The following is a 56393-nucleotide window of genomic DNA, read 5'->3' as shown; positions in this document are numbered from 1 at the left end:
TCCCGAGATCGAGATCCCGGAACCCACCGCAGGCCGCCTGGTCCGGCTGCGGACCCGGCTCTCCCGCTCGCAGAACGCCCTCGGCAAGGGCCTGCTCACCCTGCTGTCGCGCGAGCACCTCGACGAGGACACCTGGGAGGAGATCGAGGACACGCTGCTCACTGCCGATGTCGGCGTGCAGCCCACCCAGGAACTGGTCGAGCGGCTGCGCGAGCGCGTGAAGGTGCTCGGCACCCGCACCCCCGAGGAACTGCGCACCCTGCTGCGCGAGGAACTGATCACGCTGGTCGGCCGCGACATGGACCGCGCGGTCAAGACCGAGCCGGAGGACCGCAAGCCGGGCATCGTGATGGTCGTCGGCGTCAACGGCACCGGCAAGACCACCACCACCGGCAAGCTCGCCCGCGTCCTGGTGGCCGACGGCCAGAGCGTCGTCCTCGGCGCCGCCGACACCTTCCGTGCCGCCGCCGCCGACCAGCTCCAGACCTGGGGCGAGCGCGTCGGCGCCCACACCGTGCGCGGGCCGGAGGCCGGCGACCCGGCGTCCGTCGCCTTCGACGCGGTCAAGGAGGGCAAGGAGATGGGCGCGAACGTCGTGCTCATCGACACCGCCGGCCGCCTGCACACCAAGACCGGCCTCATGGACGAGCTCGGCAAGGTCAAGCGGGTCGTGGAGAAGCACGCGCCCGTCGACGAGGTGCTGCTCGTCCTGGACGCCACCACCGGCCAGAACGGCCTGGTGCAGGCCCGGGTCTTCTCCGAGGTCGTCGACATCACCGGCATCGTGCTGACCAAGCTGGACGGCACGGCCAAGGGCGGCATCGTGGTCGCGGTCCAGCGCGAGCTGGGCGTCCCGGTCAAGCTCATCGGGCTCGGCGAGGGCGCGGACGACCTGGCGCCGTTCGAGCCGGAGGCGTTCGTTGACGCCCTTATCGGAGAGTGAGCTCGGCACTCACCGAGGAATCACCTTCGAAAGTCGTACGTGCGCGGCGAAGCGCCCGCCCCCGGGATTCGGTCGGGGCCGGGCGCTTCGCCGTGTGCGTCTGTGCCGTTCCTAGGCCCGCGACCGGTGGGCCACGTACGCGAGCGTGCCCAGCACCAGACGGGCCTCCGGCGGGCGGGACGCCGAGTCCAGGGCGGGGGAGCGGAGCCAGCGCACCGGGCCGAGGCCGCCGCGGTCGGAGGGCGGCGCCGTGATGTGTGCGCCCGGGCCGAGGCCGCGCAGGTCGAGGGAGTCCGGGTCGTCCCAGCCCATGCGGTACAGCAGGCCGGGCAGGTCGGCGGCGGCGCCGGGGGCGACGAAGAAGTGGGCGCGGCCGTCCGGAGTCGCCGCGACCGGGCCGACGGGCAGGCCCATGCGCTCCAGCCGGGCCAGCGCACGGCGGCCGGCGGGCTCGGCCACCTCGATGACGTCGAACGCCCGGCCGACCGGCAGCATCACCGAGGCGCCGGGGAACTCGCCCCACGCCCGCGTCACGTCGTCCAGCGTCGCCCCGGCCGCGAGCACGGGCGCGAAGTCCAGCGGGTGCGCACCCGGCGCCGGGCAGTCGTCATGGCCGCAGGAACAGGCGCCCGCCGAGGCCCGGGCGCCCGGCACCACGTCCCAGCCCCACAGTCCGGTGTACTCGGCCACCGCCGTGCCGTCCGACGCGCGGCTGCGGCGGCGTGATCCGGTCCGGATGTCGCGCATGCCCCGGCTGATGCCGATCGTGAAGCCCATGCCCCCTCCAACGGGTCCGACGCAGCGGTGGTTACGCTGCGGACGCGATGCGTGACTCTCCGTTTCCGCCTTCCCGGCGGTGCTCGGTTCATTCAGCGCCCGGATGTGCCCAGGGTGGCGTGCCCGACGACGCGCGCCCCCGAATGCATCGCTGCACCCGCTCCTGGTCGTGCTGTGTCAAGTGAATCGCGCGTAGGCGTACGTGAGTTCATTCGAAGGGGTGGCGAATGGTGGCGTTTCCGTGTGAGCCGTGGCTGGACGGGTGATCGTAGGATTACTTTGTGTGCACGAGTCCTGGGGGCACATGCGCTCGTGGGTATGCCGGAGGCAAGTCGTCATTCCGTTCGAAGGGTGACAAGGGCCGGACGGACGGCCGTATGAACCGGCATGCTGATAGGGCTTGGCGCACTCGGCGACAAGTGGTCTCAGGGATGGGGGCGTTCCAGTGAGCGGCAACGGCGGAAGCGGAACGAACGCTGCGGGCGCGACGCACGCTGACAAGCGCCCGAACGAGCTGCTCACCTCCTGGTTCGTGCGCAGCGGCTGGTCCAAGGGCGAGCTCGCCCGCCAGGTCAACCGCAGGGCACGCCAGTTGGGCGCCAACCACATCTCCACGGACACCTCGCGCGTGCGCCGCTGGCTCGACGGCGAGAACCCCCGCGAGCCGATCCCCAGGATCCTGTCCGAGCTGTTCTCGGAGCGCTTCGGCGTCGTCGTCTCCGTCGAGGACCTGGGGCTGCGCACGGCGCGCCAGTCACCCTCCGCGACCGGCGTCGACCTGCCCTGGACGGGCCCGCAGACGGTGGCCCTGCTCAGCGAGTTCTCGCGCAGCGACCTGATGCTGGCGCGGCGCGGCTTCCTCGGGAGCTCGCTGGCGCTGTCTGCGGGCCCGGCCCTCATCGAGCCCATGCAGCGCTGGCTCGTCCCCTCGCCCGCGGCCCCGAGGTCCGCGCCCGAGCCCGCGGGCGGCTCAGGGCGCGCCCGTGGCCGCCTCTCCAAGCCGGAGCTGGACCTCCTGGAGTCCACGACGGTGATGTTCCGGCAGTGGGACGCCCAGTGCGGCGGCGGCCTGCGCCGCAAGGCGGTCGTCGGGCAGCTGCACGAGGTGACCGACCTCCTCCAGGAGCCCCAGCCGGAGTCCACCACCCGCCGCCTATTCAAGGTCGCCGCCGAACTCGCCGAGCTGGCGGGCTGGATGTCCTACGACATCGGGCTCCAGCCGACCGCGCAGAAGTACTTCGTCCTCGCGCTGCACGCCGCCAAGGAGGCGGGCGACCGGCCCCTCGGCTCCTACGTGCTGTCCAGCATGAGCCGCCAGATGATCCACCTCGGCCGGCCCGACGACGCGCTGGAGCTGATCCACCTCGCACAGTACGGCAGCCGGGACTGCGCGAGCCCGCGCACCCAGTCGATGCTGTATGCGATGGAGGCCCGCGCCTACGCGAACATGGGGCAGCCCGGCAAGTGCAAGCGCGCGGTCCGGATGGCCGAGGACACCTTCTCCGAGGCCGACGAGTGGGACGAGCCGGACCCCGACTGGATCCGCTTCTTCTCCGAGGCCGAGCTGTACGGCGAGAACTCCCACTCCTACCGCGACCTGGCCTACGTCGCCGGGCGCAGCCCCACCTACGCCTCGCTGGCCGAGCCCCTGATGAACCGGGCGGTCGAGCTCTTCGCCGAGGACGACGAGCACCAGCGCTCGTACGCGCTGAACCTGATCGGCATGGCCACGGTCCACCTCCTCCAGCGCGAGCCCGAGCGGAGCACGGTCTTCGCCACCGAGGCCATGCAGGTCGCCAAGAAGGTCCGCTCCGAGCGGGTGAACACCCGCATCCGCAAGACGGTCGACACCGCTGCACGCGACTTCGGCGACCTGGGCGAGGTCGTCGATCTCACCGAGCGGCTCTCCGCCGAACTGCCCGAGACCGCCGAAGCGGTCTGACAAGCCGCACCACCCCAGAACCCCGGCCGCGGCCGGCCCTCCCGAACTGCCCGACTCGGCTCCCCCATGCCAGGTCATCGGAAGGCCGACCGCGGCCGGTCTGTGTTCCCCCGGCTGTCCGAAAGCCGAAGGTTGCGCCACGATAACGATCGGGTCGGCCGCAATCCGGCAGTTCATCGACGCGTAACACAGAAGGCGCCTTCGTCACGGTCGCGAAACAACGAGGGGCTTCGACCGAAACCGCGCTGCGCCAATCTCGTGGCGCATAACCGGCCCGCCCCTCAATCCGCTCGAGGCTTCGCCCGCACGGGGCCGTACACATGACGAGGAGACGCCGATGGCACCAGCCATCACCCTTGCCGCAGACAAGCTCTCTGCCGCGAACACAGGGTTCATGCTCATCTGTTCCGCCCTGGTGATGCTCATGACCCCGGGTCTGGCCTTCTTCTACGGAGGCATGGTCCGCGTCAAGAGCACCCTGAACATGCTGATGATGAGCTTCATCAGCCTCGGGATCGTCACCATCCTGTGGGTGCTGTACGGCTTCTCCATGGCGTTCGGCACCGACTCCGGCAGCCTCATCGGCTGGAACTCCGACTGGGTCGGCCTCGGCAACATCGGCCTGACGGAGCTGTGGCCCGGCTACACCATCCCGGTGTTCGTGTTCCTGGTCTTCCAGCTGATGTTCGCGATCATCACGCCCGCCCTGATCAGCGGCGCCCTCGCGGACCGCGTGAAGTTCAGCGCCTGGGCGCTGTTCATCGCCCTGTGGGCCACGGTCGTCTACTTCCCGGTCGCGCACTGGGTCTGGGGCGCCGGCGGCTGGGCCTTCGAGCTCGGCGTCATCGACTTCGCCGGCGGTACGGCGGTGCACATCAACGCGGGTGCCGCGGCGCTCGGCGTGATCCTCGTCATCGGCAAGCGCGTCGGCTTCAAGAAGGACCCGATGCGCCCGCACAGCCTGCCGCTGGTGATGCTCGGCGCCGGTCTGCTGTGGTTCGGCTGGTTCGGCTTCAACGCCGGCTCCTGGCTCGGCAACGACGACGGCGTCGGCGCGCTGATGTTCGTCAACACGCAGGTCGCCACCGCCGCCGCCATGCTGGCCTGGCTCATCTACGAGAAGATCCGCCACGGCGCGTTCACCACGCTCGGTGCCGCCTCCGGCGCCGTCGCGGGCCTGGTCGCCATCACCCCGGCCGGCGGTGCGGTCACCCCGCTCGGCGCGATCGCGGTCGGCGCCATCGCCGGTGTGCTGTGCGCCATGGCCGTCGGCCTGAAGTACAAGTTCGGCTACGACGACTCCCTCGACGTCGTCGGCGTCCACCTGGTCGGCGGTGTCGCCGGCTCCCTGCTGATCGGCCTCTTCGCCAGCGGCAAGGGCCAGTCCACCGTCGAGGGCCTCTTCTACGGCGGCGGCCTGACCCAGTTCTGGAAGCAGTGCGCCGGTGTCTTCGCGGTGCTGGCCTACTCCCTGATCGTCTCCGCGATCCTCGCCTTCATCCTCGACAAGACCATGGGCATGAGGGTCCCCGAGGACGACGAGATCGCCGGCATCGACCAGGCCGAGCACGCCGAGACCGCATACGACTTCAGCGGCGCCGGTGGCGGTGCCGCCAAGACCGCCGTCGCCGCCGCCGTGGCCCAGAGCAAGAAGGTGGACGCATGAAGCTCATCACCGCCGTCGTGAAGCCGCACCGGCTCGACGAGATCAAGGAGGCCCTGCAGGCCTTCGGAGTACACGGCCTGACGGTCACCGAGGCCAGCGGCTACGGTCGGCAGAGGGGCCACACCGAGGTCTACCGCGGTGCCGAGTACACCGTCGACCTGGTCCCCAAGATCCGCATCGAGGTCCTGGTCGAGGACGACGACGCCGAGCAGTTGATCGACGTGGTGGTCAAGGCGGCCCGCACCGGCAAGATCGGTGACGGCAAGGTCTGGTCGATCCCGGTCGAGACGGCCGTACGGGTCAGGACCGGCGAGCGCGGTCCCGACGCGCTCTGAAGGCCCGCTGAGCAGACGAACGGAACAGGAGCCACTGGGTGACGGGTACGGACGTGCAGAAGGAAGCAGAGGACTCGGGACCCAGCGGCTACGCGGCGGCCCGGCTGCGTCTCCTCACCGAGGAGACGCGGTCCGGGCCGCCGCGCCGTGCGGCCCTGGCCGAACTGACGGACGACTGGCTCACCGGCCTGTTCGCCGCGGGCGCCGAGGGGCTGCGCGGAGCCTCCCTCGTCGCCGTCGGCGGCTACGGGCGCGGTGAGCTGTCCCCGCGCAGCGACCTCGACCTGCTCCTGCTGCACGACGGTGGCGACACCAAGGCGGTCGCGGCCCTCGCCGACCGGCTCTGGTACCCCGTCTGGGACCTGGGTCTGGACCTCGACCACTCCGTCCGCACGCCCGCCGAGGCCCGCAAGACCGCCGGCGAGGACCTCAAGGTGCAGCTCGGCCTGCTGGACGCCCGGCACATCGCCGGAGACCTCGGCCTCACCGCGTCGCTGCGCACGGCCATCCTGGCCGACTGGCGCAACCAGGCGCCCAAGCGCCTCCCCGAACTCCAGGAACTGTGCGCCGAACGCGCCGAGCGCCAGGGCGAGTTGCAGTACCTGCTGGAACCCGACCTGAAGGAGGCCCGCGGCGGGCTGCGGGACGCCACCGCGCTGCGGGCCGTCGCCGCCTCCTGGCTCGCCGACGCCCCGCGCGAGGGCCTCGCCGACGCCCGGCGCCGGCTCCTCGACGTCCGGGACGCCCTGCACCTGACCACCGGGCGCGCCACCGACCGGCTCGCCCTCCAGGAGCAGGACCAGGTCGCCGCCGAGCTCGGCCTGCTCGACGCGGACACCCTGCTGCGGCAGGTCTACGAGGCCGCGCGGCTCGTCTCGTACGCCAGTGACGTCACCTGGCGCGAGGTGGGGCGCGTCCTGCGGTCACGCGCCGTGCGGCCCCGGCTGCGCGCCATGCTGGGCGGCGGGAAACCGGCCGGCGAGCGTTCCCCGCTGGCCGAGGGCGTGGTGGAGCAGGACGGCGAGGTGGTGCTCGCCCGTGCCGCGCGCCCCGAGCGCGACCCCGTGCTGCCGTTGCGCGCCGCGGCCGCCGCCGCGCAGGCCGGACTCCCGCTCTCCCTGCACGCCGTACGGCGCCTGGCGGCCACCGTGCGCCCGCTGCCCACGCCCTGGCCCGCCGAGGCACGCGAACAGCTCGTCACCCTGCTCGGCTCGGGACGCCCCACCATCGAGGTGTGGGAGGCGCTGGAGGCCGAGGGGCTGATCACCCGGCTGCTGCCCGACTGGGAGCGGGTCCGCTGCCGCCCGCAGCGCAACGCCGTGCACCTGTGGACCGTCGACCGGCACCTGATCGAGACCGCGGTGCGCGCCTCCGGGTTCACCCGCCGGGTCAGCCGCCCCGACCTGCTGCTGGTCGCCGCGCTGCTGCACGACATCGGCAAGGGCTGGCCCGGCGACCACTCCGTGGCCGGCGAGATCATCGCCAAGGACGTGGCCGCCCGGATCGGCTTCGACCGCCACGACGTGACCGTCGTCGCCACCCTCGTACGGCACCACCTGCTGCTCATCGACACCGCCACGCGGCGCGACCTGGAGGACCCGGCCACCGTGCGCTCCGTCGCCGAGGCCGTCGGCTCCCAGGGCACCCTGGAGCTGCTGCACGCGCTCACCGAGGCCGACGCGCTCGCCACCGGCCCGGCCGCCTGGTCGTCCTGGCGCGGCTCGCTCGTCGCCGACCTGGTCAAACGGGTCTCGGCGGTGCTCGCGGGCGACGCCCCGGACGAACCCGAGGAGGCCGCGCCGACCGCCGAGCAGGAGCGGCTCGCCCTGGAGGCGGCGGCGACGGGCAGCCCGGTGCTCTCGCTGCGGGCCCAGACCGAGCCGCCCGCCGGACAGGAGCCGTCCGGCGACCCCGAGCCGCTCGGTGTGGAGCTGCTCATCGCCGTACCCGACCAGCCCGGGGTGCTGCCCGCGGTGGCCGGTGTCCTCGCCATGCACCGGCTGACCGTCCGCACCGCCGAGCTGCGCTCCCTGTACCTCCCGGACGGCGTCGACGGCTCCGTCCTGCTGCTGGACTGGCGGGTCGCCGCCGAGTACGGCTCGCTGCCGCAGGCCGCCCGGCTGCGCTCGGACCTGGTCCGGGCCCTCGACGGCTCCCTGGACATCGCCGGCCGCCTCGCCGAACGGGACGCGGCCTATCCGCGCCGCCGGGGCGTGGTCGCCCCCGCGGCCCGGGTGTCCGTCCACCCGGCCGCCTCCCGGCTGGCCACGGTCATCGAGGTCCGCTCCCAGGACGCCCCCGGCCTGCTGTTCCGCATCGGGCAGGCCCTGGAGGACGCGAGTGTGCAGGTGCGCAGCGCGCATGTCTCGACACTCGGCGCCAACGCCGTCGACGCCTTCTACGTGACCGGCCCGGAGGGTGCGCCGCTGCCCGGGGACGAGGCGGCGTCGGTGGCGCGGAAGCTGGAGGAGACACTGCGTGGGTGAGGCCGACCCGGCGACTTGTCACGCCGGGATACCCTGGAGGGCGATTCCCTGTAGCCACCAACCCTGAGGACCGCGAGCGCCGTGTTCGATACTCTTTCCGATCGCCTCTCAGCGACCTTCAAGAACCTGCGCGGCAAGGGACGGCTCTCCGAGGCGGACATCGACGCCACGGCGCGCGAGATCCGGATCGCGCTCCTCGAGGCGGACGTGGCGCTTCCCGTCGTCCGGACGTTCATCAAGAACGTCAAGGAGCGCGCCCTCGGCGCCGAGGTCAGCAAGGCGCTGAACCCCGCCCAGCAGGTCCTCAAGATCGTCAACGACGAGCTCGTCACCATTCTCGGCGGCGAGACCAGGCGTCTGCGCTTCGCCAAGCAGCCGCCCACCGTGATCATGCTGGCAGGTCTGCAGGGTGCCGGTAAGACCACCCTCGCGGGCAAGCTCGGCCGCTGGCTGAAGGAGCAGGGCCACTCGCCGCTGCTGGTCGCCTGTGACCTCCAGCGCCCCAACGCCGTGAACCAGCTCAGCGTCGTCGCCGACCGCGCGGGCGTCAGCGTCTACGCCCCCGAGCCCGGCAACGGCGTCGGTGACCCGGTCAAGGTCGCCAAGGACTCCATCGAGCACGCCAAGTCCAAGGTCCACGACATCGTGATCGTGGACACCGCCGGCCGCCTCGGCATCGACCAGGAGATGATGCAGCAGGCCGCGGACATCCGCGACGCCGTCTCCCCGGACGAGATCCTGTTCGTCGTCGACGCGATGATCGGCCAGGACGCCGTCAACACGGCCGAGGCCTTCCGCGACGGCGTCGGCTTCGACGGCGTGGTGCTCTCCAAGCTCGACGGTGACGCCCGCGGTGGTGCCGCCCTGTCGATCCGGCAGATCACCGGCAAGCCGATCATGTTCGCGTCGAACGGCGAGAAGCTCGACGACTTCGACGCGTTCCACCCTGACCGGATGGCCTCCCGCATCCTCGACATGGGTGACCTCCTCACCCTGATCGAGCAGGCGGAGAAGACGTTCAGCCAGGAAGAGGCCGAGAAGATGGCCTCCAAGCTGGCGTCCAAGAAGGGCCAGGACTTCACCCTGGACGACTTCCTGGCCCAGATGGAGCAGGTCCGCAAGATGGGCTCCATCTCCAAGCTGCTCGGCATGCTCCCGGGCATGGGCCAGATGAAGGACCAGATCAACAACCTCGACGAGCGGGACGTCGACCGCACGGCCGCCATCATCAAGTCGATGACTCCGGCCGAGCGCCAGGAGCCGACGATCATCAACGGCTCGCGCCGCGCCCGTATCGCCCGGGGTTCCGGCGTCGAGGTCAGCGCGGTCAAGAACCTGGTCGAGCGGTTCTTCGAGGCCCGCAAGATGATGTCCCGCATGGCCCAGGGCGGCGGCATGCCGGGGATGCCGGGGATGCCGGGCATGGGCGGCGGCCCCGGCCGCACCAAGAAGCAGCCGAAGAAGGCCAAGGGCAAGCAGCGCTCCGGCAACCCGATGAAGCGCAAGCAGCAGGAGCAGGAGGAGGCCGCCCGCCGGGCCGCAGCGGCCGAGGGCGGCGGCGCCTTCGGACTGCCGCAGCAGGGCGGCAAGGACTTCGAACTCCCCGACGAGTTCAAGAAGTTCATGGGCTGACGCCCCGTCCGAACCGCACTGAGGGCGCCCCCTTGTGTCAGAGGGGGCGCCCTCAGTGGTGTGCCGGCGGCTCGTAGGTCAGCCGTTCGGGAACTTCCAGATGTACGGCTCGCCGTCCTCCTCGGCCCAGTGGACCTCGACGCTCTTGGCGTTCGCGGGGATCACGTACGTCTCGCAGAAGACATGGCTCTCGCCCTGCTTCCAGCTGTCGACGTCGTACGGATCCTCGCAGCCCGCCGCGTCCTCGGTGGCGCCGATGAGGACGGTGCCGCGCTGCCCGTCGGCGAAGACCGTGGTGCCGTCGTGCACATCGGAACCGTCGGTGAGGGCGGGCCCGCTCTTGTGCGTGTACTTCAGGTGCGCGACGGCCAGCACCTTGCCCTTGACCTTGTCGGGCTCCGAGACGACCTTCGCCGCCTCCGCCTCGGTGCCCACGTCGACCTTCTGTGCCAGGACCTCGTAGGTGACCTCGCCCGGGTCCTCCGCGACCTTGCCCGTCGCGCTCTCGCCGGCCCCCATCTCGCCGCCGGAGGTGGGCTCCGGCGACGGCGAGGCCTTGGCCTGGGCGCTGCCCGTGCTCTTCGCGTCGGCGGTGTCGTCGCCACCCCCGCAGGCGGTGAGCGTCAGAGCGAGGACGGCGACGGGCGCGACGAGGCGCAGCGCGGTCTGGTGGTGCGGCACAGCAGCTCCTGTATGCAGATGTGTAGGTTCCCCGAGCGGTGGATCACATTAGGCGTTCATGATCCACTTGGTGAAACCAAAAGCACCCCATGGTGCCTTCTTCACACTGTTCACACCTGCATCGAAAACGCGTTCGTCAGGGTGTCCGGGCGATCAGGTACCGGAACACGTTCGGCATCCACACCGTCCCGTCCTGCCGCTGGTGCGGATGCAGGGCCTCGGTCAGCTCCTTGTCCACCTGCACCTGGTCCGTCGCCGTCATCGCCGCGTCGAACAGTCCCGTCGATTTCAGGCCGCGTACCGCGCTGTCCACGTCGGCGTATCCGAAGGGGCACGCCACCCGCCCCGACCCGTCCGGCTTGAGACCGGCCCGCTGGGCGACGTCCTCCAGGTCGTCGCGGCAGGCCGGACGCCAGCTGCCCGAATGGCGCAGTGGCTCCGCCAGTTTCGTGGCCACCCGCATCACGGACGCCGTGGCACACCGCTCCGGCGGACCCCAGCCGGCCAGCACCACGGCCGCACCGCGCTGGGCGAGCGGTGCCGCCTCCGCGAGCAGCCCGCCCAGCCCCTCCGAGTCGCCCGCGAGGCACCCGATCGGTTCGAAGGCGGTCACCAGGGTGTACCCCGAAGCGCCCGGCACCGCTGTGTCCCGGGGAGAGCCGTCGACCAGCCGGATGTCCGGCCGCGCACGCGTGCCCGGCGTCTCGGGCAGCAGCCGCTCCCGTGCCAGGGTCATTCTTTCGGGGGAGACGTCGACACCGGTGACCGACGCTCCCCGGGCGGCGGCCATCAGCAGGGAGAGCCCGGAACCGCAGCCGAGGCCGAGCAGCCGCGTGGCGGGACCCACTTCCAGTCGCTCGTAGACGGCCTCGTAGAGCGGTACGAGCATCCGCTCCTGGATCTCGGACCAGTCACGCGCGCGTGCACGCAGGTCCACGCGGGGTTTGGCCCCCGCGTGAGGCAGGTGCTGCCGCACGAGCGTAGGTGTCATAAGTAAGCGCCCCAATCCGCCGAGAGTTGCCTCTTGCCCGATTCCATGGCCCCCGTGACAGTGCGCTCGCACTACCCCCGTATGCCAGGAAACTCCCCCCTCGACCTGTCGTCCAGTGGAATGCGGCAGGGCTTGTGAGTTGTCATGTGCCTATGGCGAGATTTCACATTCCGGCAACGTGGGCCCGTACCATCCCGTCATGACCAAGGCACCCGTTCTCACCCCCCGGGCGGACGATTTCCCGCGCTGGTACCAGGACTTGATCACCAAGGCGGAGCTCGCCGACAACGGTCCGGTGCGCGGCACCATGGTCATCCGACCGTACGGATACGGGCTGTGGGAGCGGATGCAGGCGGAGATGGACGCCCGCATCAAGGAGACGGGCACCCAGAACGCGTACTTCCCGCTGCTGATCCCCGAGTCGTACCTCGCGAGGGAGGCCGACCACGTCGAGGGGTTCGCGCCCGAGCTGGCCGTGGTCACCCACGGCGGCGGCAAGGAGCTCGAAGAGCCGGCCGTGGTCCGTCCCACCTCCGAGATGATCGTCAACGAGTACTTCTCGAAGTGGGTCCAGAGCCACCGTGACCTGCCGTTGCTCATCAACCAGTGGGCGAACGTGGTGCGCTGGGAACTGCGTCCCCGTCTGTTCCTGCGGACGTCCGAGTTCCTCTGGCAGGAGGGCCACACCGCGCACGCCACGTACGAGGAGGCGCGCGCGTTCGCCGCGCGCATTCACCGGCGGGTCTACGAGGACTTCATGCTGAACGTCCTCGCGATGGACGTCGTCCCCGGCCGCAAGACCGTCCGGGAGCGGTTCGCGGGCGCCGTCAACACGCTCACACTCGAAGGCATGATGGGCGACGGCAAGGCCCTGCAGATGGCCACGAGCCACGAACTGGGCCAGAACTTCGCGAAGGCCTTCAACACCCGGTACCTGTCCAAGGAGGGCCGGCAGGAGCTGGTCTGGCAGACCTCCTGGGGCTCCACCACCCGCATGATCGGCGCCCTGGTGATGATGCACGGCGACGACGACGGCCTGCGCGTCCCGCCCCGGCTGGCACAGATCCAGGCCGTCGTGCTCGCGATCAAGGGCGAGGAAGCGGTTCTGGCCACGGTCCGCGAGCTCGGCGACCGGCTGAAGGCGGCCGGTGTCCGTGTCCACGTCGACGACCGCACCGACACCCCGTTCGGCCGCCGCGCGGTCGACTGGGAGCTCAAGGGCGTGCCCGTCCGCATCGAGATCGGCCCGCGGGACCTGGAGAACGGCACCGCGATGCTGGCCCGCCGCATCCCCGGCGGCAAGGAGCCGGTGGCACTGGACGCTCTGGCCGGGCTGCTCCCCGGGATCCTCGAGGAGGACCAGGCGACGCTGCTCCGGCAGTCCCGCGAGCGCCGCGAGTCCCGTACGACGGAGGTCTCCACCTTCGAGGAGGCCGTCGAGGCGGCCACCGCCGGCGGCTGGGCGCGCATCCCCTGGGCCGCGCTCGGCGAGGAGGGCGAGTCCAAGCTCGCCGATCACGCGGTGACCGTACGGTGTCTGGTCGCCGAGGACGGGTCGGTGCCGGACGCCGACGACGCGCCCGGTAACGTCGCGGTCGTCGCACGCGCTTACTGAGGTGGGGCACGCGCTTACCGGGGTGGGGCAGGCGCTTGCCCTGTGGGACAGGCGCTTGCCGTGTGAGGCGCGAGGCGACCGAAACACCTCTTGCGCATCAGCGGACCCCTGCCCACCCGGCGCGCGGACAGGGTCTACGCGCCGACCGAGAGGGTGGCCCGAAGGGCCTCGGTTGAGGGTGGTGGCGGGAGACGGGCGGGCGTACGCGGGACTACGCACCACCTTGTGGTGAGCTGTGAGGCTTATCCACAGATCTGCGCACCCGCCCTCGTCGGGACGCATGAGAGGCAACTGACGGGTACGTGCAAATTATTTGGGATGGCCCGGAATCGGAACACTGGGGCACCCCGGCTCGTTGTCATTACGTGAGCACGACACAGACACCACCTGTACTCGCCGCAGAGCTGGCACAGGCGTGGGCCGATATTCAGCGGTACCACCCCGAGCTGCCCGACCTTGCCGCGCCAGAGTCCCTGATCGGGGAGTCGTCGTCCGCGTGCGGTCACGAGCTCTCCTTCGAGCGACTGCTCCATGAGGCAGTCCATGGCATCGCCGCCTCGCGCGGCGTCCGCGACACCTCCCGTGCCGGCCGCTACCACAACCGCAGATTCCTCGCGATCGCCGAGGAGCTGGGCCTGGACCACCCCGAGGAACCGCATCCCAGCAGCGGCTTCTCCCTGGTCACGCTCACCCCCGAGGCGAAGCGGCGTTACCGCCCGACGATGGAGCGTCTCCAGCGCGCCCTGAAGGCACACACCGCCGCGACCTCGTCCGACACCTCCCGCACCTTCCGGGGGCCGGCCGCCCGGCACGGCTCCTCCGGTGGCGGCGTACGCGTCAAGGCCGTCTGCGACTGCGGACGCAACGTCCGCGTCGTCCCGTCGGTCCTCGCCCAGGCCCCCATCGTCTGCGGCGGCTGCGGCAAGCCGTTCCGGATCCCGGACGTCGTGGGAGCGGTAGCGAGCTGACGCCCCGCGCACCGGCAACTCGTGGCTGCCGGTCCGTGGCGCAGGGCTCGGGCCGTGACGCGCACCCGACGTGCCCCACCCACGCCGGGTGCGCTCTCGGCATGCCCGCAGGGCGCTCCGGGCCCGGGCCCGGAGCGCCCTGCGGGGTGTGGCACAATGGCTAGCTGTACTCGACAGCCGCACAGGAACCCTCTCGCCTCCGGCTGACGCGTCCATCGGGCACTCGGGTACCGCAAATCCCCACGCGGCATTTCCGCCGTGCCCAACCACGTCAAAACCAGGAGAACCCACTCCCGTGGCAGTCAAGATCAAGCTGAAGCGTCTGGGCAAGATCCGTTCGCCTCACTACCGCATCGTCGTCGCCGACTCCCGTACCCGCCGTGACGGCCGGGCCATCGAGGAGATCGGCAAGTACCACCCGACGTACAACCCGTCGGTGATCGAGGTCGACGCCGAGCGTGTGGCGTACTGGCTCGGTGTCGGCGCCCAGCCGACCGAGCCCGTGATGGCCATCCTCAAGAAGACCGGCGACTGGCAGAAGTTCAAGGGCGAGCCCGCCCCGGCTCCGCTGCTGACGCAGCCCGAGAAGGCCGCGCGCCCGTCGTTCGAGGCCATCGGCGGCGACGACGAGGGCAAGGGTGAGGCGATCACCCAGAAGAAGAAGGCTGAGAAGAAGGACGAGGCGGCCGCCGAGTCCGCTTCGACCGAGGCCTGAGCATGCTCGAGGAGGCTCTCGAGCACCTCGTGAAGGGCATCGTCGACAACCCTGACGATGTGCAGGTCGCCTCGCGCAACCTGCGCCGCGGGCAAGTGCTCGAGGTCCGGGTCCACCCGGACGACCTCGGCAAGGTGATCGGCCGCAACGGCCGCACCGCACGCGCCCTGCGCACCGTCGTGGGCGCCATCGGCGGTCGCGGCATCCGCGTCGACCTCGTCGACGTGGACCACGTCCGCTGACGCTTATCGCGCAACCGGCTCGGGCCGGGGAAGGCCTGAGGGCCGTCCCCGGCCCGCAGTCGTATGACAGGAGATTGCACACGTGCAGCTGGTAGTCGCACGGATCGGCCGTGCCCATGGCATCAAGGGTGAGGTCACCGTCGAGGTACGGACCGACGAGCCGGAGCTGAGGCTCGGCCCCGGTGCCGTACTCACCACCGATCCCGCCACCGTGGGACCGCTCACCATCGAGACCGGCCGCGTCCACAGCGGCCGCCTCCTGCTGCGCTTCGAGGGCGTCAGCGACCGCAGCGGCGCCGAAGCCCTGCGCAACACCCTCCTGATCGCCGAGATCGACCCGGAGGAACTGCCCGAGGGCGAGGACGAGTACTACGACCACCAGCTCATGGACCTCGACGTGGTCACCGCGGACGGCACCGAGGTCGGCCGGATCACGGAGATCTCCCACCTGCCCTCGCAGGACCTGTTCATCGTCGAGCGCCCCGACGGCAGCGAGGTGATGATCCCCTTCGTCGAGGAGATCGTCACCGAGATCGACCTCGAGGAGCAGAAGGCCGTCATCAACCCGCCGCCGGGCCTGATCGACGACCGCGCCGAGATCGCCTCCAGCCGGGACGACTCCTCCGGTCAGGAAGAGTCGTAATGCGCCTCGACGTCGTCACGATCTTCCCCGAGTACCTGGAACCGCTGAACGTCTCCCTCGTCGGCAAGGCACGCGCGCGTGGACAGCTGAACGTGCACGTCCACGACTTGCGTTCCTGGACCTACGACCGGCACAACACCGTCGACGACACCCCGTACGGCGGCGGCCCCGGCATGGTCATGAAGACCGACCCGTGGGGTGACGCACTGGACTCCGTCCTGGCCGACGGCTACGAGACGGGCTCCCGGGCGCCCGCCCTCATCGTCCCCACCCCCAGCGGCCGTCCCTTCACCCAGGAACTCGCCGTCCAGCTCTCCGAGCGTCCCTGGCTGATCTTCACCCCGGCCCGCTACGAGGGCATCGACCGCCGCGTCGTCGACGAGTACGCGACCCGGATGCCGGTCTACGAGGTGTCCATCGGCGACTACGTCCTGGCCGGCGGCGAGGCGGCCGTCCTCGTCGTCACGGAGGCCGTGGCGCGGCTGCTGCCCGGGGTCCTGGGCAACGCCGAGTCCCACCGCGACGACTCCTTCGCGCCCGGCGCCATGGCGAGCCTGCTGGAGGGGCCCGTCTACACCAAGCCGCCCGAGTGGCGCGGCCGGGACATCCCCGAGGTGCTCCTCAGCGGCCACCACGGCAAGATCGCCCGCTGGCGCCGCGACGAGGCCCTGAAGCGCACGACCGCCCACCGGCCCGACCTCATCGAGCGGTGCGACCCCAAGGCCTTCGACAAGAAGGACCGCGAGATGCTCTCCATCCTGGGCTGGGCACCCGACCCGGCGGGGGAGCCGTACGGCCGATTTTGGCGCAGGACCGACGGCGTGGAAGAATAGCGAGCTGTTGTGCGTCCGTCCGGCGTGCGCCCCTGCCACAGGGGGAGACGACGTCCGTCCCGACCCGCACACACCTGATCCCGAAACACCTAGTTTCCGTTGATGACCTGTGGCATCAGCGAGGAAAGCAGACGAAATGTCTCACCTGCTCGACACCGTCGACTCCGCGTCGCTGCGCAGCGACGTCCCCGCCTTCCGTCCGGGCGACACCGTCAACGTCCACGTCCGCGTCATCGAGGGCAACCGCTCCCGTGTGCAGCAGTTCAAGGGCGTTGTGATCCGTCGCCAGGGCTCCGGCGTGCGCGAGACCTTCACGGTCCGCAAGGTCTCCTTCTCCGTCGGCGTCGAGCGCACCTTCCCGGTGCACACCCCGATCGTGGAGAAGATCGAGCTCGTCACCAAGGGTGACGTCCGCCGCGCCAAGCTGTACTACCTGCGCGAGCTGCGCGGCAAGGCCGCGAAGATCAAGGAGAAGCGCGAGAACTGAGCGCTCTCCGGGGTTCACGTCGGGGCCGGATAGCATCTGGCTCCGATGGACACCGAAGCACAGCCGACGGAGCGCGACCGCTCCTCCCGCCCTTCCGGTTCCGAGGGAACGACCTCGGAACCCGCAGGGCCGGAGGACCGGTCGCGTTTCGCGTTGGTCTCGCGCCTCAGCGCCCACGTCCCGGGCGGCCGGATCACTCTCACCCTGCTGGTCTGCCTGTTGTTCCTGCTGTCGCTCAGCACGTTCGTGGTGCGCCCGTTCCAGATCCCCAGCGGATCCATGGAGCAGGCATTGAGGATCGGGGACCGGGTTCTCGTAAATAAGTTGGCGTACCGTTTCGGTGCCGCGCCGCAGCGGGGAGACATCGTCGTGTTCGACGGGACCGGGTACTTCGGGCACGCGGACTACATCAAACGCGTTGTCGGCGTGGGGGGAGACCACGTGGTCTGCTGCGACAGGGAGGGGAGAATCCAGGTGAACGGCCGGCCGGTCGACGAGTCGGGCTTCCTGTATCCCGGCGACAGCCCGTCCGCTGTGCCCTTCGACGTCGTCGTGCCCCGCGGCGCCCTCTTCGTCCTCGGCGACCACCGCGGCGACTCCAGCGACTCCCGCGACCACCTCGGCTCGCCGGGCGGCGGCATGATCCCCGTCGACGACGTGATCGGCCGCGCCGACTGGATCATCTGGCCCTTCGGCCACGCCACCGGACTGCACCGCCCCGACGCCTACGCGCGCGTGCCCGCCGCCGGAAAGGCGGGCGCCCATGGGTAACCGCGGCAAACCGCGCGGCGTCCCTGCGGGCCCCGCGGAGAACCTGCTGCCCACCGGCGTCCGGCGCGCCGCCGGCCCCTCGGGAAGCGGCCGTACGCGTGCCGAGCGCCGCAAGCTTCAGCGCAAGGTCAAGCGGCGCCGCAGGCGCGGCGCCGTCAAGGAGATACCCCTCCTCGTGGGCGTCGCCGTCCTGATAGCGCTCGTGCTGAAGACGTTCCTCGTCCAGGCCTTCGTCATCCCGTCCGGCTCCATGGAGCAGACGATCCAGATCGGCGACCGCGTCCTGGTCGACAAGCTCACCCCGTGGTTCGGCTCGAAGCCGCAGCGCGGGGACGTCGTCGTGTTCAAGGACCCCGGCGGCTGGCTGCAGGACGAGCAGCCCACCACGCAGAAGTCGGACCCCGTCGTCATCAAGCAGGTCAAGGAAGGGCTCACCTTCATCGGCCTGTTGCCGTCCGAGAACGAGAAGGACCTCATCAAGCGCGTCGTCGGCGTCGGCGGCGACCGCGTCAAGTGCTGTGACACGCAGGGGCGCGTGACCGTCAACGGCGTCCCGCTCGTCGAGGACTACCTGTATCCCGGCGCCGCCCCGTCCGACACGCCGTTCGACATCACGGTCCCCCAGGGGCGGTTGTGGGTGATGGGCGACCACCGGAACAACTCCGCCGACTCCCGCGCCCACCAGGACACCGACTACGGGGGCACGGTCTCCGAGAGCGAGGTGGTGGGCCGCGCCATGGTCATCGCCTGGCCCTTCGGACACTGGAACATGCTGGAGGAACCGAATACCTACGCTTCCGTGTCCGACTCGGCCCCCGGGTCGACCGCAGCTCCCGAACTGTCGCATAGGGTTGCCTCCTACGGTTCGAACGAGACGATCCAGCTCCCGACCCCTGCGGAACTCCCGCTCGTTATGGGAGTGGTGGGCCTGCGCCGTGTATGGGGCAGGCGGCGGCACAGAGTGAGGAGTTGGCGTGGGGGATGTGGCGGTTGGCGCACGGTCCGGACACGACGGCGAGGAGCATCGCGGACGCCCCGCGGAATCCGCCGTCCCGGCCGCGGACAGCGCCGTGACCTCCGGGAATGACTCCGGGGCAGCCGAGGACGACAGGGTGACGGGCGAGCACACGACAGCCGAGGACCAGGGACCGGGCGGCACGACGCGGACACCGAAGAAGCCGCGCTCCTTCTGGAAGGAGCTGCCGATCCTGATCGGTATCGCGCTGGTGCTGGCGCTGCTGATCAAGACCTTCCTGGTGCAGGCGTTCTCCATCCCCTCCGACTCGATGCAGAACACCCTCCAGCAGGGTGACCGTGTCCTGGTCGACAAGCTCACCCCCTGGTTCGGCTCCGAGCCCGAGCGCGGCGAGGTCGTCGTCTTCCACGACCCCGGCAACTGGCTCAGGGGCGAGCCGACGCCCGACCCCAACGCGCTGCAGACGTTCCTCAGCTGGATCGGCCTGATGCCGTCGGTGGAGGAGAAGGACCTGATCAAGCGGGTGATCGGGGTCGGCGGAGACACGGTCGAGTGCAAGGGGACCGGTCCGCTGAAGGTCAACGGCAAGGCACTGAACGAGCCGTACGTCTTCCCCGGCAACACGCCCTGCTCGAACGACGACCAGGGCGGCCAGTTCAAGGTCAAGGTGCCGCAGGGTTACATCTGGGTCATGGGCGACCACCGGCAGAACTCGCGTGACTCCCGCTACAACCAGGGCGAGAAGTACCACGGCATGGTCCCGGTCAAGGAGGTCGTCGGACGCGCCATCGTGAAGGCCTGGCCGATCGACCGCTGGGGCACGCTGCCCGTGCCCGACACCTTCGACCAGAACGGGCTGAACCCCTGAGTTCTCCGCCTGGATGACCAGGACGGGCTGGACCCCTGAGGTCTGTGCCTGGATGACCAGGGCGTGACAGATCGTCCCCTTCGAAAAGGTGCCTCCGGCACTACGTGTGCCCGACCGTGAACGCGGTGGCCCCCTGGGATCTTCGGACCCGGGGGGCCACCGCGTTTTCCTCGTGGCGCGATCGTGCTTCCTGCGCGGGCTGCCCTTCCCCGGTACCGACGGGTAGGGTGCGGCTCCATGGGTGGTGAGAGCGCGATGCGCACGACCCCGCGCAGCAGCGGGAGCACAGGAGCGGCCCCGGTCGGGAGCCGACTCGGGCAGCGACTGTCGGGACTGATGGTGGGGCTGGGCCTCGTGCTCTTCCTGGGCGGATTCGCCTGGGGAGCGGTGGTCTACCGGCCGTACACCGTGCCCACCAGCTCGATGACCCCGACGATCGACGCGGGCGACCGGATCCTGGCGCAGCGCGTCGACGGCGGCGAGGTGCGCCGCGGTGACGTCGTCGTCTTCAAGGACGCGACGTGGGCCAACGCGCCGATGGTCAAGCGCGTGGTCGCCATCGGCGGCGACACGGTCTCCTGCTGCCAGGAGGGCAAGCTGAAGGTCAACGGCAAGGAGATCGACGAAACGTACCTGCCCCAGGGCACGCCGGCCGAGATGAGCAACTTCCCGACCGTGACCGTCCCCAAGGGCCGGCTGTTCCTGCTCGGTGACGAGCGCGGCAACTCCGTGGACTCCACCGCCCACCTGACCGACGCCGCCAGCGGCACGGTGGCGCGCTCGGCCGTGGACGCCCGTGTCGACTCCGTCGTGTGGCCGATGAAGGGCATGCTGGAGCGCCCCACCGGCTTCGAGCCGCTCGGCGCCCTCTCCTCGCCCGGTCCGCTGCGGACGATCACCCTCCTCGTGATCGCCGGCGCGGTGCTCGTCCTGGGCGGAGGCGCCTACGGGCCCATCGCCAAGCGCACCGGTGCCGCCCGGGCCCGACGGGAGAGCGCGGAGCCCGCAGGTGTCCGCTGAGGCCGTGGGAGCGGGCCAGGACACCTACGAGGGCGGGTTGCGCAAGGTTGCCCGGGTCGTCCTGCTCGACCCGCAGGACCGCATCCTGCTGCTGCACGGGCACGAACCGGACGATCCGGCCGACGACTGGTGGTTCACCCCAGGCGGCGGCGTGGAGGGCGACGAGACCCGTGAACAGGCCGCTCGGCGGGAACTCGCCGAGGAGACGGGCATCACCGGGGTCGAGCTCGGCCCGGTGCTGTGGCGGCGGAGGTGCTCCTTCCCGTTCGCCGGCCGCCGCTGGGACCAGGACGAGTGGTACTACCTGGCCCGTACGGACCGCACGGCGGTGGCCGCCACCGGCCTGACCGAGCTGGAACGGCGCAGTGTCGCCGGAGCGCGCTGGTGGACGTGTCCGGAACTGAGCCGGGCACATGAGACGGTGTATCCGACCAGACTCGCCGGGCTGCTGCGCACGCTGCTCGACGAAGGTCCCCCGGCCAGGCCAGTGATCCTTGACCCGGAAATCGTCTAGGGGCTCACGGGACTGGCGCACAATGGGGGGATCGCACGGCTGAAGGGGAACATGCCATGAGCGCCGAGGACCTCGAGAAGTACGAGACCGAGATGGAGCTGAAGCTCTACCGGGAGTACCGCGATGTCGTCGGTCTGTTCAAATACGTGATCGAGACCGAGCGGCGCTTCTACCTGACCAATGACTACGAGATGCAGGTGCACTCGGTCCAGGGTGAGGTCTTCTTCGAGGTGTCCATGGCGGACGCCTGGGTGTGGGACATGTACCGGCCGGCGCGGTTCGTGAAGCAGGTCCGGGTGCTCACGTTCAAGGACGTGAACATCGAGGAGCTGAACAAGAGCGATTTGGAGCTGCCGAGCGGCTGAGGTTCCTCATGTGGGTGACGGAGTTGTCCACAATCGTTGAGTCACCCACCAAGATCCACTTCTCGGGGAAGGGTGCGTGATCGTTGGCGCCGGAGGTGGTGCCGACATGACCGCACAGCTGGCACGCAGTGCCGTGGGGAAATACGGGGAGAGCCTGGCCGCACGGCGGCTGGCCGAGGCCGGTCTGACGGTCCTGGAGCGCAACTGGCGCTCCGGCCGGACCGGCGAGATCGACATCGTGGCCAGGGACGGGGACGTCCTGGTCGTCTGCGAGGTGAAGACCCGCAGGGAGGGCCCCTTTCAGCATCCGATGGCGGCCGTGACCCCGCAGAAGGCGGAGCGGCTGCGGGACCTGGCCGAGCGGTGGATCCAGGCACATGGGGGCGCGCCGCCCGGCGGGGTCCGCATCGACGTGGTCGGGGTACTGCTGCCGACCCGCGGCGCCGCCGTGGTCGAGCATGTGCGGGGGGTGGCCTGAATGGCGTTCGCCCGTACGTGCTCGGTGGCGCTGGTCGGCGTCGAGGGCGTGGTCGTCGAGGTCCAGGCCGACCTCGAACCCGGCGTCGCGGCCTTCACGCTGGTGGGACTGCCCGACAAGAGCCTCACGGAGAGCAAGGACCGGGTGCGTGCCGCGGTCGTCAACTCGGGCGCGGCCTGGCCCCAGAAGAAGCTCACGGTCGGCCTGAGCCCCGCCTCGGTGCCGAAGTCGGGCAGCGGCTTCGACCTCGCCGTCGCGGCGGCGGTCCTCGGCGCGGCGGAGCGCGTCGACCCGCGGGTCCTCGCCGACATCGTGATGATCGGCGAACTGGGGCTGGACGGGCGGGTGCGGCCGGTGCGGGGGGTGCTGCCGGCGGTGCTGGCGGCGGCCGACGCGGGATATGAGCAGGTGGTGGTGCCCGAGTGCGCCGCCGCCGAGGCGTCCCTCGTGCCCGGTGTGTCGGTGCTGGGCGTCCGCAGCCTGCGGCAGCTGATCGCCGTCCTGGCGGACGAGCCCGTGCCGGACGAGGAACAGGACGAGCAGGGTCGCCCGGACCCGCTCCTCGCCGGACTGCGCGTGCCGGGCACGGGCGCGGCCACGGGGATGCACAGCATCGGCGCCGCCCAGCACGACCACGGTCACGACCTGGCGGACGTCGTCGGGCAGACCTCGGCGCGCACGGCGGTGGAGGTCGCCGCGGCGGGAGGGCACCACCTCTTCCTCGAAGGGCCGCCCGGCGCCGGCAAGACCATGCTCGCCGAGCGGCTGCCGGCCATCCTGCCCCGGCTCGGCCGGCAGGAGTCGCTGGAGGTCACCGCGGTCCACTCGGTGGCGGGGCTGCTGCCGCCGGGCAAGCCGCTGATCGATGTCGCGCCCTACTGCGCCCCGCACCACTCGGCCACGATGCAGGCCCTCGTCGGTGGCGGCCAGGGCATCGCGCGGCCCGGGGCGGTGTCGCTGTCCCATCGCGGGGTGCTGTTCCTCGACGAAACGCCGGAATTCAGCAGCCAGGCCCTGGACGCCCTGCGCCAGCCGCTGGAGGCGGGGCACGTCGTGATCGCCCGCAGCGCGGGAGTCGTGCGCTTCCCGGCGAAGTTCCTCATGGTCCTCGCGGCCAACCCCTGCCCGTGCGGGCGCTTCTCGCAGCGGGACGACCTGTGCGAGTGCCCGCCCTCGGCGATCCGCCGCTATCAGGCCAGGCTCTCCGGCCCGCTGCTGGACCGGGTCGACCTGCGCGTCGAGGTGGACCGCATCACCCGCCTCGAGCTGACCGCCGTGGGGGCCAGGGGCGAGTCGACCGCGACGGTCGCCGAACGGGTGCGGGCGGCCCGGGAGCGGGCCGTGGAGCGCCTCGCGGGCACCCCCTGGTGCACGAACAGCGAGGTGCCCGGACGTGAGCTGCGCAGCCGCTGGCACGCCGTGCCCGGCGCGATGGACGAGGCCGAGCGGAACCTGGAGCGGGGGGTCCTGACCGCCCGCGGCCTCGACCGTGTCCTGCGCGTGGCCTGGACCGTCGCCGACCTCGTCGGTCACGACCGGCCCGACGCCACGGACGTCGCCCTCGCGCTCCAGCTGCGCACCGGTGTGCCGCGCGGCGTCCCCATGGCCATCGGGGCGCTGACATGAGCGGCGGCGGCGAACCGGACGACGAACTGCTCGGCAGGGTGCTTCTGACCCGGGTCCTCGAGCCCGGTGACGAGGTCGGCGGGCGGTGGGTGCGGGAGCTCGGGGCCGGGGGTGTGGTGCGGCGGTTACGGGAGGGCGGGCCCGCCCTCCCAGGGGCGAGCGCGAAGCGGTGGGCCGGGCTCCTGGCCAGGGCGGATGCCGCCCGGCCGGGCCGCGATCTGGAGGCCGCCCGGGACGCCGGGGTGCGGTTCGTCCCTCCCGGGGACGCGGAGTGGCCCGGACAGCTCGACGATCTCGGGGACGCCCGGCCCCTCGGACTGTGGGTGCGCGGCCGGCCCAGTCTGCGGATGTGGGCGCTGAAGTCCGTCGCCGTGGTCGGCGCCCGGGCCTGCACCGAGTACGGGGCCCACATGGCCGCGACCCTCGCCGCCGGCCTCGCCGAGCACGGCTGGGTCGTGGTGTCCGGCGGCGCCTACGGAGTCGACGGCGCCGCCCACCGCGGAGTGCTCGGAGCCGGCGGCGCCACCGTCGCCGTCCTCGCCTGCGGCGTCGACCGGCCCTACCCCCGCGGCCACACCCAGCTGATCGGCAGGATCGCCGAACAGGGCCTGGTGATCGGCGAGTTGCCACCCGGCGACCATCCGACGCCGAGCCGGTTCATCCTGCGGAACAGAGTGATCGCAGCCCTCACCCGCGGCACGGTGGTCGTCGAGGCCGCCCACCGCAGCGGCTCCCTGGTCACCGCGCGGGCCGCGCAGCGTCTCGGCCGGCACACGATGGGCGTGCCGGGCCCGGTCACCAGCGGGCTCTCCGCCGGAGTGCACGATCTGCTGCGCGGGGAGGCCGCCCTGGTCACCGACGTCGCGGACGTCGTCGAACTGGTCGGTGACATCGGGGAGCTGGCCCCCGACCGGCGCGGCCCCGTCCTGCCCCGGGACCTGCTGGAACCGGCCTCCCGGCAGGTGCTCGCCGCACTGCCGGGACGCGGGGTGGCCTGGCCCGACGAGATCGCGCGCTCCGCACAGACCGCGCCGGACGACGCGATCGCGAGACTGTACGAACTCCGAGCACTCGGTTACGTCGAACGACACGGCGACGGCTGGAAGTTGACACGCCAGGCGGTGATGTCGGTCCGCGACGGTCGCGGGCCGGGTTGACCGTGTGTGTTCGGCCGTCCGGGGGAACCCCGACAACCCTTGGAAATGCGCCCAGTTGGGGCCATCCGGTGATCACACCGGGCGACCGCCACGCCCCGCCGGAACGCCCTCAGGAACGTATCTGCGCCCTCCTTGGCCTCCGCTCTTCGCACACCGCGACACCGCAGTCACGCTACGCTCACGAGGGTTCCGACACGGACAGGCAACTCGACATCAGACAGACAGCCCACCCCAGCAGCACCACTCCGCAGCAGAACGGCACAAGGCGACGAATGCCCCAGCACACCTCCGGGTCCGACCGGGCGGCGATCCCCCCAGCCGCCCGTGACGGTGGCAGCGTGCGGCCGCCCGCTCCCTCGACGCTCGACGAGCTGTGGCGGTCGTACAAGGCGACGGGGGACGAGCGGCTGCGGGAGCAGCTGATCCTGCACTACTCGCCGCTCGTGAAGTACGTCGCGGGACGGGTCAGCGTGGGCCTGCCGTCCAACGTCGAGCAGGCGGACTTCGTCTCCTCCGGGGTGTTCGGGCTGATCGACGCGATCGAGAAGTTCGACATCGACCGGGAGATCAAGTTCGAGACGTACGCGATCACCCGGATCCGCGGCGCGATGATCGACGAACTGCGGGCGCTGGACTGGATCCCCCGCTCGGTACGGCAGAAGGCACGCAACGTGGAGCGGGCCTACGCCACGCTGGAGGCCCGGCTGCGGCGGACTCCGAGCGAGGGCGAGGTGGCCTCCGAGATGGGCATCGCCGTCGAGGAACTGCACGCCGTGTTCAGCCAGTTGTCGCTGGCCAACGTGGTGGCCCTGGAGGAACTGCTGCACGGGGGCGGTGAGGGCGGCGACGGGCTCAGCGTCATGGACACGCTGGAGGACACCGCCGCCGACAACCCCGTCGAGGTCGCCGAGGACCGGGAGCTGCGCAGGTTCCTGGCCCGGGCGATCAACACGCTGCCGGAGCGGGAGAAGACCGTGGTCACGCTGTACTACTACGAGGGCCTCACCCTGGCCGAGATCGGGAACGTGCTGGGCGTGACCGAGAGCCGGGTCAGCCAGATCCACACCAAGTCGGTGCTGCAGCTGAGAGCGAAACTGGCGAGCTTCGGCCGCTGACCTGCCCGGATGCCGTCGGGCCGGCGACAACCACTCCCGCCCGGGGGGACGCGTCCGTAGAGTGTTGACGTGCCAAGGATTCGAGCGGCCTCCGTGGCCGAGCACCGGTCGATGCAGCGAGCCGCCCTGCTGGACGCGGCTCGTTCCTTGTTGTCCGAGGGCGGTACGGAGGCGCTGACCTTCCCGGCCCTCGCCGAGCGGACGGGCCTCGCGCGATCGTCCGTATACGAGTACTTCCGGTCGCGGGCGGCCGTGGTCGAGGAACTGTGCGAGGTCGACTTCCCGGTCTGGGCGGCGGACGTGTCGGCGGCGATGGAGCGGGCCGGGACCGCCGAGGCCAAGGTCGAGGCGTATGTGCGGCAGCAGCTGGAACTGGTCGGCGACCGGCGGCACCGGGCCGTGGTCGCGATCTCCGCGAGTGAACTCGACGCGGGGGCCCGGGAGAAGATCCGGGCGGCGCACGGCGGGCTGGTCGCGATGATCGTCGAGGCGCTGGGCGAGCTCGGCCACGAGCAGCCCCGGCTGGCGGCGATGTTGGTCCAGGGCGTGGTGGACGCGGCCGTGCGCAGGATCGAGCTCGGGGCCGCGGAGGAGCCCGGGGCGATCACGGACGCGGCCGTGTCGATGGCGCTGCGGGGTGTGCGGGGCTGACGGCCTCGGGCCGAGCCGTGGCCGTGGCCTTGCGCTGCGAGGTGTGCGGCGTGACGGCCTCGAGGTCGAGGCTGTGGCGTTTCAGGGCCCGGCGGAGCGGGGTCCCGCGGCCCGAGCGGCACGCACACCTGCGGCTACGCCAGCGGCACGCCACATCCGCCGTTACGACGCACATCCGCTGCTACGCCAGTGGCAGGCACACCCGCGGCTACGCCAGCGGCACGCCACATCCGCCGTTACGCCAGTGGCACGCACATCGGCTGCTACGCCAGTGGCACGCACACCCGCCGTTACGCCAGCGGCACGCCACACCCGCGGCTACGCCAGCGGCACGCACACCCGCGGCTACGCCAGCGGCAGCAGCCTCGACGGGCCCCGGTGCAGGAGCCACGGCGGCAGGAGCGACAGCGGGTTCGCGTAGCCCTCGCCGCGGCGCAGGCCCCAGTGGACGCACGTGGCCGTGCAGTGCGAGCCGCTCGCGTCCACCGTGCCGATCACCTCGCCCGGTTCCACCTCGTCCCCCTCCTCGACCGCGGCCGTCACCGGCTCGTACGTCGTGCGCAGGGGCGGATCGCCCGTACCCGTGAGGTCCACCGATACGACCCCCCTGCCGGCCACCCGGCCCGCGAAGGCGACCCGGCTCCGGGCCACCGCTCGAACGGGTGTGCCCGCCGGTGCCGCAAGGTCCACGCCCCGGTGGCCCGGGCCGTAGACCGTCGCCGGGGGCTCCCAGCCCCGCAGGACACGGGGACGTGAGCCGACGGGCCAGGCGCGGCCGATGGCCGGCACGGTGGCCGGCGGGTCGTCGGCCCGGGGCGCACCCGCCGCGAACAGCGGTGGCGGCGGGGCCAGCAGGGCCGTCGCCGTGACGATCACCAGCAGGATCAGGCGTGCACAGACACGCACGCATCGGTTCGCTCGCATGCGGAGAGCGTTCCGGAGCGCCGGTGTCGCCGCTCGCGGCTGTGGGCGGGCGCCCGCTTGTGGACATCGGCGTCACCCGGCACCCCACGGGTCCCGTACACTTCTGGTGGCGACCCGAGTCATCGGGTCGACTTCGCACGCCCCGATACGAACCCCGGCAACGGGCCCGTATCAGCGCCCCTCGGTCCCTCGTGGAACGGCGCGCAGTGGGCGTCAGGCGCGGAAGCCGTCCGGCATCCGCGGCACAACCGAGAAATTCAAGGAGATACGGCCATGGCCGTCGTCACGATGCGGGAGCTGCTGGAGAGCGGCGTCCACTTCGGTCACCAGACCCGTCGTTGGAACCCGAAGATGAAGCGCTTCATCTTCACGGAGCGCAACGGCATCTACATCATCGACCTGCTCCAGTCGCTGTCGTACATCGACCGCGCCTTCGAGTTCGTCAAGGAGACCGTCGCCCACGGCGGCACGGTCATGTTCGTCGGCACGAAGAAGCAGGCGCAGGAGGCCATCGCCGAGCAGGCCACCCGCGTCGGCATGCCCTACGTCAACCAGCGCTGGCTGGGCGGCATGCTCACCAACTTCTCGACCGTCTACAAGCGTCTGCAGCGCCTCAAGGAGCTCGAGCAGATCGACTTCGAGGACGTCGCCGCGTCCGGTCTGACCAAGAAGGAGCTTCTCGTGCTCTCGCGCGAGAAGGCCAAGCTGGAGAAGACCCTCGGCGGTATCCGCGAGATGCAGAAGGTGCCCAGCGCCGTCTGGATCGTGGACACCAAGAAGGAGCACATCGCGGTTGGTGAGGCCCGGAAGCTGAACATCCCGGTCGTCGCGATCCTCGACACCAACTGCGACCCCGACGAGGTCGACTACAAGATCCCGGGCAACGACGACGCGATCCGCTCCGTCACCCTGCTCACCCGTGTGATCGCGGACGCGGTCGCCGAGGGCCTCATCGCCCGCTCCGGTGTCGCCACCGAGGGCAAGGGCGACAAGGCCGCGGGCGAGCCGCTGGCCGCGTGGGAGCGCGACCTGCTCGAGGGCGAGAAGAAGGCCGACGAGGCCGCCCCCGCCGCTGAGGCCGCTCCGGCTGCCGAGGCCGCTCCGGCCGCTGAGGCCGCTCCGGCCGCGGACGCTGCTCCGGCCGCCGAGGCTGCTCCGGCCGCCGAGGCCGAGAAGCCGGCCGAGGGCGAGAAGCCGGCCGAGGCCGAGCAGGCCTGACCCGTCAGTCCGAGTTGACGGCGGGAGCGGCCGCACCCACCAGCGCCTTCGGCGCGGTGAAGTCCGCTCCCGCCGTTGACCCGTAGGTCAGCGGAAGGACAGCGCCTTCCGGCTCCATGGGCGCATCCGCAGATCTTCGATCTTCCAGACTTCGAGAGAGATTCACAGACTCATGGCGAACTACACCGCCGCCGACGTCAAGAAGCTCCGTGAGCTCACGGGCGCCGGCATGATGGACTGCAAGAAGGCGCTGGACGAGGCCGAGGGCAACGTCGAGAAGGCCGTCGAGGCGCTCCGCATCAAGGGCCAGAAGGGCGTCGCCAAGCGCGAGGGCCGGTCCGCCGAGAACGGTGCCGTCGTCTCGATCATCGCCGACGACAACTCCGCCGGCGTCATCGTCGAGCTGAAGTGCGAGACGGACTTCGTCGCCAAGGGTGACAAGTTCCAGGCCGTGGCCAAGACCATCGCCGAGCACGTCACCAAGACCTCCCCGGCCGACATCGAGGCCCTGCTCGCCTCCGAGATCGAGCCCGGCAAGACCGTCCAGGCGTTCGTCGACGAGGCCAACGCCAACCTCGGCGAGAAGATCGTCCTGGACCGCTTCGCGCAGTTCGCCGACGGTTACGTGACGGCGTACATGCACCGCACGATGCCCGACCTGCCCCCGCAGATCGGTGTCCTCGTCGAGCTGGACAAGCCGAACGCCGAGATCGCCAAGGGCGTCGCCCAGCACATCGCCGCCTTCGCGCCGAAGTACCTCTCCAAGGAGGACGTGCCGGCCGAGGTCGTCGAGTCCGAGCGCCGCGTCGCCGAGGAGACCACCCGCGCCGAGGGTAAGCCCGAGGCCGCCCTGCCGAAGATCGTCGAGGGTCGCCTCAACGGCTTCTTCAAGGACGCCACGCTGCTCGGCCAGCCGTACGCGCTCGACAACAAGAAGTCGGTCCAGAAGGTTCTGGACGAGGCCGGTGTCACCCTGAAGCGCTTCACGCGCATCAAGGTCGGCATCTGAGTCCGTACCGCGATCGACGCCCGACCCCTATAGGGTCGACAGCAGTCGTCCGCGTACGCCGTCACATGAGTGGCGGACGACAGCAGATCTGACGAGGAGGCCATTGCCGTATGGGATGCGAAACACGCCCCACCGGCAATGGCCTTCTTGGTATGCGCAACACGTGAAAGAGGCGGGATCCCCCATGACGACCAAGGCTCAGAAGAGCGACGACGGCAAAGTGCGCGGCCGGTTTCTGCTGAAGCTGTCCGGAGAGGCCTTCTCCGGTGGCGGCGGCCTTGGCGTCGACCCCGACGTGGTGCACAAGATCGCCCGCGAGATCGCGGCCGTCGTACGCGACGGCGCGGAGATCGCGATCGTCATCGGCGGTGGCAACTTCTTCCGCGGCGCCGAACTCCAGCAGCGCGGCATGGACCGGGCCCGCTCCGACTACATGGGCATGCTCGGCACGGTCATGAACTGCCTCGCCCTCCAGGACTTCCTGGAGAAGGTGGGCGTGGACTGCCGGGTGCAGACCGCCATCACCATGGGCCAGGTCGCCGAGCCGTACATCCCGCTGCGTGCCGTGCGGCACCTGGAGAAGGGCCGCGTGGTCATCTTCGGCGCGGGCATGGGCATGCCCTACTTCTCCACCGACACCACCGCCGCCCAGCGCGCCCTGGAGATCGACGCCGAGGCGCTGCTGATGGGCAAGAACGGCGTGGACGGGGTCTACGACTCCGACCCCAAGACCAACCCGGACGCGGTGAAGTTCGATCACCTCGGCTACGGCGAGGTCATCACGCGCGATCTGAAGGTCGCCGATGCCACGGCCGTGACGCTGTGCCGCGACAACAAGCTCCCGATCGTGGTCTTCGAGCTGCTGGCCGAGGGCAACATCGGACGCGCCGTCAAGGGTGAGAAGATCGGCACGCTGGTGGGGGACCCCGGCAGCCGGGACTGACACCCCGGGAACAACCCCGTCCGGGGGACGGACGGGACGGAGCCGGGCCGGGGGATGGACAATGTCCTGCCGGTCGGGAACCGTGCAGGAAGAAGACGCGACGCAGCCGGCCGCCGCCCCACATGGAACCGCAGCCGGGCCTACTCAAGACACGCAGGAGCAAGTGGTGATCGAAGAGACCCTCCTCGAGGCCGAGGAGAAGATGGAGAAGGCCGTCGTGGTCGCCAAGGAGGACTTCGCCGCGATCCGCACCGGCCGTGCGCACCCGGCGATGTTCAACAAGATCGTGGCCGACTACTACGGCGCGCCGACGCCGATCAACCAGCTGGCCTCGTTCTCCGTGCCCGAGCCGCGTATGGCCGTGGTGACCCCCTTCGACAAGAGCGCGCTGCGCAACATCGAGCAGGCGATCCGCGACTCCGACCTGGGCGTCAACCCGAGCAACGACGGCAACATCATCCGGGTGGTGTTCCCCGAGCTCACCGAGGAGCGCCGCCGGGAGTACATCAAGGTCGCCAAGGGCAAGGGCGAGGACGCGAAGATCTCGATCCGCTCCGTGCGCCGCAAGGCCAAGGAAGCCATCGACAAGCTGATCAAGGACGGCGAGGTCGGCGAGGACGAGGGCCGCCGCGCGGAGAAGGAGCTCGACGACACCACCGCGAAGTACGTCGCGCAGGTGGACGAGCTCCTGAAGCACAAGGAAGCGGAGCTGCTCGAGGTCTGATGAACGACTCTTCCTGGGGGGCGCCGCCACAGGCCGGGTACTGGGAGCCCACCGACCAAGGGCATGGTCACGGGCACGTCCAGGGTCCGGGCCACGGGCACGTCCAAGGGGCCGCTCCGGCGGGTCCCGCATACGATGCGTATGAAGCGCCTCAGACTCGCCCCATGCCCATCGTGCCCGACGTGACCGAATTCGGCGGAAACCAGGATGACGACCGGGGGGCTGCTCGGCTGAGCGGCGCCCCGGTCCGAAACGACACGAATCCGGAGCCCATGCCCGACGCCTCGCAGCCGGCGCCCAAGCCGCCGAAGAAGAGCGCGGGTCGCGACCTGAGCGCCGCGATAGGGGTCGGTGTCGGGCTCGGTGCGGTGATCGTCGCGTCGCTGTTCGTCGTCAAGGCCGTGTTCGTGGGTGTCGTGGCCGTGGCCGTGGTGGTGGGCCTGTGGGAGCTGACCAAGCGGCTGGAGGAACGCAAGGGCATCCGGGCGCCCCTCGTGCCGCTCGCGCTCGGCGGTGCCGCCATGGTCGTCGCCGGGTACGTCCGGGGCGCCGAGGGCGCGTGGGTGGCGATGGCACTCACGGCGCTGGCCGTCCTGGTCTGGCGCATGACCGAACCGCCCGAGGGCTACCTGAGGGACGTCACCGCGGGCGTCTTCGCGGCGTTCTACGTGCCGTTCCTGGCGACCTTCGTCGCGATGATGCTGACCGCGGACGACGGGCCGCAGCGGGTCCTCACCTTCCTGCTGCTCACGGTCGTCAGCGACACCGGGGCCTACGCCGTCGGCTGGCGGTTCGGCCGGCACAAGCTCGCCCCGCGCATCAGCCCCGGCAAGACCCGCGAGGGCCTGCTCGGCGCGGTCTCCTTCGCCATGGTCGCGGGGGCGCTGTGCATGCAGTTCCTCATCGACGACGGGGCCTGGTGGCAGGGCCTGGTGCTGGGCCTCGCGGTCGCGGTCACCGCCACGCTCGGCGACCTCGGCGAGTCCATGATCAAGCGGGACCTCGGCATCAAGGACATGGGCACGCTGCTGCCCGGCCACGGCGGCATCATGGACCGGCTCGACTCGCTGCTGCCCACGGCTCCGGTGGTGTGGCTGCTGCTCGTGCTGTTCGTGGGATCCGGCTGATCCGACCGGCCTTGCCGGAGAGCCCCCGCCCGATCGGGCGGGGGCTCTCCGACGTCTGGGGGAGACCCCGAGGGGCCGAAGTGGGACGATTCAGGTGTACCTCCCAAAGGAGGCCATCATGGCCATCATCCGAGAGAGCATCGACGTCGACCGCCGTCCCGAGGAGGTCTACCAGTACGTCATGGACGCCGGCCACATGCCGGAGTGGCAGCTGAGCGCGGTGTCAGCGGAGCGTCTCGACGAGGGGCCCGTAGGCATCGGCTCGAAGGTCAGGGTGACCCGGCACGTCGGCCGCCGCGTCATGCCGATGACCATGGAGGTCACCGAGTACGACCCGCCGCACAGCTGGGGCATGCGCGGCGTCGACGGCCCCGTGCGAGCCCAGGTGCACGGCGAGGTCGAGCCCTATGACGAGGGCCGCCGCTCCCATGTCACGATCGACATCGACTTCGAGGGCCACGGCATGGGCAAGGTCCTGGTCCCGCTCGTCGTGCGCCCCCAGGTCCGCAAGGAACTCCCGCGCAACGAGCAGCTCCTCAAGGACCGGCTGGAGCACACGGGCGAGTAGGACGTCACGCTCCCCCGACGGCGCAGGCCGCTTCCCTCACCGCCGCCGGGGGAACTTCCAGCCGTTCTGCCGCAGCTTGAACAGCACGAACACCCCGCAGAGCGCCCATACGCCCAGGAAGGCCCACTTGAACCACGGGGGGCCTTCCCACTTCTCTGCGAGCTGCACCGGTGCCGCGTAGAGAGAGGTCATCCCTCGCGCGTGCCCGGCGCTACGGCGGGAACACCCGGTTCCGCCGACTGGGGCGCGGCCGTCGAACAGGTCATGTCAGTCGGTTCCCCCGGACGACGAGTCGTCCCCGCCGTTCTGCGAGCGGGAGTTCCGGTTCGAGCTGCGGGCCAGCTCGCTCCCGAGCAGCGTCGCCTTGGCCACACCCCGTGCCCAGCGCGGGGCGTCGCCCCGCGCTGCCCAGAACACGCAGACACAGCCGCCGATGACGAGCAGGACGACGACCGACAGCATGAGCACGAGCATGCTCACCCCTCATTTCGTGTGATGGTCGCGTCATCCTTGCAGGCGGGCGCGTCATCACCCGTCCCGGCAGTCGTCGCGAGCGGCCGCCCCGAGTCACCCGATTGGATCTGCGACACTGGTACGGCCATGCCTAAGCCCGGAGAACTCACTTTCGTAGCCCCCCGCGGAGCCAAGAAGCCGCCGCGGCATCTTGCCGATCTCACTCCTGCCGAGCGCAAGGAGGCCGTAGCCGCTGTCGGGGAGAAGCCGTTTCGTGCCAAGCAGCTCTCGCAGCACTACTTCGCGCGGTATGCGCATGATCCGGAGCAGTGGACGGACATTCCGGCCGGTGCCCGGGGGAAGCTGCGGGAGGCGTTGCTGCCCGAGCTGATGACCGTCGTGCGGCATCTGTCGACCGACCAGGGCACCACGCGCAAGACGCTGTGGCGGCTGTTCGACGGGACGCTCGTCGAGTCCGTGCTGATGCGCTACCCGGACCGGGTGACCATGTGCATCAGCTCGCAGGCGGGATGCGGCATGAACTGCCCGTTCTGTGCGACCGGGCAGGCCGGTCTCGACCGGAATCTGTCCACCGCGGAGATCGTGCACCAGATCGTGGACGGCATGCGGGCGTTGCGGGATGGGGAAGTGCCCGGAGGCCCGGCGCGGCTCAGCAACATCGTCTTCATGGGGATGGGCGAGCCGCTCGCCAACTACAACCGGGTCGCCGGTGCCATCCGGCGGCTCACCGACCCCGAGCCCGACGGGGTGGGCCTTTCGCAGCGCGGCATCACCGTCTCGACGGTCGGGCTCGTCCCGGCCATCCACCGGTTCTCCGACGAGGGCTTCAAGTGCCGCCTCGCGATCTCGCTGCACGCGCCCGACGACGAGCTGCGCGACACCCTCGTGCCGGTGAACACGCGCTGGAAGGTCCGCGAGGTGCTGGACGCCGGCTTCGAGTACAGCGCGAAGTCCGGGCGGCGGCTGTCCATCGAGTACGCGCTGATCCGGGACATCAACGACCAGGCCTGGCGTGGTGACCGGCTCGGCCGGATGCTCAAGGGCAGGCCCGTGCACGTCAACCTCATCCCGCTGAACCCGACGCCCGGGTCGAAGTGGACCGCCTCCCGGCCCGAGGACGAGAAGGCGTTCGTGGAGGCCATCGCCGCCCATGGTGTGCCGGTGACGATCCGGGACACCCGTGGTCAGGAGATCGACGGGGCGTGCGGTCAGCTCGCGGCCACCGAACGGTAGTCTGACTGTCGTAAGCACATCTGCATATGCGACACCTGCACCATCCACACCTGCATATTCCGACAGGGGAGCGCCACAGCGCTGAGAGTGCGGCACACGGCCGCAGACCCTCCGAACCTGGCCCAGGTCATTCTGGGTAGGGAGATCGGTCACCACTCGAGCTGTTGCGCCCTGCCCGGGACCACGGAAGTCCCGGGCAGGGCCGCGTCTTCTCCTGGTCACTCCAGGAGGAATCCAGTGAGCATCAACGTAAAGCGGCTGACGGCTGTCGTCGTCGGGCTCGGCATGGTCGGCACGCTCGCCGCGTGCGGATCGTCCGACGGTGGTCAGGGGTCCGGCGACTCCAAGACCGTGACGCTCGTCAGCCACGACTCGTGGGCCGTGTCCAAGGACGTCCTCGCGGCCTTCGAGAAGCAGTCGGGCTACAAGGTCGACGTCCTGAAGGACGGCGACGCCGGGCAGGCCGTGAACAAGGCCATCCTGACCAAGGACAACCCGCAGGGCGACGTCTTCTTCGGCGTCGACAACACGCTGCTCTCGCGGGCGCTCGACAATGGACTGTTCCAGTCGTACGAGCCGAAGGGCTCCGGCACGATCAAGGCCGAGTACCGCGTCGACCAGGACAAGCACCGGGTCACGCCCATCGACACCGGCGACATCTGCGTCAACTACGACAGGAAGTACTTCGCCGACCACGAGCTGGAGCCGCCGAAGGGCTTCGACGACCTGGTCGAGCCCCAGTACAAGAACCTGCTGGTGACCGAGAACGCCTCCGCCTCCTCACCCGGCCTCGGCTTCCTGCTCGGCACCGCCGCCCAGTACGGCGACACCGGCTGGGAGGGCTACTGGAAGAAGCTCAAGGCCAACGGCGTGAAGGTCGTCGACGGCTGGGAGCAGGCCTACAACGAGGAGTTCTCCGGCTCGGCCGGCGGCAAGAAGGCCAAGGGCGACCGGCCGCTCGTCGTGTCGTACGCCTCCTCGCCGCCCGCCGAGGTCGTCTTCGCCGACCCGAAGCCGAGCACGGCACCGACCGGCGTCGCCGAGGGCACCTGCTTCCGGCAGGTCGAGTACGCGGGGCTGCTCGGCAACGCCAAGAACACCAAGGGCGGCAAGGCCCTCCTCGACTTCCTCATCAGCAAGAGGTTCCAGGAGGACATGCCGCTCAACATGTTCGTGTACCCGGTGACCGAGGGCGCCCAGGTGCCGCCGGAGTTCGTGAAGTACGGGCCGCAGGCGAAGGACCCGGAGACCATGGACCCGGCGAAGATCGCCGACCACCGTGACCAGTGGGTCAAGTCGTGGACCTCACTCGTACTGAAGTAGCCGCCCGGCGGCGGGGCGCGGCGGCGCGGTTCGGCCTGCTGGCCGCGCCCGTCGCGTTCTTCGCGGTCTTCTTCGCCTACCCCGTCGCCGCGATCGTCGCGCGCGGCCTGAAGACCGACGGGACCTGGCACCTCGCGCGGATCGGGGAGGTGCTCGCCCAGTCCGACGTCCGGCACGTCCTGTGGTTCACCACCTGGCAGGCGCTGGTCTCCACCGCGCTCACGCTGCTCGTCGCGCTCCCCGGCGCGTACGTCTTCGCGCGCTTCGACTTCCCGGGCAAGCAGGTCCTGCGGGCGGTCGTCACCGTCCCGTTCGTGCTGCCGACGGTCGTCGTCGGTACGGCGTTCCTCGCGCTGGTCGGCCGGGGCGGGCTGCTCGACGAGCTGTGGGGCGTACGCCTGGACACCACGGTGTGGGCGATCCTGCTCGCGCACGTCTTCTTCAACTACGCGGTCGTCGTCCGGACCGTCGGCGGGCTCTGGGCGCAGCTCGACCCGCGGCAGGAGGAGGCCGCGCGAATGCTCGGGGCGTCCCAGCTGAAGGCCTGGCGGCAGGTCACCCTGCCCGCCCTCGCCCCGGCCGTGGCCGCCGCCGCGCTGATGGTCTTCCTGTTCACCTTCACCAGCTTCGGTGTCGTGCAGATCCTCGGCGGGCCCACCTTCTCCACCCTGGAGGTGGAGATCTACCGGCAGACCTCGGAGATCTTCGACCTGTCGACCGCGGCCGTGCTGACGCTGATCCAGTTCGCCGCGGTGGGCGCGATCCTCGCCGTGCACGCCTGGACGGTGCGGCGGCGGGAGACCGCGCTGCGGCTGGTGGACGCGTCCGTGACCGCGCGCCGGCCGCGCGGAGCGGGGCAGTGGGCGCTGCTGGGCGGGGTGCTCGTCACCGTCGCCGTGCTGCTGGTGCTGCCGCTGGCCGTGTTGGTGCAGCGGTCCCTGGACGCGCCGGGCTTCGGCTACTACCGGGCGCTGACCAGTGAGGACGGGGGAGTGTTCCTGGTCCCGCCGATCGAGGCGATCGGCAACTCCCTGTCGTACGCCGTCGCCGCCACGCTCATCGCCGTGCTGATCGGCGGGCTCGCCGCCATCGCGCTCACGCGCCGGGACGCCGGGCGGTTCGTGCGCGGCTTCGACGCGCTGCTGATGCTGCCGCTCGGGGTGTCCGCGGTGACCGTCGGCTTCGGGTTCCTGATCTCCCTCGACGAGCCGCCGCTGGATCTGCGGTCCTCGTGGATTCTCGTGCCGCTCGCGCAGGCGCTGGTGGGTGTGCCGTTCGTCGTACGGACCATGCTGCCCGTGCTGCGGGCGGTGGACGTGCGGCTGCGGGAGGCGGCCTCGGTGCTCGGGGCCTCACCCTGGCGGGTGTGGCGGGAGGTGGATCTGCCGCTGGTGCGGCGGGCGCTGCTGATCGCCGCCGGGTTCGCCTTCGCCGTGTCGCTCGGGGAGTTCGGGGCGACGGTGTTCATCGCACGGCCCGACCGACCGACGCTGCCGGTGGCCGTGGCCCGGCTGCTCGGGCGGCCCGGGGACTTCAACTACGGCCAGGCGATGGCCCTTTCGACGATTCTGATGGTGGTGTGCGCCGTGGCCCTGCTGGTGCTGGAGAGGCTCCGCACGGACCGGACGGGGGAGTTCTGATGCTGCTGGCCCTGCGGGAGGCGACGGTCCGTTTCGGCGGCCGGGCCGTGCTGGACGCCGTCGATCTGGAGGTCGCCCAGCACGAGATCGTGTGCGTGCTGGGACCCAGCGGCAGCGGCAAGTCGACCCTGCTGCGGGCGGTGGCCGGGCTGCAACCCCTGGACTCCGGGCGGGTGATGCTCGACGGGCACGACCAGGCCGGTCTGCCGGCGCACCGGCGCGGAGTCGGGCTGATGTTCCAGGACCACCAGCTGTTCCCACAGCGGGACGTGGGCGGCAACGTGGCCTTCGGGTTGCGGATGCACGGCGAACCGAAGCGGCGACAGGCCGAGCGAGTGCAGGAGTTGCTCGACCTCGTGGGGCTCCCGGGCGCGCGCCGCCGGGCCGTCGCCGCGCTGTCGGGCGGGGAGCAGCAGCGGGTGGCGCTGGCCCGGGCCCTCGCGCCGAGCCCCCGGCTGCTGATGCTGGACGAACCGCTCGGGCAGCTCGACCGGTCGCTGCGGGAGCGGCTGGTCGTCGAACTGAAGGAACTGTTCGGCCGGTTGGGCACGACCGTGCTCGCCGTGACACACGACCAGGGGGAGGCCTTCGCGCTGGCCGACCGGGTCGTGGTGATGCGGGACGGGCGGATCGCCCAGTCCGGTACGCCCCTCGAGGTGTGGCAGCGGCCCGCCGACGCGTTCGTCGCCCGCTTCCTCGGCTTCGAGAACGTGGTCGAGGCGACGGTGGGGACCGAGGCCGCGGACACGCCGTGGGGCAAGGTGCCGGTGCCGGAGGACGCCCCGCAGGGCACCCGGACCCTGCTGGTGCGGCCCGCCGGGGTGCGCCTGGTGCCCGCCGACGTGGGCCTGCGCTGCACCGTGGCCGCGCGCACCTTCCGGGGCACCCATGTCACCGTGCACCTCCAGCCCCCGGACGCCCCGCGCCTGGAGGCGGCGTGCGCGCTGCGGGACGCGCCGGAGACCGGGGACGAGGTCGGCGTGGAGTTCGACGCGGCCGAAATCGTGGTGCTCGCCTGATCGTCCGCCGCCTAGGGTGCGGGGCATGACGCCGTTACTCGCACACGACCGCTACTGCGACGAAATCGCCCACCAGGTCGGCCTGTTGAGGTCCGTGGTGACCTCCGGGGCCGACCTGTCCGGCACCGTGCCGACCTGCCCGGAGTGGTCGCTGGAGGACCTCGTACGGCACATGGGCGGTGCCCTGCGCTGGGTGGAGTTCATCGTGCGGACCCGGGCCGGCGAGGAGGTGTCCGAGGAGCGGGTGCCGGGGCTCGCCGGGCCCGAGGAGCGGGGGGACGCCGCCGTCCTGGACGCCTGGCTGGCGGAGAGCGGCGAGCAGGTCGTCACCGCCCTGCGGGAGGCCGGGCCGGACACGAAGGTGTGGGGCTGGGCGGGGGTGCTCGACACCGGGTTCTGGGCCCGCCGGGTGACACACGAGATCACCGTGCACCGCGCGGACGCCACGCTCGCGGCCGGGCTGCCCTACGAGGTCGCGCCCGAGGTGGCCGCCGACGCGGTCGACGAGTGGCTGCAGATCGTGGAGTACGTGCAGCGGACGGTGCCGCACGACCCGGCGAGGGAACTGCGTGGTCCCGGCCGCAGCATCCATCTCCACGCCACCGACACCGGGCCGGAGGTGAACGCCGAGTGGCTCGTCGAACTCACCGAGGACGGGGTCGCCTGGCGCCGGGGCCATCGGAAGGCGACCGTGGCCCTGCGCGGGCCGCTCACCTCCGTGCTGCTGGCGTTCTACCGCCGACTGCCGCTGGACGCGCCGGAGCTGGAGGTGCTGGGCGAGCGGGAGCTGCTGGAGTTCTGGCTGGAGCGGGCGACGTTCGGGTGAGACGGGACGTGGCCCGCCCCCTGGTGGGGGACGGGCCACGGCACGGTGTGCGCGGGTGTCAGCTGTCGCTGTTGGCGCCGCGACGGCGCATGCCGAAGAACACCGCGCCGCCACCGACGACGACCAGGGCCGCCGCGATGCCGGCGATCAGGCCGGTGTTGGAGTTGGCACCGGTCTCGGCGAGGTTGGAGTCACCGGCCGGGGCGGGCACGTTGCCCGCCGGCGAGGTGCTCTGGCTCTCCGACGGCTCCGGAGCGGGGGTCCCGGTCTCCTCCGCCGGCTTGGAGGGGGATGCCGACGGGGTCGGCGTCGCCGGGGGAGTCGAAGCCGGGGGCTCCTCCTCCTTCTTGCAGGCCGTGGCCGGGGTGACGAGGTTCGGCTTGATGTCCTCGTCGACGTACGAAGCGGCCTTGACGTGGATGCGGTACTCGGCGTTCGCCTTCCAGTCGTCGGCGAAGGTGATGGTGGTGCCTTCACGCGAGCCCTTGACGACCTGCTCGCCGACCTTCTTCGCGTCGGCGCCGTTGTTCTGCAGGTACACGGTGACCGTGGCCGGGATGCCGGCGGGGTCGACGTCGGTGACGGTGATGACGCCCTTGTCGCCATCGCACTTCGCCTCGGCGGAGAACTCGCTGATGTTGCAGGCGAGCGCGTTGCCCGCGGTACCGAGCGCGAGCGCGGCCGAGGCGGAGACGACGGCGAGGACGCGCACGGCACGTGCGCGGCGGGATACGGACAGAACTGCCACGTTTGTCCTTTACAGGATTGCTAAAGCGGGGGGCTGAGGCGGTGTTGACTGAACATCAGCACTACCGGGAGACTCACAGGTCTATAAGCGCCGCATAAGTAGTGTCAACGCATATGCAGGTTGCAAGCACTTGCTTTGCCTTCTTATTAACCGCCGAGACGTTTCAAGGCCTCCGGCGCCTCCTCGATCCGGTCCACCAACGCGATCCGGGCCTCCATCGAGCGCCCCGCGGACAGTGACCTAAGCAGCGGCCACGCGGGCAGCTTCTCCGTCCAGTGCACGCGGTTCACCAGCACCATCGGCGTCGGCTCGCCGCGCGACTCGTAGTAGTTGGGCGTCGCGTTGTCGAAGATCTCCTGCAGCGTCCCCGCGGCGCCCGGCAGGAACACCACACCCGCGTTGGACCGGGCCAGCAGGCCGTCCTCGCGGGTGGCGTTGGCGAAGTACTTGGCGATGTGGGAGGCGAAGGCGTTCGGCGGCTCGTGACCGTAGAACCAGGTCGGGATGCCCACTGAGCGGCCGCCCTGGGGCCAGCGGGCGCGTATCTCGAAGGCGGCCGAGGCCCACTGGGTGATCGACGGGGTGAAGTGCGGTGCCTTGTTGAGGAGTTCGAGCGACTCGGTGAGCATCTCGTCGTCGAAGGGGGCGGCGTACGCGCCGAGGTTGGCCGCCTCCATGGCGCCCGGGCCGCCACCGGTGGCGATCGTGAAGCCGGCGCGGGCCAGCTCCCGGCCGAGCCGGGCGGCGCCGGCGTACTCCTCGGTGCCACGGGCCATCGCGTGGCCGCCCATGACCCCCACGACCCGGGCGCCGGACAGGAGTTCGTCGAGCGCGTCAGAGACGGAGTCGTCGTGGACCGAGCGCAGCATGGACGCGTAGATGTCGCGGTCGGCCTTGGTGCGCTGGAACCAGGCGTAGGCGAGGGCGTCGGGCGTGGCCTCGTAGCCCTCGGCCAGCGACGCGAACAGTTCGTCCGGGGAGTAGACCAGGCCGCGGTAGGGGTCGAACGGCAGGCCCGGAACCGGCGGGAAGACCAGGGCGCCGTCGGCCCGGACCTTCGCGTCCGCGTCCTCGCGCATCGCGCAGCCGAGGAAGACGGCGCCCTCGGTGTCCGTGCTGAGGAGCTCGCGCGTACGGTCCGTCAGGTCGACGGCCTGGACGCGGTGTCCGGCGAGGGTGCCGCGCGCCGAGACGGTCGCGTCGAACTCCTCGAGGGTCTCTATCTCACGGTCGTCATGGTGGGCCGCATGGGCGGGCATCGTCTGCACCCGCCCATGCTAGGCCGCACGCCGTCAGCCCTGGACGGCCGCGGGGTCCATCCACACGACCTCGAAGGTGTGGCCGTCCACGTCGTCGAAGGCGCGGCCGTACATGAAGCCGTGGTCCTGGGTCTCGCCCGAGACGGAACCGCCCGCCGCGACCGCCTTCTCGACCAGTTCGTCGACCTTCTCGCGGCTCTCGGAGCTCAGCGCGATCAGCACCTCGCTGGTCTTCGTCGAGTCCGCGACCTCCTTCTTGGTGAACTGGAGGTACTTCTCCTTGGTGTGCACCATGACCACGATGGTCTCGCTGATCACCACCGAGGCGGTCGTGTCGTCGCTGAACTGCTCGTTGATCGTGAAGCCCAGCTCGGTGAAGAACTTCTTCGATGCGCCGAGGTCGCCGGTGCACAGGTTCACGAAGATCATCTGCTGGTACATGTGAGGTCGCTCCCATCAAGTCCGTGTCGTTACGCGGGGATAGACCGGGGGCCGGTCCGGAACTCATCGCCGTACGGAGATTTTTCTCGTCCCGGTTTTCCAGCGGGGCCGCGGGGCTCAGCGCGCCAGGGGCAGCGCCGCCAGTTCCGCGACCGTCAGGGTGAGCGGACCGAACAGGGCGAGCAGCGCGACGGCGCGCAGAGCGGCGGCGCTGCGCAGCATCGTGGCGGGGGCGCCGAGGCGCAGCAGGGCGGCGGTGGTGCCGGCGCGGGCCTGCCGGGCCTCGACGGCGGCCGTGAGGAGCGTCGCCGTCGTGCAGCCGGTCACGAGGAGCACGCCGAGGGTGGTGAGCGGGCCGAGCGAGAGCCCGTCCGGGGCGTGCAGCAGCGCCATGGCCCACGCGGCGGACAGGACCGCGCAGACGACGCCCAGGGGACGTCCGATGCGGACGGACTCCGCCATGAGGATGCGGCCGGCCAGCAGCCGCCGAGCACCGGGGCGGGCCGCCTGCAGCAGCCGTCCGCACAGGTGGGTCAAGCCGGGACCGGCCAGGGCCAGGCCGACGGCGGCGAGCGCCCAGCCCGCCATCACGCCCGGGGAGGCACCGGAGAAGGAGAGGTCGGGCGGCGTGGGGGAGGTACGGCTCGTGTAGCTCTCCACGGCGAGGCCCGCGGCCAGCACGGTGATCCCCCAGGGGAGACCGGTGGGGGCGGCGATGGTGTCCGGCAGGGCCGCGTCGGGGGTCGCGGCGTCGTCGGGGGCGTCGGACTCCGCATCGTCCGGGCGCGGGTGCCCGGCCAGGGAACCGGCGGGGCTGATGGCGCCGGGCGCGTCCGGCGCCGCCGCGCGCGGGCTGGGCCACTGACCGGGATCGCCGGGGCCCGGGCCGTGCGCGCCCGCCGCTGCCGGCGAGGCCGGGTGAGGGGCTGAGGGGAGCCCGGTCGGGTCCCCGGCGCCCGTCTCCGGGGCGCCCGGCTGAGCCGGGCCGTCGAGCATGGGGCCGGGCGGCTGAACCGGCGGGTCCGCGACCGCGCTCACGGCACCACCGGGCCCCGTGACCGCCGCCGGTGCGGATCCGCCGGCCCGGGCCGCGGGTGGGCCGCTCTTGGCGGCGGGCTCGGCACCACTCGTCGCGGCGGGCTCGGCGCCGCGGCCGTTCGCGGGCCGGATGATCTGCCGCCCGAAGCGGCCGTACGCCCCGAAGGTCTCGCGGGTGCTGGTGCGCCGGTACGCGCCGAAGCGGCCGTACAAGCGGGCCGACCGGGGCCCGGCGGCCCTCGCCTCGCGCGGACGCAGGGCCAGTGCCACCGCCACTGACGCGAGGACCGGCACGAGCGCCAGCAGGGTCAGGGCGCCCGGCAGCGGCAGGGGGCGGTCCGCGGCGAGGGACTCGGCGGCCACGCCGTCGAAGGGCATGCCCGTCAGGTCGCCCCGCAGGTGCAGGAAGACGAGCAGGGCCAGCATCGCGCCCAGCGTGCAGGACAGGGCCGTCGTCGTCGCCGAGACGGCCATCATGCGCACCGGGCCGAGACCGATCGCCGAGAGGCCCGCGCGGGGCTTGGTGCCGGGGTCGGTACGGGCCACGGCGACCGCGAAGTACACCGTGGCGGCCAGCGGGGCCGCACACCAGGCCAGCCGCAGCAGGGCGGTGCCGGGGGAGCCGGGGTGGCCCAGCGCGTAGCCCAGGGCGCAGAGCAGCAGGAAGGCCGTGCCCGCCGAGGCCGCCGCGACCGACAGGCGGCGCAGCTGGACGGCGGGGTGGGCGCCGCGGGTCAGACGGAGAGCGAGCACGCGGCCCGGCCTTCCGGCTCGCGGGGCTCGGCGACCGGCGGCAGGTGCACCGTCTGCACGCGCCGCCCGTCCAGCAGCGACACCGTGCGGTCGGCGAGGGCCGCGGTATCCGGGTCGTGGGTGGCCAGGACGACGGTGATGCGGTGGGAGCGGGCCGCTGTGGTGAGGGTGCGCAGCACATGGGTGCGGTCGGCGCGGTGCAGGGGCGCCGTGGGCTCGTCGGCGAACAGCACCGAGGGCGCGGGGGCCAGCGCGCGGGCGATGCAGACCCGCTGCCGCTGGGCCTGCACCAGCTGGTGGGGCCGTTTGCGGGCGATGTCGCCGATGTCCAGGCGCTCCAGCCACTCCAGTGCCGCGGTCTTGGCGCGTCGCCGGCTGGTGCCGCGCAGCATCAGCGGCAGGGCGGTGTTCTCCCAGGCGTTGAGCTCCGGGACCAGGGAGGGGGCCGGGTCGATCCAGCCGAAGCGGTCGCGGCGCAACCGCTCGCGGGTGAGGGGGCCCATGGTGTGCACGGGCATGCTGTTGAACCAGACCTCGCCGCGCCGGACGGGCACCAGGCCGGACAGGCACCGCAGCAGGGTCGTCTTGCCGCTGCCGCGCGGGCCGCTCAGGGCGAGGATCTCGCCCTCGCGCACGCCGAGCGAGACGCCGCAGAGCGCGGGCGAGCCGTCGTCGTGCTGGAAGTGCAGGGCGCGTGCCCAGAGCACGTCGTTGTCCGGCGGGGCCTCCATGCGCGTACACCTCGGTTCAGATCCGTAGTTCCCGTGCCATCCCCCGTGCGGGGGAACGAAGGCAGGGCCGATCGGTCACTGGGCACGCTAGGCAGAAGGCGGCGGGACGCCGGACAGCACGCGGCCCCGGGCCGCCGTTTCTCACTCGGACGGGCGGCACCGGGGCCGGTGTTGATCATCCAGGCAGACGATCGGAGCGACGGGCGTCAGAGCTTCGTCCACGCCTCCGTGAGGGTGGCGCGCAGGATCTGCTCGATCTCGTCGAACGTCGACTGGTCGGAGATCAGCGGCGGGGCCAGCTGGACGACCGGATCGCCGCGGTCGTCGGCCCGGCAGTACAGGCCGTTGTCGTACAGCGCCTTGGAGAGGAAGCCGTACAGGACGCGCTCGGTCTCCTCGTCGTTGAAGGACTCCTTGGTGTTCTTGTCCTTCACCAGCTCGATGCCGTAGAAGAAGCCGTTGCCGCGGACGTCGCCGACGATCGGCAGGTCGTGGAGCTTCTCCAGGGTGGCGCGGAAGTTGCCCTCGTTGTCCAGGACGTGCTGGTTGAGGTTCTCGCGCTCGAACAGGTCGAGGTTGGCCAGGCCCACGGCCGCGGAGACCGGGTGGCCGCCGAAGGTGTAGCCGTGCAGGAAGGTGTTGTCGCCCTTGTAGAACGGCTCGGCCAGGCGGTCGGAGATGATGCACGCGCCGATCGGGGAGTAGCCCGAGGTCATGCCCTTGGCGCAGGTGATCATGTCCGGCACGTAGTCGAACTTGTCGCAGGCGAAGTACGTGCCCAGACGGCCGAAGGCGCAGATGACCTCGTCCGAGACGAGCAGCACGTCGTACTGGTCGCAGATCTCGCGGACCCGCTGGAAGTAGCCGGGCGGGGGCGGGAAGCAGCCGCCGGCGTTCTGCACCGGCTCCAGGAAGACCGCGGCGACGGTGTCCGGGCCCTCGAAGAGGATCTGCTGCTCGATCTGGTCGGCGGCCCAGCGGCCGTAGGCCTCGGGGTCGTCGCCGTGGATCGGGGCCCGGTAGATGTTGGTGTTCGGGACCTTGTGCGCGCCCGGCACCAGCGGCTCGAAGGGGGCCTTCAGGGCCGGCAGACCGGTGATGGACAGGGCGCCCTGCGGGGTGCCGTGGTAGGCGACCGCGCGGGAGATGACCTTGTGCTTGGTGGGCTTGCCGGTCAGCTTGAAGTACTGCTTGGCGAGCTTCCAGGCGGTCTCCACCGCCTCACCGCCGCCGGTGGTGAAGAAGACCTTGTTCAGGTCGCCCGGGGCGTGCCCGGCGAGGCGCTCGGCCAGCTCGACGGCCTTGGGGTGGGCGTAGGACCACACCGGGAAGAACGCGAGCTCCTGCGCCTGCTTGAAGGCGGTCTCGGCGAGCTCGACCCGGCCGTGCCCGGCCTGCACCACGAAGAGGCCGGCGAGGCCGTCCAGGTAGCGCTTGCCCTTGTCGTCGTAGATGTACGTGCCCTCGCCCCGGACGATGGTGGGGACGGGGGCCTTCTCGTACGACGACATGCGCGTGAAGTGCATCCACAGGTGGTCGTACGCGGACTGGGAGAGGTCCTTGCTCACGGCTATCGGGTCCTCACGATTATCGGGTTCCCCACATGTAGGTCTGCTTCTTGAGCTTGAGGTAGACGAAGCTCTCGGTGGAGCGCACTCCGGGCACCGCCCGTATGCGTTTGTTGATGACGTCCAGAAGGTGGTCGTCGTCCTCGCAGACGATCTCCACCATCAGGTCGAAGGAGCCTGCGGTCATCACCACGTACTCGCATTCGGACATGGCCGACAGCGCGTCCGCGACCGACTCCACGTCGCCCTCGACGTTGACGCCGACCATCGCCTGTCTGCGGAAGCCCACGGTGAGCGGGTCCGTGACGGCGACGATCTGCATCACGCCCTGGTCGAGCAGCTTCTGGACGCGCTGGCGCACGGCCGCCTCCGACAGGCCCACGGCCTTGCCGATGGCGGCGTACGGCCGGCGGCCGTCCTCCTGGAGCTGCTCGATGATGGCGAGGGAGACGGCGTCCAGCTGCGGCGAGCTGCCGTTCCTGGACTCGCGGGAGGGCTCGCGGGACTCCCGCGAGCCCTTCTGTTCTGCGCTTCGACTGGCCACGAGGTCACTGTGCACGAGGTCTCGACACTTCCGCAAGCCTGGATCGATGAAATCCGTTGTTTGAGTCCCCTACTCCTGCGGATTCCGCACGATCGAAGGGAGTAGGGGTGTTGAAAACGTGGGTCGGCCGACTAGGGTGGGTGTCTCAAGTACTGGACATCCGAACTGGAGGGCCGGCAGTGAGCACCGAGCTTCGTCGTCTGCGCAACTACATCGGCGGTGAGTTCCGGGACGCCGCCGACGGACGGACCACCGAGGTGGTCAATCCCGCGACGGGTGAGGCGTACGCGACCGCTCCGCTGTCCGGGCAGGCGGACGTGGACGCCGCGATGGCGGCGGCCGCCGAGGCCTTTCCCGGCTGGCGCGACACCACGCCCGCCGAGCGGCAGAAGGCCCTGCTGAAGATCGCGGACGCCTTCGAGGAGCGCGCCGAGGAGCTGATCGCGGCCGAGGTGGAGAACACGGGCAAGCCGACCGGGCTGACCCGCTCCGAGGAGATCCCGCCGATGGTCGACCAGATCCGCTTCTTCGCGGGCGCGGCGCGGATGCTGGAGGGCCGCTCGGCCGGTGAGTACATGGAGGGCCTGACCTCCATCGTGCGCCGGGAGCCGGTCGGCGTCTGCGCGCAGGTCGCGCCGTGGAACTACCCGATGATGATGGCCGTGTGGAAGTTCGCCCCGGCGATCGCGGCGGGCAACACCGTCGTCCTGAAGCCGTCGGACACGACTCCGGCCTCGACGGTCCTCATGGCGGAGATCATCGGCTCGATCGTCCCCAAGGGCGTCTTCAACGTCATCTGCGGCGACCGCGACACCGGCCGCCTGATGGTCGAGCACGACACCCCGGCGATGGCCTCCATCACCGGTTCCGTGCGCGCCGGCATCCAGGTCGCCGAGTCCGCCGCCAAGGACGTCAAGCGCGTCCACCTGGAGCTGGGCGGCAAGGCCCCGGTCGTGGTCTTCGAGGACACCGACATCGCCAAGGCCGTCGAGGACATCTCGGTCGCCGGCTACTTCAACGCCGGCCAGGACTGCACCGCCGCCACCCGCGTGCTCGTCCACGAGTCCATCCACGACGAGTTCGTCTCCGCGCTGGCCAAGGCCGCCTCCGAGACGAAGACCGGGCAGCCGGACGACGAGGACGTGCTGTTCGGCCCGCTCAACAACCCCAACCAGCTCAAGCAGGTCGAGGGCTTCATCGACCGGCTGCCCGCGCACGCGCGCGTGGAGGCCGGCGGCAAGCGGGTCGGCGACAAGGGCTACTTCTACGCGCCGACCGTCGTCTCGGGCCTGAAGCAGACCGACGAGATCATCCAGAACGAGGTCTTCGGCCCGGTCATCACCGTGCAGTCCTTCTCCGACGAGGAGCAGGCCGTCGAGTGGGCCAACGGCGTCGAGTACGCGCTGGCCTCCTCCGTGTGGACCAAGGACCACGGCCGCGCCATGCGGATGTCCAAGAAGCTCGACTTCGGCTGCGTGTGGATCAACACCCACATCCCGCTGGTCGCCGAGATGCCGCACGGCGGCTTCAAGAAGTCCGGCTACGGCAAGGACCTCTCGGGCTACGGCTTCGACGACTACACGCGGATCAAGCACGTGATGACGTCGCTGGACGCCTAAGCGCGCCGGACACGAGCGAGCGGCCCCGGACGGCAGGATCCGTCCGGGGCCGCCGTGTGCTCAGGTGTTGTTCGCGCTGGACGGGCCGAAGAACTCGATCTCCGCGATGGCGACCTGCTTCTTCGCCGAGGTGCCATAGGCGGAGTCGATGGTGAAGCGGACGGCGGTCACCTCGCCGACGCGGAAGGCCCGCCGCTGCGGGCCCGCTCCCTGGTCGAGGGTCAGGCTGCGGGTGGTGGTCCGGCCGTCCTTGCCGGTGACGGTGGCCGTGAGGCGGTGCGGCAGTGCCGACTTGGAGAGCTGGTCGGCGCGCGTGGACGTGCCCGGCGTGATGATCAGGTCCAGCAGCCGGGTGGGCTCGTCGAAGCGGGCCTCTATGTACTGGCCCTGAGCCGACTCGGAGACGCCCGGGCCCCACCAGGTGTCGTTCAGCTTGTCGAACACGAGGTCGGGCTTGTGGCCCGGGTAGGAACGCGAGGCGCTGTAGCGGTCCGGGGAGACCGGGGCACGCTTGGCGAAGTGGTCCCGGGTGGCCTGGATGCCCTGCGGGATGTTGACCACCAGCGCGATCAGCAGGGCCAGCACGATCGCGATGCCCAGCCAGGACAGGACACGGTCGAAGGTGCGGCGCAGCCGGGGACGGTCGCCCGCCCAGGGCGTCTCCCGGCTGCCGAACGGGCCGAGCCGCCGCCACCAGGGGAGCTGGACCGGGGCGGGTCCGTCACCGGCCATGGGCATCGCGCACCGGGCGCAGAAGTGCCGCTCCGGGCGGTTGCGCGTGGCACACCAGGGGCACGCGGTGCCGCCGTCGATCCCGTGCTCCTCGCCGGGGGCCCGGACGGCCTCGGGGCGCTGGGGGGCGGGGCGGCCGGGCAGGACGGGGGCGACGGAGGGTTCTGCGGCGGTGCGGGGTTCGGCGTCGGAGACCGGGACGAGGAGCCTGCGGGCCCGGGTGTTGATGCCCTGGGTGGTGGAGGGGTCCGGGGCGGGGGTGGCCGGTGGGACGGGCTGAGTGGGGGCGGTGTCGTCCGGGGCCGGGTGGGAGGCGGAGTAAGGGTGGGCCGTTTCGTCGGCGGGTGTCCCGGGGTGGTGGTCCGCGGGCTGCGCGGAGGCGGTGCCGGGTTCCGGGTCCCGTGCGGCTCGGGCGGTGGCTTCCTCCGTGGTGCCGGAAACGGATGGAGCGGTGGTGCGGCTCGCCGTGGTGTGCGCTGTGGCGCCCGGGCCTGTGCGGTCCCGGGAAGTGAGGGGAAGGCCCGTACCTCCGTCCCGGCGGGAGAAGGCGTCCCAGCCGGGGTGGGCGTCGGCGGACGCGGGTGCGGCGGATGCGGTTGCAGGTGTGGCGGGTGCGGGGGTCGGGGGCGGCGTGGTGCCTGCCTCGCCTGACGAGCCACCGGCCGCATCGGCAGCACGGGCGGATCCGGAGCCGCGGGCGGCGCCGTCGGGGCCGGTGTTCCCGGCGGTGCGGGCGGCGCCGTCCGTCCAGCTCAGTACCGACCCGCACGCGTCGCAGAACGACTGGCCCGGTTGCGCGCGGGTCCCGCAGTCGGCGCAGTTCTGGGGGGTCGTCATGGATGCGGGGTCCTCTCGGGGGTGGCGGTCACCTGGACGGTGTAGGGCATGTGGGCGGGCCGGGCGGCGGACACGAGGGTGTCCAGGCGGTGCCGGTCCGCGGTGGTGGGTGCGGGCAGACGCAGGTGGACGTGGAGGTGGGGGCGCGGGTCGCCGGGGAAGGGGCCCAGCGGGCGGGCGTTCCACGACGCGCCGCCGCTCTCCGTGATCTCGGGCTCCACGCCGAACGCCAGCCGGACCGCCTCGGACAGGCCGCTCCGGGTGCCGCGGATGCGGTGCAGGTACGCGGCGGCGGCCACGGCGGCCCGCAGCAGCGGCTCGGGTTCGTCGCCCTCGGTCTCCGCACCGACCCAACCGCCCAGCCACTGGGTGAAGTCGAGCGGAGCGAGGGACGGGCGGAAGTAGGTGTCGAGACAGTCCAGCACGCTCAGGATCGGCGCGACCACGTCGTCGAGCCCGCCCACGAACCGCTGGGCCAGGTCGTCGTCGGCGAACACGGCCGGCAGCATCCCGCCGATCGGCGCGGAGGATCCGAGGCCGTCGATGGAGCCCCTCATACGCTGCGCCCCGTCGCGAACCGGCCCTTCACGACCCGTCCCCGATCACCCGGACGCGGTGGTCGAAGGAGAACACCAGCGACGGCGCCGACAGGTCGATCCGGTCCGTGGGCTCGCCGCGTTTGCCGGTGAGCGGGTCGGCGGGGTGCAGGATCACCTCGTCGACCAGTTCGACCCCCGGTACGCGCTGCAGCACCGCGAACACCTCCCCGGCCTGGACGGGCCGCCCGAACGGCCAGCCCGTGCCGTCCGCACCGCCCGTCAGCGGATCGAGGTGCCGGTACAGGGCGTCGTGCGCCTGCCGGCGCACCCGGTCGGTGTCGACGCCGCGGAAGGCGTGCACCGTGGCCACGACCGTGACGCCCTGGTAGTACGGCGGGCCCACCGCCAACCGGGTTCCGATCAGGCGCCGTTCGTCCAGGTGCCGGGTGATGCGGTCCAACAGGGCGTCACCGGGCACCAGTTGCTCGAAGCGCAGCCGGCCGCCCGGGTCGGGCACGGCCTGCGGCACCACCAGGACCCGGACCGCGTAGGCCCCGTGCTCGCCCTCCTTGCCCTCCAGGCAGGTGATGCGTGCCGTCTCCGGGGCGGCGCGGCGGGCCAGTTCCTCGTAGTCGCGCAGGGTCACGGCCCGCTCCTGGGCGCGCAGCGTGATCGGCGCCCGGACCTTCGCCTCCTGCACCGTCTCCCCGTCCACACCGCCGCGCGCGGCCTCGCGGTTGACGACCTCGGAGACGTACGGGATGGAGGTGCGCAGGATCCGCACCGCGCCGCGCGCCACGTTGCCCGCGCGGCCACCGCCCGTGCGGTAGCGGCGGGCCCGCACGGGGGCGCCCTTGGGAGCGACCGTCCCGTACTGTCGCAGGGAGCCGTCGGGTTCGCGCACGGCCGGGCCGAAGGCGATCTCGCCGGTCGTGGCGTCGAGGGTGATGTGCCGGTCCCGCGGCCCGGAGGACGCGAAGGTGGGGACGACCCGCCAGTCCGTCCAGCCGTCGTGCTCGGCGGTCTGCAGCAGCACCGGCGGATCGTCGCCGACCACCGGCGCGTGCGCCAGCCGCAGCCGCTGCCCCGGCAGCCCGGTGGACTCGCCGAGCGCCTCGTCGTACACCGTCTCCGCGTGCACGGCGCCGGTGGTGCCGCCGATCGTGAACGCCTCGGCGGCCCGCACGGTGGGCGAGGTCGTGTAGAAGGGCTGGTCGGGCAGGGGGTCGGTGACGCGGCAGCGCAGCCAGCCCGCCTCCTGCCCGGCGTTGCGGGACAGCACGTGCCCGCCGGGGACGTGCAGGACGACTTCGCCGGGCCGGTTGAGGCCGCCGGTGCCGTCCCGGTCCACCTCGCAGGGCTGCCAGCCGTCCGCGGTCCACGCCTCCCACACCAGCGGCGGCTGGCGCGGGTCCACGCCGACGCCGTCCACCCGGCTGTCCAGGTCCAGGGCGACCGCGCAGTGCGGCACCGCCGCCGTCAGGCCGAGCAGCATGGCGTCACCGGGCCCGGGCGACTCGGCGAAGCACAGCAGGTCCTTGCCCTCCTCGGCGAGGTCGTGCGTCCGGTCGACCACCGGCTCGCCCCGGTGCTGCACCAACAGATGGCGCAACGCGCAGGGCACGACCGTCAGTTCGCGCTCGGTGGCGAAGACGACCGCCTCCTCGCTCTCGGTGCGCAGCGTCGCGACCTCCGTGCCGACCGGCACCCGCACCGGCTCCTCCTGCGGCGCCGACAGCCAGAACGTCATGTCCGTGCGGGCCGCGGACGGCGGGAACAGGGTGATCCCGACCAGGTCCAGGAACGCCAGATGGTTCTTCTCCGGCACCCGGTTCAGGCGGTAGACGATCTGGTCGGCCATGTGGGCCACCGTCTCGACGAGGGTGACGCCGGGGTCCGAGACGTTGTGATCGGTCCACTCCGGGGCGCGCTGCTGAATGTAGCGCTTGGCGTCGTCGACGAACTGCTGGAAGCGCCGGTCGTCGAGGTTGGGGGAGGGCAGGGCCATCAGCGGTCGCTTTCGGGGGCGGTGCCCGCGCCGGGGGCGTCGGGCTCCTCGTGGGACGGAATGACGTAGAACGGGAAGACCAGGCTGCGCGGGTTGTTGGTGCCGCGGATCGAGTAGCGGACGTCGATGTAGAGGACGCTCTGGTCCCCGCCGGCGGTGACCTCGACGTCGTCGACCTCGATGCGCGGCTCCCAGCGGTCGAGGCTGACGTACACCTCGTGCTGGATGCGGCCCGCGGTCTGCTCGTTGACCGGTGCGAACACCAGGTCGTGGATCGCGCAGCCGAAGTCCGGCCGCATCGGCCGCTCGCCCGGCGCGGTGGACAGCACCAGCCGGATCGCCTCCTCGACCTCCCTCTCGCCGCTGACCAGGGCGATCCCGCCGGTCGGCCCGATGCGCAGCGGGAACGACCAGCCGGAGCCGACGAACTGCTCGGCCATCAGAAGCACACCCTGTCTTTCCTGGTCAGAGTCACAGGCACAGTCACAGCCACCGTCACCGTCATGGGATCGGCATCGGGACGGGGATGGTGGTGACGCCGAACACCTTCGATCCGATGAGCGTGGTCGGGGCCTTGATCGTCGTGTTGACGAGGGAGTTGATCTGCACGGTGCCGCCGCCGGTGAGGTTCGCGATGCCCTTCGCGTCCAGGTTCAGAGCGCCGAGCGCGTTCACGCTGATCGCCCCGGCGGCCCGCACATTCACCAGACCGCCGCCCTGGATGGTGAGAGGCCCGCCGCTCTTGATGCTGAGACTGCGCCGGGCGCTCAGCGAGAGATCGCCGCCCGCCTCGACCGACACCGAGCGGCTGCCCTTGATCGTCACCGAGCCCTTGCTGTCCACGGTGATCTCGGTCTTCGTCCGGTCCAGGTTGATGGTCAGCTGCTTGTCACCGGAGACGAGCCGGACGCCCTGCTTGCGCAGGCCCGTCTTCTGGCTGAGCAGGTCCATCCGGTTGCCGTCCCGGTCGGAGACGGTGTGCCGGCTCGCCTTCTTGCGGACGGTGTCGTGCAGCGGCACGTCACCGACCGTGGTGGGCTTGTCCCGCCCGTTGTACAGCCCGCCGATCACGAACGGATGGTCCAGGGCGCCCCGGTCGAACGCGACCAGCACCTCGTCGTTGACGTCCATCGGGAACACCCCGCCGCCGCCCAGACCGCCCAGTTGCACGGTCCGCGTCCAGTCGCTGACGTACGTGTCGTCCAGCCACGGGAACTGCAGCCGCACCCGCCCCTGCTTGAGCGGGTCGTTCACGTCGGTGACCAGCGCGTTGGCCACGCCGGGCAGCCGGGGCGCGGCGGGCGTTCCGCCCGAGGCCAGCCCGAACAGTGAGCGCCACTGCCGTCCGCTGACCGTCACCCACGCCTCGTAGTGCCTGCCGTCGCCGAAGTCGTGCCGCACCGAGGTGACGGTGTACTTGCCCTCGAAGGGCACACCCACGTCCGCCAGCGCGACCGGAACTCCCGGGCGCAGCTTGGGGTTTCCGCGCGCGACGACCTCCAGCTCGGCGAACGAGCCGGTGACGTCGTCGGCGAGGGCGTCGGCGGCGAACTTCACCTCGCTCTGCTTGTCGTAGGGCGTGCCCGTCTCCACGAGCGTCGCGGCCTTGAACTTCCCCGCCGCCGCGCCCGGGGTGGTGCCGATGGTGATGCCGGGATTGCCGGTCGCGGGCGCGGTGGCGGTCAGCTTCTTCTTGGTGGTCACGTCCCACCCGCGCGACTCGACCTTGGCCACCTGGTCGGCGGCGGTCACGGCGGCCCGCAGGCGCAGGATGTCGTGCCCGCCCTGGAGGACGAAGGGGCTCTTGTCCCCGTCGGTGTTCGGGGAGGGCGCGCCGGAGGCCGACTTGGGCCGCACGAACTGGAACTTGCCGTCCGCGTCCACCGACATGACCATCTCGTTCTCGTCGGCGAGCCGCGCGAGGAAGTCCCAGTCGGTGACGTTGGACTGGCTGATGAACTCGTACACCGTCTTCGTCGACTCGATCCGCCCGATCGGCACACCGTCCTTGCCGGCGAGCTTGCGGGCGATGTCCGAGGCGCTCTGGTTGCGGTACGCCGCCACCCGGCGCTGGCGCAGCAGGCGGTGCCCGTAGTCGTAGCCGCGGACGACGGTGTAGCTGCCGGTGCCGTCGTAGTCGGCCTCCAGACCGGTGACTTCGCCGGTCAGCAGCGGATCGGCGGCGCCCTCGCCGTCGGCCACCGGCGCGAACACCACCTCGGTGCCGAAGGTGATGCCCAGCTTGCCCAGCAGCAGCCGGTACGGGTCGCGGAACGTCAGCCGGAACGCGGCCGGGACGCCGACCCCCTGGTCGACGTAGCTCTCCACCAGGTCCGGGACGAACTCGGGCGGCAGCGGGGCGCCACCGATCTTCACGTCGACGACGCTGACGAACGAGGACTGCACCATCAGGAACGCACCTCCTCGGTGGCCGGCAGCACGAGTTCGACGCCGGTCGGCAGCCGCGTCGGGTCGTCGATGCCGTTGGCCTCGGCGATGGAACGCCAGGCGGCCGCGTTGCCGTACTCCCGCCAGGCCAGCGACTGGAGCGAGTCACCCGCCACAACCCGGTGCACGCGCTGCGCGGTGAGCGCGCCCGAGGTCGGGTTCTGCCCCTTGGTCTTCATCGGGATCTCGTGCAGCTGCACCCGGCAGGTGGCGCGGATGGGCACGCCCGTCGTCGAGAACAGCGTGTAGTCGGCCGACACGGAGCTGACGTACGCCGTGAACCGGGCTGTCGAGAACGACCCCCACTGGAAGACGACCCACGGCGGCGACGGCTGCTTGGCGGCGATGCTCTTCGTCGTCACCTCGCAGCAGGCGAGCAGCGAGTCGACCTTCTTCATCACGGAGTTGCTGGTCGGCTCGTCGGAGGAGTCGAGGAAGATCTCGACGGCCATCTCGCGCGGCTCCGCCCCCATGAACTCCGGCAGCGGGCCGACCCGTTCGGTCTGCGCCGGGGTCGCCTTCCACTGGGCGCGGCGGCTCAGCGACAGCTGCGCCGGATTGAAGTCGAAGTCGAACGTCTTGATGATCCCGCCGGGTGTCCTGCTCTTGCCCTTAGGCGGTTCGTGAATGGCGAGCGTGGCGCGGATGAGGCTCTTGCCCGCGCCCCTCTTGCTGCCCTTGGCCATGGTGTCCCGTCCTCCCCTCGCTCAGTCCGTGAACCCGTGGTGGGTGATCTCCAGCACCTCGGTCGCCACGGCCGGGTTGGCCGGGTCGAGGGTGGGGCCGGTCCAGCTCACCGGCAGCACGTCGATGAGGCCCCACCGCGCGACCTCCGACCCGTCGGCGCGCAGCGCCGCGATCTGGGCGGTGGGCCGCTTGATGCCCGTCTGCAGCGACGAGATCCACTTGGCGACCTTGGTGGTGTCCGGGGTGAGCGGCCGGGTCAGCCGGATCGTCGAGAACGACACGCGGGTCGGCAGCTGCCAGACGAAGCCGTTGTTGCCGCCTTCCTGGCGCTGCTCGATCTCCACCTGCGAGGACAGCCCTTCGCATCCGTTGAAGTAGCCGAGGCTCTCGCCGTCGATGCTGAGGGTGAACCAGATGGTGGAGCCCGGATCCTGGCGGGACATCGCGGGTGGGCCTTTCTGTCGTTCCTTGTCGTGCGTTCCGGGGCGGGCGGGGCCGGTCAGTGGCGGGGGTCGCGGAGCCGGCCGATGCGTTCGCGGTCCAGGCGCAGTTCCGTGCGGATCAGGCGGGTGATGCGGCCGATGATGCGGTGCACGAGTTCGTCCAGCTGGAAGTCGGTCAGCTCACGGGGGTCGAAGGAGCCGGTGGGGACTTCCGTGTAGGCGGGCGGGGGCGGTGGCGGGGGTGGTGGGTCGGCCCGGGGTGTGTAGGGGGGTGGGGGGCCGGAGCGGTCGGTGGGCTGTGGCGCGGTTCGGTTGGTGAGGGTGGTGGCGACCGTGGCTGCGGCGGCCGCTGCGAGGGCGCCCGTGGCTGAGGGGGGTGTGGTTTCGGGCGCGGGCTTGGGCTTCTTGCGGAAGAGGGTCTGGACGACGGGGAGGGGTGTGGAGGGGGGGTGTGGGGCCGGGGTGCGTTGTAC

56 protein-coding genes, 1 pseudogene and 1 riboswitch (1 of these 58 running past the window's edge) are annotated in these 56393 nt (G+C 71.2%); of the genes and pseudogenes, 36 read left to right on the top strand and 21 right to left on the bottom strand.

What is annotated here, in order from left to right; all coding sequences use genetic code 11:
• Positions 1–943 carry the 3' portion of a signal recognition particle-docking protein FtsY gene (gene ftsY, locus IE153_RS37850; protein WP_189594217.1) on the top strand. The gene continues 257 nt to the left of window position 1, outside the view, so only the last 943 of its 1200 coding nucleotides appear in the window; its start codon lies off the left edge, out of view; its stop codon occupies positions 941–943.
• Between the two features lie 111 nt (positions 944–1054).
• On the opposite strand, the gene IE153_RS37845 is transcribed toward ftsY, so the two are convergent.
• A complete protein-coding gene (locus tag IE153_RS37845; RefSeq protein ID WP_189594216.1) occupies positions 1055–1720 on the bottom strand; it encodes a bifunctional DNA primase/polymerase in 666 nt (221 codons plus the stop codon).
• 445 nt (positions 1721–2165) lie between these two features.
• Between IE153_RS37845 and nsdA the strand changes: the two genes are divergently transcribed.
• The 5 genes from nsdA to ffh all read left to right on the top strand — a co-directional run bounded on the left by nsdA (position 2166) and on the right by ffh (position 9781).
• Positions 2166–3662, top strand: coding sequence for a transcriptional repressor NsdA (gene nsdA / locus IE153_RS37840; protein ID WP_189594215.1), 1497 nt, complete (start codon positions 2166–2168; stop codon positions 3660–3662).
• 337 nt (positions 3663–3999) lie between these two features.
• Positions 4000–5328, top strand: a complete 1329-nt coding sequence (locus tag IE153_RS37835) for an ammonium transporter (protein WP_189594214.1) — start codon at positions 4000–4002, stop codon at positions 5326–5328.
• Positions 5325–5663, top strand: coding sequence for a P-II family nitrogen regulator (locus IE153_RS37830; protein WP_030231663.1), 339 nt, complete (start codon positions 5325–5327; stop codon positions 5661–5663). Before IE153_RS37835 ends, IE153_RS37830 begins: the two co-directional genes overlap by 4 nt.
• A gap of 38 nt (positions 5664–5701) precedes the next feature.
• Complete coding sequence (locus IE153_RS37825) at positions 5702–8149, top strand: [protein-PII] uridylyltransferase (protein ID WP_189594213.1); 2448 nt, start codon at positions 5702–5704, stop codon at positions 8147–8149.
• 81 nt (positions 8150–8230) lie between these two features.
• Complete coding sequence (ffh, locus tag IE153_RS37820) at positions 8231–9781, top strand: signal recognition particle protein (protein ID WP_189594212.1); 1551 nt, start codon at positions 8231–8233, stop codon at positions 9779–9781.
• Positions 9782–9859: 78 nt separating this feature from the next.
• Here the strand turns inward: ffh and IE153_RS37815 are convergent, their stop codons facing one another.
• On the bottom strand, positions 9860–10462 hold the full coding sequence (locus tag IE153_RS37815) for a hypothetical protein (RefSeq protein WP_189594211.1): 603 nt from the start codon (positions 10460–10462) through the stop codon (positions 9860–9862).
• A 136-nt stretch (positions 10463–10598) separates the two neighbouring features.
• A complete protein-coding gene (locus IE153_RS37810) occupies positions 10599–11453 on the bottom strand; it encodes a methyltransferase domain-containing protein (RefSeq protein ID WP_189594210.1) in 855 nt (284 codons plus the stop codon).
• Positions 11454–11652: 199 nt separating this feature from the next.
• Here IE153_RS37810 and proS point away from each other — a divergent pair, with 199 nt between their 5' ends.
• The 18 genes from proS (at position 11653) to IE153_RS37720 (ending at position 26497) form a co-directional block, all read left to right on the top strand.
• Complete coding sequence (proS, locus tag IE153_RS37805) at positions 11653–13068, top strand: proline--tRNA ligase (RefSeq protein WP_189594209.1); 1416 nt, start codon at positions 11653–11655, stop codon at positions 13066–13068.
• Between the two features lie 365 nt (positions 13069–13433).
• Positions 13434–14036, top strand: a complete 603-nt coding sequence (locus IE153_RS37800) for a hypothetical protein (protein WP_031107038.1) — start codon at positions 13434–13436, stop codon at positions 14034–14036.
• Positions 14037–14331: 295 nt separating this feature from the next.
• The gene (gene rpsP, locus IE153_RS37795) at positions 14332–14751 is read left to right on the top strand and encodes a 30S ribosomal protein S16 (RefSeq protein WP_010044494.1); all 420 of its coding nucleotides are present in this window, start codon (positions 14332–14334) and stop codon (positions 14749–14751) included.
• A 2-nt stretch (positions 14752–14753) separates the two neighbouring features.
• On the top strand, positions 14754–14993 hold the full coding sequence (locus tag IE153_RS37790; RefSeq protein ID WP_031107040.1) for an RNA-binding protein: 240 nt from the start codon (positions 14754–14756) through the stop codon (positions 14991–14993).
• 82 nt (positions 14994–15075) lie between these two features.
• A complete protein-coding gene (gene rimM / locus IE153_RS37785; protein WP_189594208.1) occupies positions 15076–15636 on the top strand; it encodes a ribosome maturation factor RimM in 561 nt (186 codons plus the stop codon).
• Complete coding sequence (gene trmD, locus IE153_RS37780) at positions 15636–16469, top strand: tRNA (guanosine(37)-N1)-methyltransferase TrmD (RefSeq protein ID WP_189594207.1); 834 nt, start codon at positions 15636–15638, stop codon at positions 16467–16469. The genes rimM and trmD overlap by 1 nt, the downstream gene beginning before the upstream one ends.
• Before the next feature lie 136 nt (positions 16470–16605).
• On the top strand, positions 16606–16956 hold the full coding sequence (gene rplS / locus IE153_RS37775) for a 50S ribosomal protein L19 (protein ID WP_030852073.1): 351 nt from the start codon (positions 16606–16608) through the stop codon (positions 16954–16956).
• Between the two features lie 45 nt (positions 16957–17001).
• Entirely contained in the window at positions 17002–17727 is a 726-nt protein-coding gene (gene lepB, locus IE153_RS37770) for a signal peptidase I (protein WP_189594206.1), read from the top strand.
• A complete protein-coding gene (lepB, locus tag IE153_RS37765; RefSeq protein WP_189594205.1) occupies positions 17720–18814 on the top strand; it encodes a signal peptidase I in 1095 nt (364 codons plus the stop codon). Before lepB (IE153_RS37770) ends, lepB (IE153_RS37765) begins: the two co-directional genes overlap by 8 nt.
• On the top strand, positions 18702–19571 hold the full coding sequence (lepB, locus tag IE153_RS37760) for a signal peptidase I (RefSeq protein ID WP_189594204.1): 870 nt from the start codon (positions 18702–18704) through the stop codon (positions 19569–19571). The genes lepB (IE153_RS37765) and lepB (IE153_RS37760) overlap by 113 nt, the downstream gene beginning before the upstream one ends.
• Positions 19572–19808: 237 nt before the next feature.
• On the top strand, positions 19809–20591 hold the full coding sequence (lepB, locus tag IE153_RS37755; protein ID WP_189594203.1) for a signal peptidase I: 783 nt from the start codon (positions 19809–19811) through the stop codon (positions 20589–20591).
• Entirely contained in the window at positions 20581–21105 is a 525-nt protein-coding gene (locus tag IE153_RS37750; RefSeq protein ID WP_189594202.1) for an NUDIX hydrolase, read from the top strand. The genes lepB (IE153_RS37755) and IE153_RS37750 overlap by 11 nt, the downstream gene beginning before the upstream one ends.
• Positions 21106–21161: 56 nt before the next feature.
• A complete protein-coding gene (locus IE153_RS37745; protein WP_003993268.1) occupies positions 21162–21470 on the top strand; it encodes a DUF2469 domain-containing protein in 309 nt (102 codons plus the stop codon).
• Between the two features lie 76 nt (positions 21471–21546).
• The gene (locus IE153_RS37740) at positions 21547–21948 is read left to right on the top strand and encodes a YraN family protein (protein ID WP_189594201.1); all 402 of its coding nucleotides are present in this window, start codon (positions 21547–21549) and stop codon (positions 21946–21948) included.
• Positions 21949–23574, top strand: coding sequence for a YifB family Mg chelatase-like AAA ATPase (locus IE153_RS37735; RefSeq protein WP_189594200.1), 1626 nt, complete (start codon positions 21949–21951; stop codon positions 23572–23574).
• Positions 23571–24731: a DNA-processing protein DprA gene (gene dprA, locus IE153_RS37730; RefSeq protein WP_189594199.1), complete on the top strand. Its 1161-nt coding sequence runs from the start codon at positions 23571–23573 to the stop codon at positions 24729–24731. Before IE153_RS37735 ends, dprA begins: the two co-directional genes overlap by 4 nt.
• 272 nt (positions 24732–25003) lie before the next feature.
• Positions 25004–25846, top strand: coding sequence for an RNA polymerase sigma factor WhiG (whiG, locus tag IE153_RS37725; protein WP_031103428.1), 843 nt, complete (start codon positions 25004–25006; stop codon positions 25844–25846).
• A 93-nt stretch (positions 25847–25939) separates the two neighbouring features.
• Positions 25940–26497, top strand: a complete 558-nt coding sequence (locus tag IE153_RS37720; RefSeq protein ID WP_031103427.1) for a TetR/AcrR family transcriptional regulator — start codon at positions 25940–25942, stop codon at positions 26495–26497.
• A 345-nt stretch (positions 26498–26842) separates the two neighbouring features.
• On the opposite strand, the gene IE153_RS37715 is transcribed toward IE153_RS37720, so the two are convergent.
• On the bottom strand, positions 26843–27421 hold the full coding sequence (locus IE153_RS37715; RefSeq protein ID WP_189594198.1) for a M23 family metallopeptidase: 579 nt from the start codon (positions 27419–27421) through the stop codon (positions 26843–26845).
• A gap of 273 nt (positions 27422–27694) precedes the next feature.
• Between IE153_RS37715 and rpsB the strand changes: the two genes are divergently transcribed.
• The 6 genes from rpsB to IE153_RS37685 all read left to right on the top strand — a co-directional run bounded on the left by rpsB (position 27695) and on the right by IE153_RS37685 (position 33010).
• Positions 27695–28639, top strand: coding sequence for a 30S ribosomal protein S2 (rpsB, locus tag IE153_RS37710; protein WP_189594197.1), 945 nt, complete (start codon positions 27695–27697; stop codon positions 28637–28639).
• Between the two features lie 172 nt (positions 28640–28811).
• A complete protein-coding gene (gene tsf / locus IE153_RS37705; RefSeq protein WP_097221041.1) occupies positions 28812–29648 on the top strand; it encodes a translation elongation factor Ts in 837 nt (278 codons plus the stop codon).
• 184 nt (positions 29649–29832) lie between these two features.
• Positions 29833–30591 (top strand): UMP kinase, encoded by a 759-nt coding sequence (pyrH, locus tag IE153_RS37700; RefSeq protein ID WP_030852122.1) that lies wholly within the window; start codon positions 29833–29835, stop codon positions 30589–30591.
• A gap of 166 nt (positions 30592–30757) precedes the next feature.
• Positions 30758–31315, top strand: a complete 558-nt coding sequence (gene frr, locus IE153_RS37695) for a ribosome recycling factor (RefSeq protein ID WP_006136598.1) — start codon at positions 30758–30760, stop codon at positions 31313–31315.
• On the top strand, positions 31315–32442 hold the full coding sequence (locus tag IE153_RS37690) for a phosphatidate cytidylyltransferase (RefSeq protein WP_189594196.1): 1128 nt from the start codon (positions 31315–31317) through the stop codon (positions 32440–32442). Before frr ends, IE153_RS37690 begins: the two co-directional genes overlap by 1 nt.
• Before the next feature lie 118 nt (positions 32443–32560).
• Positions 32561–33010, top strand: coding sequence for an SRPBCC family protein (locus IE153_RS37685; RefSeq protein ID WP_031103422.1), 450 nt, complete (start codon positions 32561–32563; stop codon positions 33008–33010).
• A 36-nt stretch (positions 33011–33046) separates the two neighbouring features.
• Here IE153_RS37685 and IE153_RS37680 read toward each other — a convergent pair whose 3' ends face one another.
• Both IE153_RS37680 and IE153_RS37675 read right to left on the bottom strand, forming a co-directional pair.
• On the bottom strand, positions 33047–33202 hold the full coding sequence (locus IE153_RS37680) for a hypothetical protein (RefSeq protein WP_189594195.1): 156 nt from the start codon (positions 33200–33202) through the stop codon (positions 33047–33049).
• A gap of 75 nt (positions 33203–33277) precedes the next feature.
• Positions 33278–33484 carry a hypothetical protein gene (locus tag IE153_RS37675; protein ID WP_189594194.1) on the bottom strand — a complete coding sequence of 69 codons (207 nt, stop codon included), beginning with the start codon at positions 33482–33484 and terminating at the stop codon, positions 33278–33280.
• A gap of 126 nt (positions 33485–33610) precedes the next feature.
• Between IE153_RS37675 and rlmN the strand changes: the two genes are divergently transcribed.
• The 5 genes from rlmN to IE153_RS37650 all read left to right on the top strand — a co-directional run bounded on the left by rlmN (position 33611) and on the right by IE153_RS37650 (position 39525).
• Positions 33611–34717, top strand: coding sequence for a dual-specificity RNA methyltransferase RlmN (rlmN, locus tag IE153_RS37670; protein WP_142159051.1), 1107 nt, complete (start codon positions 33611–33613; stop codon positions 34715–34717).
• Positions 34718–34771: 54 nt separating this feature from the next.
• A riboswitch (TPP riboswitch) is annotated at positions 34772–34878 on the top strand.
• Positions 34879–35002: 124 nt separating this feature from the next.
• On the top strand, positions 35003–36040 hold the full coding sequence (locus IE153_RS37665; protein ID WP_438817982.1) for a thiamine ABC transporter substrate-binding protein: 1038 nt from the start codon (positions 35003–35005) through the stop codon (positions 36038–36040).
• Between the two features lie 38 nt (positions 36041–36078).
• The gene (locus IE153_RS37660) at positions 36079–37680 is read left to right on the top strand and encodes an ABC transporter permease (RefSeq protein WP_189594240.1); all 1602 of its coding nucleotides are present in this window, start codon (positions 36079–36081) and stop codon (positions 37678–37680) included.
• Positions 37680–38699 carry an ABC transporter ATP-binding protein gene (locus IE153_RS37655; RefSeq protein ID WP_189594193.1) on the top strand — a complete coding sequence of 340 codons (1020 nt, stop codon included), beginning with the start codon at positions 37680–37682 and terminating at the stop codon, positions 38697–38699. The genes IE153_RS37660 and IE153_RS37655 overlap by 1 nt, the downstream gene beginning before the upstream one ends.
• A 25-nt stretch (positions 38700–38724) precedes the next feature.
• On the top strand, positions 38725–39525 hold the full coding sequence (locus IE153_RS37650) for a maleylpyruvate isomerase family mycothiol-dependent enzyme (RefSeq protein ID WP_189594192.1): 801 nt from the start codon (positions 38725–38727) through the stop codon (positions 39523–39525).
• Positions 39526–39583: 58 nt separating this feature from the next.
• Here the strand turns inward: IE153_RS37650 and IE153_RS37645 are convergent, their stop codons facing one another.
• The 7 genes from IE153_RS37645 to IE153_RS37615 form a co-directional block, all read right to left on the bottom strand.
• Positions 39584–40273 carry an LAETG motif-containing sortase-dependent surface protein gene (locus tag IE153_RS37645; protein WP_189594191.1) on the bottom strand — a complete coding sequence of 230 codons (690 nt, stop codon included), beginning with the start codon at positions 40271–40273 and terminating at the stop codon, positions 39584–39586.
• 146 nt (positions 40274–40419) lie between these two features.
• Positions 40420–41541 carry an LOG family protein gene (locus IE153_RS37640; protein ID WP_189594190.1) on the bottom strand — a complete coding sequence of 374 codons (1122 nt, stop codon included), beginning with the start codon at positions 41539–41541 and terminating at the stop codon, positions 40420–40422.
• Positions 41542–41565: 24 nt separating this feature from the next.
• Entirely contained in the window at positions 41566–41973 is a 408-nt protein-coding gene (locus IE153_RS37635) for a VOC family protein (protein WP_189594189.1), read from the bottom strand.
• A 117-nt stretch (positions 41974–42090) separates the two neighbouring features.
• A complete protein-coding gene (locus IE153_RS37630) occupies positions 42091–43764 on the bottom strand; it encodes a hypothetical protein (protein ID WP_189594188.1) in 1674 nt (557 codons plus the stop codon).
• The gene (locus IE153_RS37625) at positions 43746–44495 is read right to left on the bottom strand and encodes an ABC transporter ATP-binding protein (protein WP_189594187.1); all 750 of its coding nucleotides are present in this window, start codon (positions 44493–44495) and stop codon (positions 43746–43748) included. The genes IE153_RS37630 and IE153_RS37625 overlap by 19 nt, the downstream gene beginning before the upstream one ends.
• 206 nt (positions 44496–44701) lie before the next feature.
• Complete coding sequence (locus IE153_RS37620) at positions 44702–46063, bottom strand: aspartate aminotransferase family protein (protein WP_381028738.1); 1362 nt, start codon at positions 46061–46063, stop codon at positions 44702–44704.
• Positions 46064–46082: 19 nt separating this feature from the next.
• Positions 46083–46622 (bottom strand): Lrp/AsnC family transcriptional regulator, encoded by a 540-nt coding sequence (locus IE153_RS37615; RefSeq protein WP_097221084.1) that lies wholly within the window; start codon positions 46620–46622, stop codon positions 46083–46085.
• A 164-nt stretch (positions 46623–46786) separates the two neighbouring features.
• Between IE153_RS37615 and IE153_RS37610 the strand changes: the two genes are divergently transcribed.
• Positions 46787–48226: a gamma-aminobutyraldehyde dehydrogenase gene (locus IE153_RS37610; RefSeq protein WP_097221086.1), complete on the top strand. Its 1440-nt coding sequence runs from the start codon at positions 46787–46789 to the stop codon at positions 48224–48226.
• 60 nt (positions 48227–48286) lie between these two features.
• Here IE153_RS37610 and IE153_RS37605 read toward each other — a convergent pair whose 3' ends face one another.
• The 8 genes and pseudogenes from IE153_RS37605 to IE153_RS37570 all read right to left on the bottom strand — a co-directional run.
• Positions 48287–49795: an NADase-type glycan-binding domain-containing protein gene (locus tag IE153_RS37605; RefSeq protein ID WP_189594186.1), complete on the bottom strand. Its 1509-nt coding sequence runs from the start codon at positions 49793–49795 to the stop codon at positions 48287–48289.
• Positions 49792–50352: a phage tail protein gene (locus tag IE153_RS37600; protein WP_189594185.1), complete on the bottom strand. Its 561-nt coding sequence runs from the start codon at positions 50350–50352 to the stop codon at positions 49792–49794. The genes IE153_RS37605 and IE153_RS37600 overlap by 4 nt, the downstream gene beginning before the upstream one ends.
• A 28-nt stretch (positions 50353–50380) precedes the next feature.
• Positions 50381–52342 carry a putative baseplate assembly protein gene (locus IE153_RS37595; RefSeq protein WP_189594184.1) on the bottom strand — a complete coding sequence of 654 codons (1962 nt, stop codon included), beginning with the start codon at positions 52340–52342 and terminating at the stop codon, positions 50381–50383.
• Positions 52342–52782 (bottom strand): GPW/gp25 family protein, encoded by a 441-nt coding sequence (locus IE153_RS37590; protein WP_097223223.1) that lies wholly within the window; start codon positions 52780–52782, stop codon positions 52342–52344. The genes IE153_RS37595 and IE153_RS37590 overlap by 1 nt, the downstream gene beginning before the upstream one ends.
• Positions 52783–52843: 61 nt before the next feature.
• Positions 52844–54751 (bottom strand): VgrG-related protein, encoded by a 1908-nt coding sequence (locus IE153_RS37585; protein WP_189594183.1) that lies wholly within the window; start codon positions 54749–54751, stop codon positions 52844–52846.
• Complete coding sequence (locus IE153_RS37580; protein WP_189594182.1) at positions 54751–55476, bottom strand: CIS tube protein; 726 nt, start codon at positions 55474–55476, stop codon at positions 54751–54753. Before IE153_RS37580 ends, IE153_RS37585 begins: the two co-directional genes overlap by 1 nt.
• Positions 55477–55497: 21 nt before the next feature.
• On the bottom strand, positions 55498–55920 hold the full coding sequence (locus IE153_RS37575; protein ID WP_097221094.1) for a phage tail protein: 423 nt from the start codon (positions 55918–55920) through the stop codon (positions 55498–55500).
• 56 nt (positions 55921–55976) lie between these two features.
• A pseudogene (locus tag IE153_RS37570) lies at positions 55977–56393 on the bottom strand (hypothetical protein); the annotation flags it as partial.

This window comes from Streptomyces massasporeus, from assembly GCF_014648995.1.
Taxonomy (GTDB): Bacteria; Actinomycetota; Actinomycetes; order Streptomycetales; family Streptomycetaceae; genus Streptomyces; species Streptomyces massasporeus.
Note: the sequence above shows the minus strand (reverse complement) of the source record. Positions and strands in the feature narration are given on the sequence as shown.

What these genes read in the sequence shown, in the direction of transcription:
- IE153_RS37605 (WP_189594186.1), bottom strand. Translation starts at nt 49,795, where the DNA reads ATGACGACCCCCCAGAACTGCGCCGACTGCGGGACCCGCGCGCAACCG.
- IE153_RS37665 (WP_438817982.1), top strand. Translation starts at nt 35,003, where the DNA reads ATGGTCGGCACGCTCGCCGCGTGCGGATCGTCCGACGGTGGTCAGGGG.
- rplS (WP_030852073.1), top strand. Translation starts at nt 16,606, where the DNA reads ATGTCTCACCTGCTCGACACCGTCGACTCCGCGTCGCTGCGCAGCGAC.
- IE153_RS37575 (WP_097221094.1), bottom strand. Translation starts at nt 55,920, where the DNA reads ATGTCCCGCCAGGATCCGGGCTCCACCATCTGGTTCACCCTCAGCATC.
- IE153_RS37810 (WP_189594210.1), bottom strand. Translation starts at nt 11,453, where the DNA reads ATGACACCTACGCTCGTGCGGCAGCACCTGCCTCACGCGGGGGCCAAA.
- IE153_RS37675 (WP_189594194.1), bottom strand. Translation starts at nt 33,484, where the DNA reads ATGCTCGTGCTCATGCTGTCGGTCGTCGTCCTGCTCGTCATCGGCGGC.
- IE153_RS37680 (WP_189594195.1), bottom strand. Translation starts at nt 33,202, where the DNA reads ATGACCTCTCTCTACGCGGCACCGGTGCAGCTCGCAGAGAAGTGGGAA.
- IE153_RS37715 (WP_189594198.1), bottom strand. Translation starts at nt 27,421, where the DNA reads ATGCGAGCGAACCGATGCGTGCGTGTCTGTGCACGCCTGATCCTGCTG.
- lepB (WP_189594205.1), top strand. Translation starts at nt 17,720, where the DNA reads ATGGGTAACCGCGGCAAACCGCGCGGCGTCCCTGCGGGCCCCGCGGAG.
- IE153_RS37745 (WP_003993268.1), top strand. Translation starts at nt 21,162, where the DNA reads ATGAGCGCCGAGGACCTCGAGAAGTACGAGACCGAGATGGAGCTGAAG.
- IE153_RS37835 (WP_189594214.1), top strand. Translation starts at nt 4,000, where the DNA reads ATGGCACCAGCCATCACCCTTGCCGCAGACAAGCTCTCTGCCGCGAAC.
- lepB (WP_189594203.1), top strand. Translation starts at nt 19,809, where the DNA reads ATGGGTGGTGAGAGCGCGATGCGCACGACCCCGCGCAGCAGCGGGAGC.
- IE153_RS37655 (WP_189594193.1), top strand. Translation starts at nt 37,680, where the DNA reads ATGCTGCTGGCCCTGCGGGAGGCGACGGTCCGTTTCGGCGGCCGGGCC.
- lepB (WP_189594206.1), top strand. Translation starts at nt 17,002, where the DNA reads ATGGACACCGAAGCACAGCCGACGGAGCGCGACCGCTCCTCCCGCCCT.
- rpsB (WP_189594197.1), top strand. Translation starts at nt 27,695, where the DNA reads ATGGCCGTCGTCACGATGCGGGAGCTGCTGGAGAGCGGCGTCCACTTC.
- pyrH (WP_030852122.1), top strand. Translation starts at nt 29,833, where the DNA reads ATGACGACCAAGGCTCAGAAGAGCGACGACGGCAAAGTGCGCGGCCGG.
- IE153_RS37595 (WP_189594184.1), bottom strand. Translation starts at nt 52,342, where the DNA reads ATGGCCCTGCCCTCCCCCAACCTCGACGACCGGCGCTTCCAGCAGTTC.
- IE153_RS37690 (WP_189594196.1), top strand. Translation starts at nt 31,315, where the DNA reads ATGAACGACTCTTCCTGGGGGGCGCCGCCACAGGCCGGGTACTGGGAG.
- proS (WP_189594209.1), top strand. Translation starts at nt 11,653, where the DNA reads ATGACCAAGGCACCCGTTCTCACCCCCCGGGCGGACGATTTCCCGCGC.
- IE153_RS37845 (WP_189594216.1), bottom strand. Translation starts at nt 1,720, where the DNA reads ATGGGCTTCACGATCGGCATCAGCCGGGGCATGCGCGACATCCGGACC.
- IE153_RS37585 (WP_189594183.1), bottom strand. Translation starts at nt 54,751, where the DNA reads ATGGTGCAGTCCTCGTTCGTCAGCGTCGTCGACGTGAAGATCGGTGGC.
- IE153_RS37590 (WP_097223223.1), bottom strand. Translation starts at nt 52,782, where the DNA reads ATGGCCGAGCAGTTCGTCGGCTCCGGCTGGTCGTTCCCGCTGCGCATC.
- IE153_RS37600 (WP_189594185.1), bottom strand. Translation starts at nt 50,352, where the DNA reads ATGAGGGGCTCCATCGACGGCCTCGGATCCTCCGCGCCGATCGGCGGG.
- IE153_RS37790 (WP_031107040.1), top strand. Translation starts at nt 14,754, where the DNA reads ATGCTCGAGGAGGCTCTCGAGCACCTCGTGAAGGGCATCGTCGACAAC.
- tsf (WP_097221041.1), top strand. Translation starts at nt 28,812, where the DNA reads ATGGCGAACTACACCGCCGCCGACGTCAAGAAGCTCCGTGAGCTCACG.
- IE153_RS37685 (WP_031103422.1), top strand. Translation starts at nt 32,561, where the DNA reads ATGGCCATCATCCGAGAGAGCATCGACGTCGACCGCCGTCCCGAGGAG.
- rlmN (WP_142159051.1), top strand. Translation starts at nt 33,611, where the DNA reads ATGCCTAAGCCCGGAGAACTCACTTTCGTAGCCCCCCGCGGAGCCAAG.
- IE153_RS37580 (WP_189594182.1), bottom strand. Translation starts at nt 55,476, where the DNA reads ATGGCCAAGGGCAGCAAGAGGGGCGCGGGCAAGAGCCTCATCCGCGCC.
- whiG (WP_031103428.1), top strand. Translation starts at nt 25,004, where the DNA reads ATGCCCCAGCACACCTCCGGGTCCGACCGGGCGGCGATCCCCCCAGCC.
- IE153_RS37650 (WP_189594192.1), top strand. Translation starts at nt 38,725, where the DNA reads ATGACGCCGTTACTCGCACACGACCGCTACTGCGACGAAATCGCCCAC.
- IE153_RS37830 (WP_030231663.1), top strand. Translation starts at nt 5,325, where the DNA reads ATGAAGCTCATCACCGCCGTCGTGAAGCCGCACCGGCTCGACGAGATC.
- dprA (WP_189594199.1), top strand. Translation starts at nt 23,571, where the DNA reads ATGAGCGGCGGCGGCGAACCGGACGACGAACTGCTCGGCAGGGTGCTT.
- IE153_RS37735 (WP_189594200.1), top strand. Translation starts at nt 21,949, where the DNA reads ATGGCGTTCGCCCGTACGTGCTCGGTGGCGCTGGTCGGCGTCGAGGGC.
- trmD (WP_189594207.1), top strand. Translation starts at nt 15,636, where the DNA reads ATGCGCCTCGACGTCGTCACGATCTTCCCCGAGTACCTGGAACCGCTG.
- IE153_RS37635 (WP_189594189.1), bottom strand. Translation starts at nt 41,973, where the DNA reads ATGTACCAGCAGATGATCTTCGTGAACCTGTGCACCGGCGACCTCGGC.
- IE153_RS37625 (WP_189594187.1), bottom strand. Translation starts at nt 44,495, where the DNA reads ATGGAGGCCCCGCCGGACAACGACGTGCTCTGGGCACGCGCCCTGCAC.